The following is a 57,671-nucleotide window of genomic DNA, read 5'->3' on the forward strand; positions in this document are numbered from 1 at the left end:
TACGGCCAGGGCGCTTCCAAGTACGACCACGTGGACACCGGCTGGAACTCCCGGCTGGACCCATTGCAGGCCGCATTCCTCTCCCAGCACCTGGTGAAACTCGATGGATGGACAGAACGCCGTCGCTCAATCGCATCGAGCTATCTCGCCGCCCTCGGGCCCGATCGTGCCGCGGGAGTCGTCGGACCCGCAGATGTAGCGGCCAGCGTCTGGCATCACTTCGTCCTTCGAGCGGAGGTCAGGCCAGAACTCCAGGCCTTCCTGTCTGATCATGGAGTGACTACAGACGTGCACTATCCGTACTCAGTCCACGAGCTCGCGCCGATGCGGACGCTCATGTCGGAGGACTCGTTGTCGCGGTCATTCCCGGTTGCCGAGGCGTTGTCCCGACAGGTCACGAGCCTGCCGATGGGGCCGTGGATGACCGATGCGCAGGTTGCGCAGGTCGCGGCCGCGCTACACGAGGTACCCGCTTCCCTTCTGGCCCACTAGCGAGTCGATAGCAGCGCCCGCGACGTGGAGCGTTGCCAAAAGAGGGCCTTGGTAGACTTTCTACGCCCTCTGCTCCCGTGAGAAAGATCTGCATGCCTAAGCTGCGACCTGGTGTCGTCTCCGTTGTCCTCGTGAATTTTCGGGGCGCCTCCGACACCATTGAAGCGATAAGGCAGCTCGGGCTGCTCGACTGGCCCCAGGAAAAGCTGGAGATCGTTGTTGTCGAAAACGGCTCCGGCGACGACAGCGCCGAGCGACTCCGTGCCGCCGCTCCGCATATCAATCTCGTCGTCTCCACGACGAACGAGGGCTTTGCGGGCGGGTGCAATATTGGGGTGAAGGCGTCGAGCGGCGAGTACATCGCTCTTCTCAACAACGATGCCAAGCCCGACAGGAGCTGGGTACGCGCCGCTGTGGCAAAGTTCGAGGAGTCGCCGCGAATCGGAGCGGTCGCGAGCAGGGTTCTTGACTGGGACGGCAAGCTCGTCGACTACATCGGCTCCGCCATGACGTGGTATGGCATGGGCTACAAGCCGCTCACTGCTGAGCCAGTGCCCTCGAAAGCGGATGTCGCACATGATGTGTTATTCGGAACGGGCTCGGCCATGTTCGTCCGCCGTTCGGTCTATGACGCTCTGGAAGGCTTCGACGAGCGGTTTTTCATGTTCTTCGAAGATGTCGACCTCGGGTGGCGTCTCAACCTGCAAGGGTGGAGGTTCGTCTACGAACCCGCTTCGCTTGCATATCACAAGCATCATGCCTCGATGGAGGGATTCGGCTCGTACAAGGAGACCTACCTCCTCGAACGGAATGCGCTCTTCACCCTGTACAAGAACATCGGCGAGGAGACCGTCGACCAGGCGTTGCCCGCCGCCATGATGCTCTCGGTGCGTCGAAACATCTCTCGTGGTGCCGTCGACTCGACCTCCTTCGACCTGCGAAAGCCCGGCGGCGATGCGGAGAAGTCCGTCGATATCTCCAAACAGGCGGTCGCAGCCCTCTTCAGCATCGACCAGTTCGTCGAGCAGTTGCCCAGTCTCGCCGACTCCCGCGCAAAGATCCAGGCCACCCGCAGCGTCTCGGAGAGCCAGATCTGGCGGCTGTTCGGGTACGCAGACGCTCCGGTCTACCAGCAAGACGACTACCTGCGTGGCTACGAGCACATCGTCACCACTTTCGATGTGTCGGAGCCTCCGGCCTCGACACGAGTGCTCATCATCACCGGCGACCCGATCGGACGAAAGCTCGCTGGTCCTGCCATCCGTGCCTGGAACATGGCGCAGCTGCTCGCACACGACCATGACGTGAAGATCGTGTCGCTCACCGGCGTCGAGCAACTCGACGCACCCTTCGGCCTCGTGCACGTCGCGCCCGGCAATAACCGTGCCTTCGACAAACTCGAGGAGTGGGCCGATGTGATCATTTTCCAGGGTCACGCAATGGCGGTCTTCGATGCCCTCCGAACCTCTCGCAAGATTCTCGTCGTGGACATCTACGACCCGATGCACCTCGAACAGCTCGAGCAGGGGCGCGAACTCCCGCCGGAACAGTGGAACCGCCAGGTGAGCGACGCGACAGGCGTGCTCAACGAGCAGATGCGGCGGGGTGACTTCTTCCTCGCGGCGTCAGACCGCCAGCGCATGTTCTGGCTCGGGCAGCTGGCCTCCCTCGGTCGAATCAACCCGTCGAACTACGACGGTGATCCGGATCTCAACGGCCTGATCGGAATCGCTCCCTTCGGTCTGTCCTCGGTGCCGCCCCGACACGAGCGCGATGTGCTCAAGGGGGTCCTTCCAGGGATCGGCGTTCAAGACAAGGTTCTGCTGTGGAGCGGGGGCCTCTACAACTGGTTCGATCCGCAGACTCTCATCCGGGCCGTCGCGCAGGTGTCCCAGAGTCACGACAATGTGCGACTGTTCTTCCAGGGCACAAAGCATCCACACCCCGGCGTTCCCGAGATGGAAATTGTCGCCGAATCCCGCTCCCTCGCCGCCGAATTGGGAGTGCTCGACAAGGCAGTCTTCTTCAACGCGTCGTGGGTGGACTACAGCGACCGCCAGAACTACCTCACCGAGGCGGATGCTGGCGTGAGCACCCACCATTCGCACATCGAGACGACCTTCTCTTTTCGCACCCGAATCCTCGACTACCTGTGGGCCGAGCTCCCGATGGTGGTGACCGCCGGCGACCACTTCGCCGAGCTGATCGAGGCCGAGAAACTCGGAATAGTGGTCGAAGCAGGTGATGTCGACGCTCTCGCCGCAGCACTCGAGCGCGTGCTCTTCGACGTGAAGTTCATCGAGGCATCGAAGCGGAACATCCGTCGCATACGTGGACGTTACTTCTGGGAGCAGGCTCTTGCGCCGCTCGTCGCCTTCGTTGCTGATCCTCACCACGCCGGGGACAACAGCGAATACGAACACGGCTCCGGGCGCGTCCGCGTACGCACGCGCCAGCGTGTGCGTGTGTCCGGACTCCGCCATGACGTCAAACTGGCGGTTTACTACCTGCGCACCAGCGGACCGCGCACTGTTCTCCGCAAGGTGTCGACCAGGCTGAAGCGCACCCGGTCGTGACCACGGGGGTCTCGGTTGCGCTTTGCACCCACAACGGGAGCGCATTCATCGCCGAGCAACTCCGCTCCATCGTGGAGCAAACGGTTCCGCCCGGAGAGATAGTCATATCGGATGACGCTTCTGGCGACGGCACCGCGCAACTCGTCCGAGAGTTCGCGGCGACAGCAGACCCTGCCATCCGCTTCGTCGTTGTCGAGAATGCCGAACCGCTAGGGGTCGCGCGCAATTTCGAGCAAGCGATTAGAACTACAACGGGTGATTTCATCGCACTCAGTGACCAGGACGACGTCTGGCATCCCGGTCGGCTCGAGGCAGTTCTCGAACGGTTTGCCGAAGGTCCTGAGCTGCTGCTCGTATCGGGAGATGCCCGGCTCGTCGACGCAGGGGGCGCTCCGCTTGGTCTGACGCTCTTCGCCGCTTTGGAAATCCGGGAGAGCGACATCGCCTCGATCAATAGCGGCCACGCACTGGATGAGCTGTTTCGCCGCAATCTCGTCACGGGAGCGACCGCGGTGATCCGACGCCGCCTTTTCGATCTCGCCGCACCGTTCCCTGCGCCGTGGGTGCACGACGAGTGGCTTGCGATGATAGCGGCGGCAACCGGCGAGATCGGCGTGCTTGCGCAGCAGCTCACCGATTACAGGCAGCATGGAAGCAATCAGATCGGCGCGGAGAAGCTCGGCCTGCGCGCAAAATTCGGCAGACTCCGCGAACCCAGGCTTGGCCGCAACGAATATCTCCTCGACCGTGCGAGTGTGCTTCTGGACCGTTTGGAAGACCTCGGGGATGCCGTGGACCCTCGCGTGGTCATCCGGACCCGTGAGAAGGTCGCCCACCAGCAAGTGAGAGCAGACCTCCCGACTTCGTACGTTGGCCGGATCCGACCCGTGTTGCGCGAGGCGGCAAGAGGGCGTTACGCGCTATACAGCCGCGGGTGGCTCGATGTCGCGCGCGATCTTCTGCAGCCAGCCTGACGCATCAATATCGGCCTGACGGTCGGGGTCAGCCTTTGTAGCCGAGGTTCGTCTCGGCGCGGCGGAGGTCGTTTCGGTCGAAGAGTTGCACCGTGATGGCGTGCTCCTTGTAGAGCCCGACCAGCTCACGCATCGTCAAGTCGGGTGCCCATCGCGGATCGGGAACAGAAACGAGCGAGATCGCTCCGGGATTCGTGATGTAGAGGTGAAGAGCCGCGGAAATGACTCGTTTCGATCCTAGTTCGATCTGAGCTTGCTGGCCGGCGGCTTGACGCAACACGGCTGCCTGGGACGCACTGACCAGCAAGATGAGTATGACCGCGGCTGTCATAGCCCAGCGACGCGCGCCGACCCACTGGCTGAGGGCGAGAACCAGGATCGGGAGAAAAAGTAGCGTGATCGTGTACACGTAGCGAGAGGACGATCCTGTTGCAGGGAATGCAGACCGGGTGTAAGCGGATAATCCTGCAAAAATGAGACCAGCCAGGGCGAGGAGGAAAGCTGGTTCCCCTCCCAGCGGCACGCGGCGGCGGACGACGAGGTGGTACACAGCCCAAACCCCCACGGCGACGAGAATTTCGGTGCCCAGCCCGAGGATCGGAAACACCGTCTGGAATCCGGGTCCGAAAAGATTGGAGAGAAAAGCAGGAATGTCCAGTAAGAACTTGTTTGCCGAGAGCGGCCCGGGACTCGGGTTCCCCGGGTTCCCCAGCGCGCTGGTAATGTACCAGACCAGATAGACCCCGGCAGTGATACCGAAGTGGATTGCGGCCCGACGCCAGCCGGTTCGGCGCCACAAAATCAGTGAGGTGACTACGAACAGGGGAAGCGCGGTTCCCGACCAAGTGAGGCTGAAGACTGAGATGGCGACGACGGCCACGAAGCGCGGTCGGGAGATTTTGGCCGAGCTCGCGAGATAAAACGCCAACAGTCCAAATCCGAGACCCCCGATGAATCCAATCTGGAACGCCCACAGGATGTTTTCGGCACCGGCGCCCAAGACGATGAATAAAAACGTCGCTGCGGTGGTGAGCCAGGGGTTTGCGCCGGAACGGAGGATGACCCGCCAGATGAGGTGAGCTGTCGCTAGATGAAAAATGGTGACGAGTAGCGCATAAGGGAAATAGCTGTTCAAACCTACGAGCTTGATCAGGGCCTCATAAACGAGGATGGGGCTGGTGCTCCAATGGCCTACGTGCGGCGCGAAAACGTCAAGTCCATCGAACTTGATGAATGCCCATTCGTCGAAGAAAAACCATTGCTTCCGCTGAAGGAACAGGATCAGCGCAAGGCCGACCAGGAGACTGGCGAGATGCCAGAATCCAGGTCGGTTAGCGACATCACGCACGAAACCCACGGGTCCCGGGCGGCTCGTCGCTGTTAGCGAATTAGACACGGAGGATGATCGCCGTTAGATGGTGCCTTCTGCAATGGCATTTTGAATCCACGGGATGACCTCGTCGAGCATGTCCTCGAGCCGTGTCGTCGCCTCGAAGTCGAGGAGGTCCTTGGCCTTCGAGACATCCGGAATGCGCTTCTGAACGTCGTGTTCGAAGCCATCATCGTGCACGAGGTGCAGCGGAACTCCGGGTCCCTTAATCTTCTCCCAGATGATGCCGGCGAGTTCGGTGACCGTGTGGCCGTCGGCAGTAGAGATGTTGAAGTCGTTGTTGAGGGCAGCCGGATGTTCGAGGCTCAGCACGATGCCGCGCGCAAGGTCGCCGCCGTAGGTGTAATGACGAACCTGGTCGCCGCCTCCAAGGATGTGAAGGGGGTCCTGTCCCTTCAGGATCTTCTGCACGAGGTCGGGCACCACGTGGCTCATTGCCAGTGCAACATTTCCGGAATGGATCTCCACGTCACCGAGTGCGCGCCGCTCGCCGATTCCCACGCAGTTGAACGGGCGCAGGATCGTATAGGGAAGCTTGTACTGGTCCCAGGCGGCAATGGCGAAGTACTCGACCGCGAGCTTCTGGAATCCGTACGACGACAGCGGCGGCGGCACGATCCGCTCGTCACCCTCCTTGCTCGGCCAGCGGTCGGTGGACTCGAAGACCATAGAAGACGACATGTAGGTCACCTTCTCCAGGCGCCCTCCCGCTTTCTTCGCCGCGATCGCCGCGTCGACAGATGAAGCGATGATGCGCTCGTTCTGCGCGAGAAGGTCGTACGCGTACGTATGGAAGTAGGAGATTCCGCCGATGAGCGCTGCGCCGGCGATGAAGTGGTCCGCGTCCGAGAGCAGACGGGTCATGAGCTCGACATCCTGCACATCGCCGACGACGAGCTCGTAGTTGGGGTTGCTGTCGTACGACTTCGTGACCGGGCCGTACTTGGAGAAGTTGTCGACTCCCACGACCTGGTACCCCTTGGAGAGAAGTTCTTCGACGATGTATCCGCCGATGAATCCCGCTGAGCCGGTGACAACTACTTTTTTCATGGGGCCGAATTTCCTTTATCGTTGTGCGGCTGAGGGGCGAGGCCCTTACCGCCGGTCGCTCGCTCGGTGAGCTGGGCGACGGTCAGTTGAGGGCCAAAAGCGAATCTATACCAGCGCAGATATTTCGGAATCCATGTGGTGAGCTTGAAATTCGACTCTCCGAATGCGCGATCGAGCCAGATCGTGGGTATCTCCGCCACCGGGAGTCGAAGGCGTCGAGCCTTCGCCGTCAGCTCCAGACCGATTTCGAAACCGTCTCGACTGTCGATGCCGACGGACTGCACGAATGCCCTGCTGTATGCCTTGAACGAATTGGTGGCATCGCGGGTGCCCGCATTCGTGAGCACCTGGAGCGAGGTGCCCGCGGATCGCGAGAGGAATCGCTTGAAGCGCGGACCGCCGACCTGCTGCCCGCCGGCCATATAGCGCGATGCCGCTGCGACGACGACGCCGCGCTCAACCAACCGGACGAGATCGTCGATCTGTCGCGGGTCATCGCAGCCATCCGACATGGTGACGACCACCGTGGGAGCAGTCGAACTGTCGATTCCGAATCGAATGGCTTGCGCAGGCCCTCGCCCGTACGTATTGATCATGTGGCGAAGGCGGGGCTCCTTCTTCTCGTACGCGGCAACCACCGGGAGCGTCGTGTCTTCCGGGGTGTCGACTACTACGAGCACTTCGGCTGGCAGAGATACCGCTTCGAAGATGCGGTCGAGGCTCGCAAGGATGCCTTCACCCTCGTTATAGGCGGGTATGACTATCGAAACCCGAGGAGAGGCGGTCACACCACCACTCCAGCGCCCTGGATGTTCCACACGTCGGCAATCGGCTTGTCGGTGGCCAGTGCGCGATATTCGTCATGCGGAGTCGCGATGATCAACAGGTCTGCCTTCTTCAAGACATCCTCCAACGGCAAAAGCGTGTCGTCGATCTCGTCTGAGACGTAGGGGTCCGTACCGATCACCGCTTTCGCTTTGAACTTGAGCACCCGGCGGAGCTTGTACGACAAGCTGGACCGGATGTCATCAGAGCCGGCTTTGAACGACATCCCGAGGATTCCGACAGTCAGCTCAGAAAGGTCGAATCGCTTCTCGAGCTGGCTTACGAGGTACAGCGGCAATCCCTCGTTGACGAGCATTGCAGAGTGGCCGAGGCTGAACTTGTTGTCGCTGAAAGCCGCGAGCTGCATTGTGTCCTTGAACAGGCACGGCCCGGCAGCAAAACCCGCCCCGGGCAAGTCCTTTGCCCGCGGGTAGTCCTGAGTGAGCCCCTTACGGATCTTTTCGAAATCGAGGCCCCTGTCGTTCGCCATCATGTAGAACTGGTTCGCCGCAGCGAACTTGATATAGCGCCAGGTATTGGTGAATAGCTTGGCGAGTTCGGCTTCTTCGGGCTCGAGGTGCACGATCGTGTCCGTAAGGGTGCCGAAGAGCTCCGCGGCTCGCTGCCTGCCCGTTGCTGACCGGCTCGAAACGATCTGAGGCAACGTGAAGAGCTCTTCCATCGCTTTGTGCTCGGCGATGCGCTCAGGGCAGAATGCGACCGGCACGTCGACGCCGAGGGCAGCGACCATCTTTTCGACGAGAGCGGTGACGCCGGGATAAACAGTGCTCCTGAGAACGAGGAGCTGACCGTCCTGGAAGTATTCGCTACAGCCGCCGAGCGCGGCTGGAATGGCGTTGGGGTCGGGATTGAGGTGCTCATCCACGGGCGTGCCGATGACAACCACCACATTGCGGGCGGAGCCGACGACCGAAGCGTCTGTCGAGGCGGAGAATCGACCGGCGGCGATGACCCGATTGAGTACTGCCTCAGCGCCGGGTTCGCTGAACGGGATCTTGCCCGAGTTGATCGTGTCGACCGCCTTCGAACTCAGGTCATAGACGACGACTTTCGATCCGCGGTCAGCGAGGGCGATTGCGAGAGGCAATCCGACATGACCTCCTCCGCCGATTACGACTACGTCATTGGGGAAGTTTTCTGGCACTGGAATCCTTTGAAACGGGGCGCGCACGGTCCGGGAAGGGGTAAGAGTTCGCATCAAGACTACCCAATGGTCGGGAGACGGCCGTCCGCGACCGACCTCGACAGGTACTGGTCGAGAGCTGAATGTCCCTCAGCCGTCGGCGTCGCGCGACGCAGTCTCTTCGAGCTGGCGGATGCGCAGATCCTGGAGCGAGACGAGTTCAGCGAGGGTCCGCACTTTCGATTCGACGCGGGTGAGTTCTGAACTGTGCTGCAGGGACACGAGGAACAGGACGGCGATGCTGACGAAGAAGACGAGATTGAGCGGAACCTCTATGCCGATCAGCGAAGCAGCCCACTGGAGCGTCGCAGGGAAGATCCCCACGACAAGGGCGAGCGTGCCGGCAACGAGCCACCAGATCGCGTGGCGTTCCCGGAGGCTCCTTCTCCGCAGCAGCTCGATCACCACGATGAGGGCGAGAGTCGCTGACGCGATTCCAAAAATGTAGGAGACGAGGCTCATTGGATCAGGTTCCCTGAAGAGTCGACGATGGCCGCGCGAGCGCGAACACGAGTGCGATGCCCACCCGACCGAGGTAGGCGGCCGCGCGGAACGGATTGTGGGAAGGCACACCGCCAGAGCGCACTCTCATTGACACGGGCACCTGACGGATTACGCAACCGAACCTCGCCGCGATGACAAGCGCTTCGATGGTGTCACCGAGATACTCGGCGGGATAGTGATCGGCGAAGAGTGCGACACACTTCGGACCACTTGCGCGAAATCCCGACGTCGTATCTGTCAGCCGGGTTCCAGCCGTCTTGCTCAGCACCACAGCGAGGAACTTCATGGCCCACTGTCGTGGACCGCCGACCGCGTAGTCTCCTTCGCCGGCGAACCGGGCACCGATCACGAGGTCTGCGGCTTGGAGTTCGGCCAGCATGCGGGGAACACTCGATGGATCGTGCTGTCCGTCCGAATCGATCTGTACGACATTGTTGAATCCATTCGCCTGCGCGTACTTGAAGCCCGTGCGCATCGCGCCCCCGACGCCGAGGTTGAAGGGGAGGGTGGCGACGAGCGCGCCGGCAGTCTGCGCCCGCTCGGATGTCGCATCCGTCGAACCGTCGTCGACCACGAGAATGGTCACTCCTGGCAGGGTCTCGAAGACTTCTCTGACGACTGCGCCGACGGAGGCTTCTTCGTTGAATGCCGGCATGACCACCAACGTCTGCTCGAGAAGGGGCGACATGGTGCGATCCTACCAACGAGCAATTCGCGCACGGGGACCTCCGACGCCCCCGCTTAGACTCGGATGTGTGACTGCACCTGGACCGCCGCAACGCAGTGGTCTACGACTTTCCGGGGTCTCGCTCATCATCGTTGCCACCGGCGTCGCTGGCGTCACCTCCTATCTGGTCACCTGGCTCGTTCCCAACCAGATCGGGCTCGCGCGCTACGCGCTCTTCGCGGTCTTCTGGTCGTTCCTCTACCTGCTGGTCGGGACCCTTTCGGGAGTCCAGCAGGAAGTCACTCGCGCCACACACGCGGTTGCCGTGGACGTCGGCGGTGGATCACGGCATCACGCGCCGGCGCGGGCGGCGGTTTTCGCCGTTCTCGTTTCGGCGATCGTGCTGATTGTGATACTCGGTTCGGCACCGGCCTGGGTGTCGGCAATCTTCCCGATCGAGGGGTGGGCACTCGTCGGGCCGCTCGCGGTCGGTGCTGGGTCCTACGTCTTCGTTGCGGTTCTGGCGGGGTCGTTCTATGGGGTCGCACAGTGGGTGCCTATCGCCCTGATGATCGTGGTCGATTCGCTTCTTCGCCTTGCCGGAATCGGGATCGTGCTGGCACTCACCCACGACATCGTGGCGCTCGCCTGGGCGGCGGCCATCCCATTCCCTGGTGCGCTCGTCGTTCTTTGGCTCTTTATCCGCCAGTCGATCGTCGGACGCTCCGAACTCGATGTCGGCTACGGTCGACTCACCTGGAACGTGGCGCGCACCACGTTGGCGGCAGCGGCCGCGAGCGCGATGGTGAGCGGTCTGCCGTTCCTCATCGGGATCACTGCACCCGGCGAGCCGCGTGCACTCGTGGGAACCCTCATCCTGTCGATTACGCTCGCGCGGGCGCCACTGATCGTCGTCGCGATGTCCCTCCAGAGCTACTTCATTGTGACGTTCCGGTCTCGGCCTCGCGACTTCTGGCGAACGTTCCTCAGGCTGCAGGCGATGGTTCTCGGCGGCGGCTTCGTGCTCGCCATCATCGGCTGGCTCATCGGACCGGCGGTCTTCAGCCTGTTGTTCCGCGGCCAGGTCGCGCTGCAAGGCTGGTATATCGCTGTGCTGGTCATCTCATCGGCTTTGGTCGCAGCGCTTTTCATCAGCGCCCCGGCGGTGCTCGCTCGCGGCCAGCATTTCGGCTACACCGCGGGCTGGGTGGCCGCCGCCGTCATCACAGTCCTGTCGCTCGAGTTGCCCGTGGACCTGACGACACGAACTGTCGTGGCGTTGCTTATCGGTCCTGTAGCCGGCTTGGTGATTCACGGATTCTCGCTGGCTTTCGCGAAACGGCCGTCGCCCGTCGACTTCGGCTGACGATCTACTTTGCGCGGAGGTGCTCGTGGTTGTCCAAGTACCACTGGAAGGTGCTCGCGATGCCATCCGCAAGGTCGATCGACGAGTTCCATCCCAACTCTGATAGCCGACTCACGTCGAGGAGTTTCTGGGGGGTACCATCCGGTTTGGTCAGATCTTGCACGAGGATGCCGGTGAATCCGACTGTGCGGGCGACTAGTTCCGCGAGTTGCCGAATCGACAGGTCGGTTCCGACGCCCACATTGATGGTGTCCGGTGAGTCGTAGTTCTCAAGAAGGAAGAGGGCCGCAGCCGCGAGGTCGTCCACATGCAGGAACTCGCGACGAGGAGTGCCCGTTCCCCAGACGACCACCTCGGGCGCGTCGTCTCGGCGAGCTTCATCCAGCCTGCGGATGAGCGAAGGAAGAACGTGCGAATTGCGCGGGTGGAAATTGTCTCCTGGCCCGTAAAGGTTGGTCGGCATCGCCGAGATCCAGTGACGTCCATACTGGCGCCGGTACGACTGGACCTGCATGATTCCCGCGATCTTCGCGATCGCATACGCATCGTTAGTCGACTCGAGTTCGCCCGTGAGAAGCGAGGACTCCCTGATGGGCTGCAGGGCGAATTTCGGATAGATACACGACGAGCCAAGGAACAGAAGGCGGTCCACCCCGACGGAATTCGCGGCATCCATGATATTGAGTTGGATCTGCAGGTTGTCACTCAGGAAATCGGCGGGGTAGGTGTCATTCGCCAGGATGCCGCCGACTCGGGCGGCCGCGTCGATTACGACCTCAGGGCGTTTCTCCTCGAAGTATTCGAAGACTCGAGCGCGGTCGCGCAGGTCCAGGTCGGCCGAGGATGCCCCGACGAGATCGGTGAATCCGGAGGCTTCCAGCCTGCGCCAGATTGCCGATCCGGAGAGACCCCGATGGCCGGCCACGTAGATACGGGCGGACCGGTCGAGAGGGAATTCAGGGCTGGATATACTCACGGGATCCATATTCATTCTGCCTGCGGCGCGAACAGCGACGGTCAGGATAGGCGCTGAATTGCGCTCAGCCAGAGATTCTAACAATTCGAGAGACGAACATGTCCAACGCGAAGATACTGGTCGTTCTTCCCACGCTGGGGGAGCGATTGGATTCTCTGGCAGAGACGCTTTCGGCGGTTGACGCGCAGCGTGCTGACGTCGATCTCACCCTCATCGTAGTGATGCCGACGGGCGCGGTCGCCGCTCGCGAGCTCGTGGCCGGATTCGCCGCGGTGATTGTTGACGACCCGAAGGAAGGGATCTCGGCTGCCATCAACTGCGGCCTTGCAGCCAGGACCGACGAAGAATTCTATGCCTGGATCGGTGACGACGACCTTTTTCGGGCGGGCGGACTCCTCACTCTCCGGGGCTTGCTCGGTGAGCATCCGGGGGCCGTTCTCGCCTATGGCGGCTGCGAGTACATCGACCCGGCGGGGAATGTCCTGGCGGTGAGCAATGCCGGCGTACTCGCCAAGTTCCTGCTCCCCTGGGGTCCGGACCTGATTCCGCACCCCGGCACCATGATCAGGTTGGATGCGCTTGAGGCCATCGGAGGCTTCGACGTCACTCTCAAATACGCGATGGACCTCGACGCGTTCCTCAAGCTCCGGGCACACGGGTCTTTCGTCTGCACGCGAACCGCGGTATCTGCGTTCCGATGGCACCCTGACTCGCTCACCGTGGCCAATCGGCTCAATTCAAGTCGTGAGTCGGAATCGGTCAAGACCAGGCACCTCGTACCGCTGCTTCGCCCCATCAGCCCCCTCTGGAACTACCCGATCCGCTGGGCGTCGTCCTTCGCCGCACGCCGTGTGAGCGCGCAGGCCAGATAGGGCCTGTGCGATAGAGTTGCGACCTATCTCGGCGCGTGCGTACCGACGCAGCCACGCCACAACTTCACGATGCAGGAGTGCCTACCATTAGCGAACAGACGGCCAGGCGAGCATTCGTCACGGGAATCACCGGGCAGGACGGAAGCTACCTCGCCGAGTTGCTGCTGTCCAAGGGCTATGAGGTGCACGGGCTCATCCGGCGGGCTTCGACGTTCAACACGGCGCGGATCGATCACCTCTACCGCGACCCCCACGAGAGCGGCGCAAAGCTGTTCCTGCACTACGGCGACCTGAGCGACGGATCTCGACTCGTCACGCTGCTCGAGTCGATCCGCCCCGATGAGGTGTACAACCTCGGAGCACAATCTCACGTGCGGGTGAGTTTCGATGAGCCCGAATACACTGGCGATTCCACCGGTCTCGGCTCCATCCGCCTTCTCGAGGCGATCCGGATGATCGGTCTCGACTGCCGCTTCTACCAGGCGTCGAGCTCGGAGATGTTCGGCGCTACACCACCACCGCAGAACGAGGACACCGCGTTCTATCCGCGCTCTCCCTATGGTGCCGCGAAGCTCTATTCCTATTGGGTGACTCGCAACTACCGCGAGGGCTACGGCATGTTCGCGGTCAACGGCATCCTCTTCAATCACGAGTCTCCTCGCCGCGGCGAGACGTTCGTGACCCGAAAGATTACTCGTGCAGTCGCTCGAATCGCGGCGGGGCAGCAGAGCGAACTGTTCATGGGAAACCTCGATTCTGTGCGCGACTGGGGATATGCGCCGGAGTACGTCGAGGCGATGTGGCGCATGTTGCAGCACGACACGCCCACTGACTACGTTGTTGCCACTGGAACGAACTTCACGGTCAAAGACTTCCTGCAGCTCTCCTTCGAGCACGTTGGACTCGACTGGCAGAAGTACGTCACCTTCGACGAGCGGTATTTGCGACCGACGGAGGTGGATGCACTCGTCGGCGACGCATCCCGTGCGCAGGAACAGCTCGGATGGGTTCCCCGTGTCCACACCCCCCAGCTCGCCCGGCTCATGGTCGACGCCGATGTCGAGGCGCTCGCCGTGAGTGGAAAGCCCTGGATCGACACGGTCTACGTTCCCGAGTGAGCTCGACCAGATCCACAGGACTGAGCGTCGGACTCTCGATGCTGACTCTCGTTCCCGGCGGCATGGGGGGCAGCGAGACTTACGCCCGCGCCCTCACCCGGCAGCTCGACGGCATAGACGAAGTGTCGGCCGTGGCTGTACTGCCGGCTAGTGCGGCAGGTTTTAGCGAGGGAATCCCGGAACGAGTCGTCGAGCAAGTGCGAGGCGGTGCTTCCACGGGCGATCGACTGCGCACCGTTGCGACTGCCACTGTGCGCGCAAAGAGCATTCGGCGACTGACCGCCGACCGTGATGTCGTGCATTTCCCTTTCACCGTTTCTGTGCCCCGACCGACGCGCCACCAGGGTTTCGTGCAGTCGCTGCTCGACGTGCAGCACCTCGACCTGCCGCAGTTGTTCAGCCGCGCGGAGCTGGCGTATCGCCACCACTTCTACCAGGGAGCGGCGAAGCGCGCCGACGTTGTGATCACAATCAGCGAATTCGCCAAGACGCGAATGGTCCAGCTACTCGGGCTTTCGCCCGAGAAGATCCGCGTCGCCCATCTCGGCGTGGACACCTCCGCGTTCGTGCCGAATTTCGGCGAACGAGAGAACTTCGTGCTCTATCCCGCCCGGGGCTGGGCACACAAGAACCACGCCCGACTGGTCGAGGCGATGGCCGTCGTTCGAACCTCCATTCCGGGCATCCGGCTGGTTCTCACCGGCGGAAACCTCGACTCGCTCGGCGCGCTCCCGGACTGGGTCGATCGCTTGGGTCTCGTGAGCACCGAGAAGTTGCATTCCCTCTATCGGTCGGCATCCGCGATCGCGTTCCCCAGCCTCTACGAGGGGTTTGGCCTTCCGCCGCTCGAGGCGATGGCATCCGGATGTCCCGCTGCCGTCTCGAATGCGGGTTCCATCCCGGAGGTGTGCGGCGACGCGGCTATACTCTTCGATCCTCTCGACGTCGGCGCTATCGCATCTGGCATCGAGACAGCGATCGCCGATCGAGCGACCCTGTCTATGGCAGGCGTCCACCAGGCGGCCCGGTTCACCTGGGAGGCGTGCCGCGACGTGCACCTGAGCGCGTATCGTCAAGCGCTCCAGTCTGTCTGACGGCCTCCCCTATGCTTGTCGCCATGGGTGCATCCGACGGCTCGAACATCGTTCTCGTCACCGGAGCGAACGGCCAGGACGGGCACTATCTCGTCGAGCGTTTCGTGGCGCGGGGGTTCGACGTGCACGGCATGTGTCACTCCACGGAGGGCGCAAGCCGACTCATCGCCGAATTCCCGGGAGTGACTGCGCACGTCGCCGATCTCGCTGACACAGCGAGCATTACCGATGTCGTGGTGAACGTGCGACCCACACATATCGTGAATCTCGCGGGCAACACGTCGGTCGAACGCTCGTGGCAATTTCCCACGGAGACCGCCGACGTGCTCGGCGTCGGCCCGGTTCGACTGCTGGAGGCCGCCTGGCAACTGCAGTTGTCGGCTGGCGCGCCGGTGCGATTCCTCCAGGCGTCTAGCGCGGAGGTCTTTGGGGACGCTCTCTCGTCACCCCAGCGCGAATCGACTCCTCGGATGCCTGTCACGCCGTATGGTGCGGCCAAGTCTTTCGCCCAGGAGATGGTGGCCGTGTATCGTGCCCGCGGCATGCTCGCCAGCTCGGCGATCCTCTACAACCACGAGTCTCCACGTCGCCCAGCCAGTTTCGTCGCCCGTAAGATCTCCCGCCAGGCGGCGCTGATCGCCACGGGCGGAGCCGAGTCGCTGACGCTCGGAAACATCGACGTCTTTCGAGATTGGGGCTACGCGCCCGACTATGTCGAAGCGCTGGTCACGATCCTCGATCAGCCCGACGCTTCCGAATACGTCGTCGCCACCGGCGTAGCGCACTCGGTGCGGCAATTCGTGAAGACGGCGTTTTCGTATGTGGGAATCGATGACTGGGAATCTTATGTGATCATCGATCCGGCGCTCTACCGCCCCGCCGATCCCAAGAGCTTGGTAGGTGATCCGGCGAAGTTGCGTTCCTTGGGGTGGAAACCGAGCGTCGATTTCGAACAGCTTGTCCACATCATGGTCGAAGCGGATCTGGCGCTGCTCGAGGACCGTGTCTGACCCGTTATCGCGGTGCAGGGACGACCCGGTAGATTGTCAGCGTCTGCCTCGGAACGACGAAAGAATGGATGGCGTGCAGGCACGATTTGCCGAGCGTCGATTTGCCCGACAAGACGTACTCCACGTGTTTTTGTGCGAACGTGGAACAGGCGTCGAAGGTGACGAGGATCTGGTCTGGAGCAGGGTTGGACACCTGCGGTTCGCCCGGGGCGGGCATCCATCCGATCCCGGCGAGACGGTTCCAGCTGAAGCGATACCGGCCGGTCGGGTCGATGTCGCGCCACATGGTGGCGGATGGCGCCCCCTGGACGCCGTTGAAAGCCCGCACACCGGATTCGAGGAGGATCGCGGAGGTTTCGACGCCGCCAACTCCAACCCAGGTTCCTTTGTCCACACGGTCGAGTTTCACGACCGCCTGAGACACCGGGGTCTTTCGCAGATCGAACACACCTACGTAGACGGGATTCACGGCGGCGGTTCCGAGCACTCCGACGAGCACGAAGGCAAGGGCGCCGAGCGCGAATCGTTTTCGAGCGAACCAGAAGATCACGGCAGCGGAGGCGAGCGCGTACAGCCACCAGAACGGAGCGTCGTGCCACAGCCGATCGCGCCCTTCGACGATCCAGACCGCCGCAGCAACACCGATCTGCGAGAGGAGGAACAGGGCTGCCGTGGCGGCGGAGAGCCACGAGGGCGGTCGTTTCGAATCGTGCTCCAGATGCCTTAGGACCAGTCCGAGGATCGCGAAGGACGCCAGCCCCAGGCCGATTCGAAGGCGATTATCGGAGGTGCGGTCGAGAAAGAGGAGGTGCGCGATCGCATTCCAACCGGGAAGGTACGAGAACGCGACGAAAATCAGCAGGACGGCGACAAGGGCGATGAGCATCCAGGGAAGCGCCCGCCGTGCCCGGACGGTGCGATAGACGATCCATCCCACGATGGGCACCATGAATGCACCCACCAGGAAGAAGGTCGACGACTCCGAGGAATTGAGGCCGAGGAATCCATTGCTGTAGGTGAGGGACTCTGTAAAGGCAGAACTGATGGTGCGGGCGGCCGACAGCGGAGTCGCCTCCCCGGTGGACGTGAGGCGCGTTCCGGGATACGAAGTCGACAGGAATCCGGCAAGCGCCTTCGCCTTCGTCGCGAGCCAGACCAGGGTTATCGCAGCGCCGAGCGCGCCGGCGACAGCGATGGGAATTGCTCGCTTGAGAAGATCTACCCAGGTCGAGCCCATGCGTTTTTGTTCCACGATCGTCCCGACGGCGAAGAAGATCACGACAAGCACGACGGGAACGATGAATGGGGCGTAGATGCCCATGGCCATCACGGGCGTGAGGAAGGCGATGACCGCGGCCCACGCCCACCGTGATCCCCAGGACTTGTCTCGCGTGGCCCAGAGAATCGCCGTCATCGTGACGAGAGCCCAGGCCAATGGCCAGAAGATTACAGTCTGGAACCACCATTGGAAGAAGGGACTGAAATAGAACCCTACGGCGATCGCGGCGGACAGGATCGGACGACGGGGAAGCAACGTCACCAGGAAACAGAATGCCGCGGCAATGAATGTGAGGGCGGCGATCCACCACTTGAATGCCGTGGCGTGGCCGACGTCCAGGAAGAGATATCCCCACAGGTGCGGGCGCAGCAGCACTGACCAATCCGCTCGGGGAAGGTCATGCGGCAGCGCAGCATCCATTCCTCCCGGCATCGTCTGGTTGCGATCGGGCAGACCCTGTTGTACCTGCGCGATCGACCATGACGTGTTCACGTACCACTCGTCGGAGCGGATTTTTTCCGGGTGCCCGGAAAGCAGGCTCGGATCGGATCCGGAGTAGACCCTTCCGTACATCTCTCCCGATGACGTGCCGTTGAGGCCGAACGAAACGCAGACGATTCCGAAGAGAAGCAAGAGCGCGGGGAAGGAGAGGAGTACCCGCGCCCTCGGCAGCCCGTCGGCGCGAGGCTCCGAGAATCGAGACAGTCGGAGTCGCGCGACAGCAACTATGGAACGCGCCCGACCGGGTATCCGAGGGCTGGTCAAGCGCATGGAACTCCGCAAATATCACACACGAGGAAAGCTTCCGGCCCGTCGGGCCGTTGCAATTGTAGGGCCACTATTCCCACACCGCGGGCACGCGCGTCGCCGCGAACGCCTTGCGCCAACTCAGCTCCCGCGACGCCTTCACCGAGCACACCACGAACGTCAACCAGCCGAACTCCACGAGCAGGCTGCTTTCGGCCAGCCCGGTCACCAGCAGCACGACGAGCACCAGTGCCGGCCAGGCGTAGACGAAGCTGCGCTGGCGGGAGGCGAGGAGCCAGGAGCGGATGAAGGCCAGCCCGAGCATGAAGACGAAGGCGAAGAGGCCGATCAGGCCGACCTGGAACCAGACGTCGAGGTAGGCATTGAGTGCGGACGGCTGCAGCCCGTCGCGGATGTAGGTGAAGGGGGGAATGCCCTCCCACCAGTGGCCGGCCCAGCCCCAGCCCTCGAGTTCGTGGGTGGGGATCAACAAACGGATCGGGCGCCAGATCGCGAGTCGCTGGTTCAGCTCGTTGCTCGCGCTGAGCGCATTGATGATCGGCGTGCGGACAGCCCACGCGATCGTACCCACCGTGATCGTCGATCCCAGCAGCACGAATTGCCAAATGCGCTTGCGCTCCGGTGACACTCGGCGGAGACCGTAGAGGGCGAGGGCGGCGAGCATCGCCACCATCAGGGTGCCGAAGGCGATCGGAGACCGGGCGAACAGCAGGGTGATCCCGCCGAGCACGAGGGATCCGATCGCGAGGTTGCGGGAGACCGAGCGGGTGCGCAGTTCCGTGCCGAAAGTCACGATCGCCACGAGCGTGACGATGCCGAGCTTGTTGCGGGTGCCGAAGATGCCCTGGATCGGCCCGAGCACATCGAGGTTGCCGGCGATCGCGAGGAAGTGGATGGGGCTGTCGATGAGCACGCCGGAGAATATCTCCAGCACGAGGGAGAGCAGCAGGGCTCCGCGCAGCACGTTTCCGAAGGCCCGCGCGATCTGGATCGTGTCGCGGATGAGCGCGACGTAGATTCCGAGCATCGTCACCGACAGCAGGTAGATGGCACTGCCCGCGGTCGCCCAGTTGTATTGGCTCCAGAAGACCGAAATCGTCGCCCAGCCCACGAAGACGAGGAGGGAGATCGGCAGAAGGCCGTGCCACTCGATCTCCTCGCGCTGGGCGAGCAGTGACAACGATGCGAGCACGACGAGGCCACCGAGGATGGCGAGAGCACCGGCCCAGCCCATCAGCTCCTGCAGCAGGAGCGTTGCGAGTTGCGATCCGATGATGACCTGGGTGAGAGCCGCCGAGAAGCGGGGGGCTCCGAGAAAGCTCCTGGCCAGTTCGAACGCGGGATGTCTCGGCTCGGCCATGCTCACGGTCTGCCTCGCAAGGTCGCGGGGGAGAGCTCAGGGGCTACCGGCTCGAGGCCGAGAGGGCTGATCTTGGTCTTGACCGCCCAGATCACGAGCAGCATCAGTCCACCCTCGAGCAGGATGCGGCTCTCGGCGATGCTCTGCACCAACTGAGCGGTGAGGACGAGAAGGGGGAGCAGCGAGAGCCAGAGGTGGGAGCCGGGGTCTCGAGGCGACGTGACCACCGGGTCGATAGCGATCAGCCAGGAGCGCACGACGGTCGCGAGCACGAGCGCGCCGAAGACGACGAGTCCGATGACACCGAGCTGCAGCCAGACATCGAGCCAGGCATCGTGGGCGTGCGGTGGTTGAACGCCCCCTGCCTTCTTGAAGGTGTCGAATGGCGCGATCCAGACGATCCAGTAGCCGAGCCATCCCCAGCCCGCACCCGGGCGCTGCTGGGCAAGTGCGATGACCTCGTGCCATATCGTGAAGCGGCCGGTGAAGTCGGAACTCTTGCCGAGCAGCTCGAGGATGCGGCTCTGTGCGACATCCGCAAGCACCGCGAGACCCGCAGTGACGATGACTATTCCGCCGTAGGCATAGGCCCGTCGGCGGGGAGTGCCGGCCCGTCTCACGATCAGCGCGGCAAGCGCCACGACCACCACGGCAGCCAGTGCGACGAAGATGGTGGCGGATCGGGTGAGCGCGATCGTGAGAATGGCGACGGCCAGCCAGAACCAGCCCCACCCGCGCTTCACGGACTTCGAGGCGAGCTGGATCGCAAACACTATGAGCCCGAGCAACGCGGCCATGGCGAGGAGGCTCGAGTTGCCCACGATGCCCTGGATCTTGCCGAGATCGAAGAGCAGATCCCGCGACCAGTAGAGCAACTTGGCGGGGTTGCTTTCGGGCGTCACCCACACCGGGTAGATCGGATGCCGGATGATCGCCGAGACGATGAATTCGAAGAGGAACGAGAGCCCGAGCACCAGCCGGAAGACCCAGCCGAGCACGATGAGAAGCTCCGGCCAGGTCACGGTCACCGCGATCGAGACCGCCGACGCGGTGGTCAGCAGCAGCACGACGGCGCCGAGGGCCGTGAAACCGGGATAGAACGACCACGCGATCGAGAGGAACGCGAGGACGATGAACGCGAGCAGCGGATACGGCAGCGATCCGAGACGGAAACGGTCGCGATTGTGCACAAGCACGACGATCGAGATGGCGGCGATGACCACGACGAACACGCCGTAGCCGTACCAGCTGAAGGAGTTCCTCCAGAAGTCGCCGGCTATCCCGGTGAACAACACGAAGGTCGCGAATCCCAGGCGGAATCCGCGGCTATCGAGTGTCTTCATAGAGAACAGGTTAGGCGTTGCGGGGATGTGTGGGTCGAGTAGCGCGCTCTGCGGGCGCAACGAGACCCGGCGGGGGGTCTCGACACGTCGCTGGCGCTCCTACTCGACCGGCACAGGGGTCGCTGGCGCTCCTACTCGACCGGCGGGGTCAGACGAAGGCCGCCTTGCCGGTGATCGCGCGCCCGACGATGAGGGTGTTCATCTCGCGCGTGCCCTCGTAGGAGTAGATGGCTTCGGCATCCGCGAAGTACTTGATGACGCCGTAGTCCATGACGATCCCGTTGCCTCCGAAGAGCTCGCGGCACCAGGCGACCGTCTCGCGCATGTGCCGGGTGGTGAACTCCTTGGCGAGCGAGGAGTGCTCGTCGCGCTGAGTGCCCTGGTCGAGCATGTCGGAGACGCGCGTGACGACTCCGATCGACGCCGTGATGTTGGCGAGGCTCTTGGCGAGCAACTCCTGCACCAGCTGGTGGCTGCCGATGGGCTTTCCAAATTGGATGCGGGAGCCGGCGTACTCGACGGCCGCCTCGTAGGCGCCCACCGAGTTGCCGACCGCGGCCCAGGCCACTTCGGCGCGGGTGAGGCGGAGCACTGCCGCGGTCTCGCGGAAGGATTTGGAACCCTGGAGGCGGTTCGCCTCCGGCACGATCACGTTGGTGAGCACGATGTCGGCGTTCTGCACGATGCGAAGCGCCTGCTTGTTCTCGATGCGCTTCGCGGAGTATCCCTCGGTCGTGGTCGGCACGATGAAGCCCTTGACCTGGTTGTCGTCCGCATCGCGCGCCCAGATGATGGTGACGTCGCTGATCGAACCGTTGCCGATCCAGCGCTTCGCACCGTTGATAATCCAGTTGTCGCCGTCGCGCTTCGCGACGGTCTGCAAGCCCTGGGCGGTGTCGGATCCGGAGAGGGGTTCGGTGAGTCCGAATGCCCCGAGCAGCTCGCCGCTCGCGAATCGTGGCAGCCACTCGGCGCGCTGCTCGGGGGACCCTGCCACGGCGATGGACCCCATTACGAGGCCGTTCTGCATGCCGACGAGGGTGGCGACCGAGGCATCCACCCGCGCGAGTTCCAGGGCGACCCAGCCGCGGAAGGTCGCGCTGTTGGGGAACTGCTGCGTCTCCGGGTAGGACTGCCCGAAGAGACCGAGTTCGGCGAGGCCGTCGACGATGTGACGGGGGAAGAATTCCGCTGTGGTCCAGAGGTCGTTCATGATCGGGCGTACCTCGGCCTCGAGGAACGCGCGGAGCTTCACGATGTACTGCTTCTCGTGTTCGCTGAGCAGGCTCTCGTAGCCATAGAAGTCGCTGATCAGTGGCGTGAAGGGGGCGAGTTCGGCGGCGGACTTCGCGTTTTCTTCGGTGAGGGTCATCGGGGCTCCATTGCGTGAGAGAGACATCTCCGGCCACCTTAAACGCCGATTCTGGGCGTTGGCCAAGCGATTGGTAGTTTTGTCTAACCCCCGATCGAAGGAACGCGCGGATGTTTGTAGGCATCACCAATACCCCCCGGCCGTACGCGTGGGGGTCGACGACCGCGATCGCGAAACTGCTCGGTTGCGAGGCATCCGGAGACCCTGAGGCCGAGCTCTGGCTCGGGGCGCATCCCGGCTCGCCGAGCACGATCCTCGATCCAACGCAGACGGGCGGTGCGACGGATCTCGCGGAGTGGATTGCGGCCGACCCGGAGACGACGCTCGGGCGGTTCGCGGCATCCGGTCGACTCCCGTTCCTGTTGAAGGTGCTCGCCGCCGCGTCCCCGCTCTCGCTGCAGGCACACCCGACTCTCGAGCAGGCGCGGGCCGGATTCGACCGCGAGAACGAGCTCGGCATCGCTCTCGATGCTCCAGAGCGCAACTACAAGGACGCCTTTCCCAAGCCGGAGCTGATCTACGCCCTGTCTCCGACCTTCGATGCGCTGTGCGGATTCCGCCCGCTCGCCGAGGTTCGCACGCTGCTTCACGCGTTGATCGACGCGGCGAATGCGCTGGAGGACCCTCAGCCGCAACCTCTCGAAGACCTCCTCGACTCCCTTTCGGGATCGGATGTCGCGCTGCCGGAGACCTTCGAATGGCTCATCGGTCGGCGCACCGGCGTCGCCACACTGGTGTCGCTCGTCACGACGCTGGCATCCCGCGGAGTGGCAGGCTACGACGCCGAGATGGCGACGGTCTCTCAGCTCGCGGAGGAGTATCCGGGCGATCCGGGCATCGTCATCGCCTTGTTGCTGAACCGGGTGACGCTCGTGGCGGGGGAGGCGCTCTATCTGCCGGCCGGCAACATCCACGCCTACCTCAGCGGCCTCGGCGTGGAGCTGATGGCGTCCTCTGACAACGTGCTGCGCGGAGGCCTCAGCCCGAAGCACATCGACGTGCCGGAGCTGCTCGACGTTCTGGACTTCACTCCGGTGCCGGTGCCCTACCTTCAGTCGAGCTCTCCCTCCGAAGGCGTCGCGGCCTTCACCCCGGATGTGCCGGACTTCGAACTTCTGCGCGTCGACGGCATGTTCCTCGACGCCTCGGTCACGCTCAGTGGGCCGGCGATCGCGCTGTGTACGGCCGGCGAGGTGTCGATCTCCGGCTCCGTGTCATCCGCCTCCCTGGTGCTCGGGGACTCGGTGTTCATCACGCCGGATGAGGCGGGGTTGCGGTTCACGGGCTCCGGCACCGTGTTCGTGGCGACGACGGGGGCGTAGGCGGTTACTGCGCGCGGCGTGAGTGCGCCGTGGTGCCCATTCCGTGTCGATCCCTCCCCAAAACGCAGGAGATTCGCCACGAAACGCTACTGTTTGCCGCCGCAGGTGCGTTTTCGCGGCGAATCTCCTGCGTTTTGGTGACGACTCGCGCGGTGACCTCTCCTCCCCCGGCAGATGCGCGCGCCGATCTCCCCAGATCGGTAGGCGGTGGCACGCAGGACCTCCGACTGCCGAGATGCTTCGGCGATGACGCCCATCGACACGCTCGTTCGACGATCTGGCTGGTTCCTGCGACGAAGGGACCTTCTGGCGCTCGGCCATTCCGACAGTTCGATCCGCGCAGCCCTGGGTGACCGCCGGATATTCCGGGTGAGGCAGGGCTGGTACTCGGTTCCGGATGCCCCGGAGTGCGCGATCCGCGCGGTGAGGGTGGGTGGTCGTTTGACCTCGATCTCCGCACTCGAGTCCTACGGAATCCCCGTTCCCCGACGACCGGAGACCCACATCGCGGTGAGGGCGACCGCCGGTCGGCTTCGATCGACACACGATCGCCGGAAGCGTCTCGCGGGCGAGCGCGACGTGCGCATCCACTGGGTCGACCGCGTGGCATCCGCGGAGTCCCGCTGGAGGGTGTCCATGGACGATGCCCTTCTGCAGGTGTTGATCGATGAACCTCGTGACATTGCCGTCGCGTGCGCGAGCCTCGTGATGCATTTCGAGAAGTGGACCGATCGCCGGATGGATGCCGTATTCGCCCGCGCGCCGGGTGACGTGCGCGGGTGGCGAGAGTTGGTGAGTGCGCTCGACGAATCGCATGGCGAGACGTTCTTCCGACTCTGGGCCACGGATTCGGGTCTCTCCGTGGTTCAACAGGTGTCGCGCCGGGGTGTCGGACGACTCGACTTTCAGGTCGGGCCGCACACCTTCGTCGAGATCGACGGCGGGCAACACGATCCGGCGTGGACAGCCACGACGTCGAACTCATGGGAGAACGACCACGACAGGGATACGACGATGTCGATCACGGGGGATCGGGTCCTGCGATTCACCTACCGGCAGCTCTACATCGACTTCGCACGCATCCTCCTGGCCGTGCGGCGATGCCGAGCGGATGACCTCGCGCTCACCGCGATCCGCGCTCGCCGGCCGTATCGCCTCGAAGTGCGTCCCGACCGCGTGCGAGGCGTCCTCTCGCGGTCGAAAGCGCGATCACACGTCCAACGAAAACGCAGGAGATTCGCCACCAACCCGTGACGAACGCCGCCGAAGGAGCGTTTCGGCGGCGAATCTCCTGCGTTTTGGGGGAGGTGGCGGCGGGTGACAGTCCGGGAGGCGTCGGGGGGCTACGCCGGCACCTTCTCGCAGAATGCCCGCCGGTAGGCCGTGGGGGTCACCTGCAGCACCTTCACGAAGTGGTGCCGCATCACCGCCGCGGCGCCGAAACCGGTGTCGGCCGCGACCATCTCGAGGCTCAGCTCGGTCTGCTCGAGCAGCTGCTGGGCGCGGATGATGCGCTGCCGGTTCAGCCAGGCTGCGGGAGTCGTTCCCATGTCGGCACGGAAACGCCGGGCGAATGTTCGCGGCGACATCAGCGCTTTACGCGCGAGCTGCTCGACGGGAAGGTCTTCGCCGAGGTGCTGCAGCATCCACTCCGCGACCTCTGCGAAGGAGTCGGCGCAGTCGTCACTGAGCGGCGACTGGATGTACTGGGCCTGGCCGCCGTCGCGCTGGGGTGGCACCACCATGCGCCGGGCGACGACGTTGGCAACCGATGCTCCCAGCTCCTTGCGCACGATGTGCAACGCGGCGTCGATGCCCGCCGCCGTGCCCGCGCTCGTGACGACCTTGCGATCCTCCACGTAGAGCACGTCGGCGTCGACGGTCGAGCCCGGATAGCGCGCGGCGAGCTGTTCGGCGTGCATCCAATGGGTCGTGGCGCGGCGCCCCTCGAGGATGCCGGCCTGGGCCAGAGCGAAGGCTCCGCTGCAGACGCTCAACACCCAGGCGCCGCGAGCCTCCGCGGCGCGGATCACCTCGAGGTAGCGCTCGTCGATCGGACCGAAGTCCGCGGGATCCACCGAGTGCGCCGGCACCGCGATGAGGTCGGCATCGGCCGCGACATCCAGTCCGGATTGGATGATCATGTCGAAACCGAGGCTGGTGCGCACCGGACCCGGGATTGCCGTCGCGATGGTGAAGTCGAACGAGGGGCCGCCCATGTCGGAGCGGTCGATGCCGAAGACCTCGCAGATGACTCCGAATTCGAAGGGGGCGACTCCGGGGAGAGCGAGGAGCACGATCTTCTTCAACACGGCGACTCCTGTGGCGGGAATGAGCGGAACGATGGCCATCCTGCCACTCGTGGCAGTAACTCTCAAGTCATAGATTTTCTGCCATGATCACTTTCATACTCGTCATGGGAACACTCACCGCGTGGGCCGTCATCGGCTCGATAGTCGTAGGTCGGCGAGACGGGTACCGCCGGCAGCCCGGACGACCCCACTAGCCTGTACGCATGACCTGGTTAGTGACCGGCGGCGCCGGCTACATCGGAGCCCACGTGGTTCGAGCGTTGCAGGATGCCGGACTTACGCCGGTGGTGCTTGATGACCTCTCGAGCGGCCACGCGGAGTTCGTGCCGAGAGGCGTCGCCTTCGTCCGCGGCACGATCCTCGACGGCGACCTGGTTCTCGACACTCTCAAGCGGCACGCTGTGACCGGGGTCATCCACGTCGCGGGTTTCAAGTATGCCGGGGTGAGTGTGCAGCGTCCGCTGCACACCTACGAGCAGAATGTGACCGGTACCGCGGTTCTCCTGGCCGCGATGCAGGACCGCGGAGTCGACCGCATCGTCTTCTCCTCGAGCGCCGCAGTGTTCGGAACGCCGGATGTCGATCTGGTCACCGAGGACACCCCGAAGAACCCGCAGTCGCCCTACGGGGAGTCGAAGCTCATCGGCGAGTGGCTGTTGCGCGACCAGGGGGTCGCCACCGGGCTCCGCCACACCTCCCTGCGCTACTTCAACGTCGTGGGCTCGGGAGACCCGTCGCTGCGGGACACGAGTCCGCACAATCTGTTCCCTCTGGTGTTCGACGCGCTCGCCGAAGGGCGGACTCCGCACATCAACGGCGACGACTACCCCACGCCCGACGGCACGAACGTGCGCGATTACATCCACGTCTCCGACCTGGCCATCTCACACGTCGCTGCCGCTCGGCGTCTCGACGCGGGAGAGCCGCTCGAAGCCGCCTACAACCTCGGCAGCGGAGACGGCGTCTCGGTTGGCCAGATCATGGCGACGGTGGCGGATGTCACGGGCATCGCGTTCACGCCGGAGATCGGCCCACGGCGCCCCGGAGACCCTGCGCGCATCGTCTCCGCGGGCAACCTCGCTGCCCGCGATCTCGACTGGACGATGCGCCACAGCCTCGCCGACATGGTCTCCACCGCGTGGGTGGCACGGCAGAACTCAGGCGCCTGACAGGATTTCGCCGCAAGCGCACGATATGCTGCCCCCCATTTGAGGGGCCCGGCGCGTCGCGAACCCTCGAGGTGGGATTGAGCCTTTACGATTTGCGACTTGACGAATGCCTAACTACACCGGTGTAATTATCCCTAACGCGTTTGCGCAAGTCGTACGTGATCGCGGAGGGGAGACTGTGTTATGGCGCCAGAAGATTATCGCCGCGCTGTACCAGGGGGCGTCGTCCCGGACAACTGGTTTGTGGACCCGGTGCGCCTCGGCGTTCCCGGTGTGCGCCAGGTCGATGCGATTGCCGCGGATGAAAACCAACTCGCATGGCAGACGGATTCGCTGTGTGCACAGACGGATCCCGAGGCATTCTTCCCCGAGAAGGGTGGATCGACGCGGGACGCAAAGAAGATCTGCACCTCCTGCGAGGTTCGCAACCAGTGCCTCGAATACGCGCTGGCCAACGATGAGCGATTCGGCATCTGGGGCGGACTGTCGGAGCGCGAGCGCCGCAAGCTGCGAAAGCGCGCATAGGAGCCACGCACCTGCGGGTCTCGATACGCGAACTCAGGGGCGCCACTCGTCCACGGGCGAAATGGGCCTCTCGTGCGTGTCACGTCGCGCTGACCGCCGAGCGCGCTTAGTCTCGACAGGATGCAAACGAGAGTCACCGCGATACTCGTTGCCCGGTCGGGGGCGGCGCACCTCGAACGAACCCTCGCGGGGCTCGCTCGCCAGACCCGTCGACCCGATGCGATAGTCGCCGTGGATGCCGGGTCCAGCGACCGCACCGCGGAACTGCTTGCGGCATCCGCTCCCACTCAACTCGTGACGACCACCGGCAAGGTGGATTTCGGCTCCGCCGTGGAGCGCGCCCTCACCGTTGCGGCGCCGGCGGAATCCGTGAATGACTGGCTCTGGTTGCTCGCCCACGACAACGCGCCCCAGCCCGCGGCACTCGAGGCCATGCTCCGCGCGGTGGAGATCGCGCCATCCGTCGCCGTCGCCGGTCCCAAACTGATGCGCTGGGACGAGCCCGATGTGATCGCCGAATACGGCGAGACCATGACCTACTACGGCGCCTCGATCGCCCTCGTCGAGGGAGAGCTCGACCAGGCCCAGCACGATGTGCGTTCCGACGTGCTCGGGGTGGCCGCCGGCGGAATGCTCGTGAGGCGCACCCTCTGGACCGCCCTCGGCGGGTTCGATCCGGCCCTGCCGAGTGTGGATGCCGCACTCGACTTCTCGGTGCGAGCGCGACTCGCCGGGTTCCGGGTCGTGGTCGTGCCGGGCGCCAAGGTCGCCAGTGATGGGGGACCCGAGATGTTCGGGCGCGCCACCGTCTCAGACCGGCGCCGGGCCAGCTCCCGCCGCGCGGCGCAACTGCACCGCCGGCTCGTGTACGCGCCCGCCGCTGCCCTGCCGTTCCACTGGCTGTCGCTCCTTCCTCTCGCCATCATCCGCGCCATCGGCCAGTTGCTCGCCAAGCGTCCCGGAGCGGTCGGTGGTGAGCTCGGTTCCGCGCTGGCCGCGGCGTTCGGCGGCAGCCGGATCGGGCCAGCCCGCCGCAGCCTCAAGCGCACCAAGCGGGTGGGGTGGGCGTCGATCGCCCCGCTCCGGATGCCGCCGGCAGCAGTTCGCGAGCGGCGAGCGCAGGCGCGGGATGCCCAGCGCATCCAGTCCACCGTCACGGTCACGGAGGCGCGCGCGGGCTTCGTCTCCCACGGCGGCCTGTGGATCGTGGTGCTCGCCGGCCTCATCGGCCTGATCTCCTGGGGATCCCTCATCGGAGCACCGTCTCTCACTGGCGGAGCACTGTTGCCGCTCAGCGACACCGTTCAGCAGCTCTGGTCCCACGTCGGGTACGGGTGGCGCGACATCGGGGTCGGCTTCGTCGGTGCGGCGGACCCCTTCGCCTACGTTCTTGCCGTGCTCGGCTCGATCACCTTCTGGTCGCCCTCCTTCAGCCTCGTGTTGCTCTACCTGCTCGCTCTTCCGCTCGCGGCTCTGGGTGCCTGGTTCGCGGCCCGGAAGCTGAGCACCCGTTCGTCGCTTCCTGCCCTCGCCGCGTTCCTGTGGGCCGTCGCGCCCCCGCTCTCCAGCGCGCTGAGCGGTGGTCACCTCGGCGCGGTGATCGCGCACCTGCTGCTGCCGTGGCTCGTGCTTGCAGCGCTCAATGCTCCGCGCTCGTGGGCCGCGTCGGCCGGGGCCGCACTGCTCTTCGCCGCCACTGCGGCATCCGCCCCGAGCCTCGTGCCCGCCCTCGTGATCGCGCTCCTGGCCTGGATCGTCGCCCGGCCGAAGAGCATCCACCGTCTCCTCGGCATCCCCCTTCCGGCGCTCGCCCTCTTCGCGCCCCTCATCGTGCAACAGGTGGTGCGGGGCAATCCGCTCGCCCTGTTCGCCGACCCCGGGGTTCCCGCACCGACCTCGCCCGGTAGCCCACTGCATCTCAGCCTGTTGTCGCCCTCCCGGGGCCTCGACGGATGGTCGGCGGTGGCGCAGTCCTTCGGACTCCCCGGAGTCTCCGCGACCGTGATCGTTGCGGCTCTTCTGCTGCCGATCGGCGTTCTCGCGCTACTCGCCCTCTTCGTTCCGGGATCCCGCCGGGCGGTCCCGTCCATGATCCTTGCGCTCCTCGGTTTCGGTACCGCCGTCGCCGCTTCGCACCTGCAGGTCGAGCATCTCGGCTCAAGCGCCGTGCCCGTCTGGACTGGGGCGGGACTCAGCCTGTTCTGGCTCGGCCTGGTCGCCAGCGCTCTTGTGGCGCTCGATGCGCTTGGGCGATTCGCCGTGCCCGTCGGCATTCTCACGGCTGTGACCGCCACGATTCTGGTGCTGCCCCTGCTCGGAAGCGTGTTGTTGAAGACGGCAGTGGTCGAGGCAGGGTCGCGGATCCTGCCGGCAGTGGTCACTGCCGAGGCCGATCAGCATCCGCGCGTCGGCACCCTGGTGCTCACTCCCCAGCCCGGCGGCGCCCTGGCTGCCACGGTGCAACGCGGCTCTGGAGCGACACTCGACGACCAATCGACCCTCGCCGCGACATCCAGCTCCTCCGAAGCGACGTCGCGTCGCATCGCGACGGTCTCGGGCAACCTGGCATCCCGCAGCGGATTCGACGCGGGAGCGGAACTGACCAGACTCTCGATCGGGTTCGTCTTGCTGTCGCCGGATGACTCCGCGGTTCACAAGCGCACCTCTGAGGCGCTCGACAGCAATGCCCTGTTCGCCCCGGTCGGAGCCACTGACAACGGCTTGCTCTGGCGCTTCGACGGGCTTGCCAACGAAAAGGCGATCACTCCGGTCGGCAACACCGACACCGCCCTCGGCAGCCTGATCCTGATCTCCCAGGGCATCGTCTTCGGCATGACACTGCTGCTCGGAATTCCCACCGCTCGCCGCCGTCGACGTCTCGCCGTGAGCGGATCTCACCCCGGTCAGCCGGCCGATACCTTCGACGGGGATGGTGACAATGACTGAGCCGACCGACGGGACTCCGCCGACGAACGAGGCGCCGACGAACGACGCTCGGCCAAACGAGCCTCTCGAGACTCGCGCCTACGTCACCGAGGTCGAGGATGTCGCAGAGCCGGTGGCGAAAGCCCCCAGAACCGCGCGCGGCGCGCTTCTCGTCGGCGCGCGGGTGCTCACCGGTGTGATCGGTATCGCCGTGGCTGCTGTCGCGATCGGTGCGGCCGTGCTCGTTCCGTTGCCCAGTCACACGGCGCCTCCCGTCTCGCGGCTCGTCACCCCCGTGGCATCCGCCCAGCAGCGCATCTGCGCCGGCCCCCTCTTGCGACTCGGGGACGACACCGGGCAAGCCGCGACCTCGGTCTCATCTGTCGGCAGGCCAGCGGTGCGCTACGGCCAGACCGTCGGCAAGGCGACCCTCGAGCCCCTTGCGTCAACCGACAGCACCACGGGCGTCGCTCCCGATCTGCTGACCCTCCCTCCGCGGGCGAATACTTCGGCGGCACCGCTGCTCTCCGGCAGCCAGGTCCAGGCCGTCTCATCGGGCGACCTGGTCGGACTCGCTGCCGCCGAGTGCGCAGAAGGCAGCAGCGACAGCTGGCTCGTCGGAGGTGCAACGGACACCGGTCGAACCACTCTCATCACCCTCAGCAACCCGAGCAACGTCGTCGCGACGGTGAATCTCAGCATCTTCTCCGAGACGGGCCCGATCGTCGCGGCGGGCACCGATGGCATCGTCGTGCCCCCCGGTGGGCAGAGAGTCCTGTCGCTCGCCGGCTTCGCCCCCAACATCACCTCCCCGGTCGTGCGGGTGCAGAGTCGCGGCGGCCAGGTCGTCGCAGACCTGCAACAGTCGATAGTCCGCACCCTGGAGCCCGGTGGCGTTGACATCGTCGGCACGTCGGCGGCGCCCTCCACTCTCACCGTGATCCCTGGCCTCGTGCTGTCCAACGGCACGGCGGTCGCCGCCCGCCAGGCCGAGAGCGGATTCGGCGACCTGAGTGCGATCATCCGCCTGTACGTGCCGGGCGCGGACTCCGCCAAAGCCGAGATCACGATAGTCCCGGAGAACGGTTCGGAGCCCGCAATCCCGGTGCGGATGGTGGTGCAACCCGGAATCGTCACCGAGGTGCCGCTCGATTCCTATCCCGACGGCAGCTACACGGTGACCATCGCCAGCGACAAGCCGCTCGTCGCCGGCGCCCGCACGTCAACGGTCGGCACTGCTGGCCAGTCGGACTTCGCCTGGTCGACCTCGACCACGAGCGTGGTGAGTCGCGCGCTGGTGACGATCGCGCCCGGACCGACACCTCTGCTCCACCTCGCGAATCCGACCCAGAAGGATGCCACGGTCACGCTCTCGCACGCCGGCGACGCCGACGTCTCCGTGCGTGTCCCGGCCGGCCGCACCGTCTCGCAGCCCGTCACCGGCGGAGCCAACTACACCCTCACCGGATTCGACAAACTCGCGATCTCGGTGAGCTACCTCGGTGACGGACAGCTCGCGACGTTCAGCGTGAGCCCATCGGCACCCGCCTCCCGCCCGATCGTCATCTACCCCTGACGAACCGCCGCTGTGCCGACGCACCTAGAGGTGGCGGAAACGCTCCGGGGCCAAGTCCCACGGGTCTTTGCCGAGCAGCTCCGCCACGGCCCTGAAGACACAGCTCTCGATGAGCATTCGCCGGTGCAGGTCGTCGGTTCGATGCAGCCGGGCAAGGCGTTCGATCGGTAGTCGGAACAGGATCACGCGCTTCTCGGGCACGATCACGCACCAGCGGTCGATTCCCCCGGCGGGGGCGATCTTGCTCGGCAGGCCGGCGACCTCGAAGGAGACGCCGGCCAGCTCATCCGGCCAGAGGTCCTTGAGATATTCCGCCGTCGACGACACGGTGAGGTCGAACTGGTCGGCGCGGGTGTTCAAGAGCGGCAGATGCGGCCCGGTGACCGCGGAACGCATCCCGCGGCCGTGTCGATCGCGCGATCCGGATCGTCCCGACGGACTGGCGATGCGGGAGCGGACCATCCCCCGATTCTACGCGGCGGGATTCGACCGGATGCGGCGCTAGGGTGGAGTCAAATGGACGGTCGACCGTGTAGCAAAGTCGCGTGCGCGAATGACGCCGTATCGACTCTCACCTATGTCTATGCCGACTCGATGGCGGTACTCGGACCCCTCAGTCGCACCGCGGAGCCGCACACCTACGACCTGTGCGCGAAGCACTCCGATCGACTCTCGGTGCCGCAGGGCTGGCAGGTCATCCGTCACGTCTCGCTGGGGACAGCAGAAGAGCAGCAACACCGACCCCTGTAAATTGGCACTATGACTGCCCGCATCGACCTCGCACCATTCATCAAGGCCTACGACGTGCGTGGACTCGTCGGGTCGCAACTCACGCCAGAGGTCGTGACGGCTCTCGGTGCAGCGTTCGTGGACGAGATCGACGCCGCGGGCAAAGACGTCGTCGTCGGGCATGACATGCGGGACTCGTCCCCCGGCTTCGCCGCGGCCTTCGCGCTGGGCGTGCAGGCCAGGGGCGGCAACGTGCTCTCGATCGGCCTGTGTTCCACCGACGAGTCGTACTTCGCATCGGGCCACTTCGGCGCTCCGGCAGCCATGTTCACCGCGAGCCACAATCCGGCCACCTACAACGGCATCAAACTCAGTCGCGCGGGCGCGCAGGGCATCAGTTTCGACACCGGCCTCAAGGGGATCCGCGACCGCGCGCAGGCCTATCTCGATGCGTCGATCGAGCCGGTCGCGGAGCCGGGCACCTTCCGCTCGGTCGATGTGATCGCCGACTACGCGGTCTATCTGCGCTCGCTGGTAGACCTCGCCGCCATCCGTCCCATCCGGATCGTCGTGGATGCCGGCAACGGCATGGGGGGGATGACCGTGCCCGCGGTCCTCGGGGCCGCTGCCGGGTTGCCGGCGTTGCCGATCGAGATCGTCCCGCTCTATTTCGAACTGGACGGCACCTTCCCCAACCACGAAGCCAACCCCTTGGACCCGAAGAACATCGTGGATCTGCAGAAAGCGGTGGTCGAACACGCCGCCGACCTGGGGCTCGCTTTCGATGGCGATGCCGACCGCTGTTTCGTCGTGGACGAAAAGGGCCAGGCCGTCACACCCTCTGCCGTCGCCGCCGTGGTGGCGCTGCGGGAGATCACCAGAGCGCGCACGCTGCAGCCGGAGGGCGACATCTTCGTGCTTCACAATCTCATTACCTCGAACATCGTCGCTGAGACGATCGAGGCGGCGGGCGCCATCCCGGTGCGCACCAAGGTCGGTCATTCGCTCATCAAAGACCAGATGCGTCTCACCGGCGCGATTTTCGGCGGGGAGCATTCCGCGCACTACTACTTCCGCGATTTCTGGGGAGCTGACAACGGCATGCTCGCTGCGATGCACTTCCTGGCCGCGTTCGGCTCGGGATCAGAGCCAGTCTCGGCGATCTCGAAGAGGTACACCCCGTACGCCATGAGCGGGGAGATCAACTCGACAGTCACGGACATCCCGGCCGCTTACAACCGCATCGTGGAGGCCTACACCGGCACGGGCGACTTCGATGAGCTTGACGGACTGACGATCACCGGGCTGGTCGGACAGGACGAGCCGTTCTGGTGGTTCAATGTGCGCCCCTCGAACACGGAACCGTTGCTTCGCCTGAACGTGGAGGCCGGCACAGCGGCGGTGATGGAACAGGTGCGTGACACCGTGCTCGCCCTGATCCGCGAATAGTCCCGCCCTTCTTTTCGCATAACTCCTGCGGTCTGCCGATGGAGTGCTCGGCGCACCAACGGGCTGGTGGTTCCATCCGTCGTGGTTGGGAGATTGCAGGAGTTATGCAGCAGGGATAACAGGAACAGTGCAGGCGCCGTCGCGTAATCTAGGCCCATGACGATCACCGCGCCCAGCAGCACTCCCAGCACAGCTCTCCAGTTCAAGGTCGCCGACCCCTCCCTCGCCGAGTCGGGGCGTCACCAGTTCCGCCTTGCCGAGAACGAGATGCCCGGCCTCATGGCGTTGCGGGAGGAATTCGGCGAGTCGAAGCCGCTCGCCGGTGCTCGGATCGCGGGATCCCTGCACATGACGGTGCAGACCGGTGTGCTCATCGAGACCCTCGTCGCTCTCGGGGCGCAGGTGCGCTGGGCGAGTTGCAACATCTTCTCTACCCAGGATGAAGCGGCGGCCGCAATCGCCGTCGGACCGAACGGCACCGTCGATAACCCCGCCGGATCACCGGTGTTCGCCTGGAAGGGCGAGACGCTCGAGGACTACTGGTGGTGCACCACCCAGATCTTCGACTGGAGCGCCGAAGCCGCCGCCGCGGGGCAGAACTGGGCCGGTCCGAACATGATCCTCGACGATGGCGGCGACGCCACGATCCTCGTGCACAAGGGCCGTGAATACGAGCTCGCCGGGGCCGTTCCGGATGCCACGGAGACCGACACCCACGAATGGCGGGTCATTCTCGACACCCTTCGCGCCTCGCTCGCGTCGTCGAGCGACCGGTGGACGAACATCGCCGCCGAGATCATGGGCGTGACAGAGGAGACCACCACCGGTGTCCACCGCCTGTACGAGTTGGCACGAGCCGGCGAGCTGCAGTTCACGGCCATCAACGTCAACGACTCGGTGACCAAGAGCAAGTTCGACAACAAGTACGGCATCCGTCACTCGCTGCCCGACGGCATCAACCGGGCAACCGACGTGCTCATCGGCGGGAAGGTCGTCTTCGTCGCCGGCTACGGAGATGTCGGAAAGGGCGCAGCCGAAGCGCTCAAGGGCCAGGGTGCTCGCGTGATCGTGAGCGAGATCGACCCGATCAACGCGCTTCAGGCCGCAATGGACGGATTCCAGGTCACGACCATCGAGGACGTCGTCGGCGACGTCGACATCTTCGTCACGGGCACCGGTAACGAGAACGTGCTCACCGTCGACCACATGCTCGGCATGAAGCACCTCGCGATCGTCGCCAACGTCGGCCACTTCGACAACGAGATCGACATCGCTGGCCTCGAGAAGCTCGCCGGTACCGAGAAGATCGAGATCAAACCGCAGGTCCACGAGTGGCGGCTGCCCACCGGTCGCAGCATCCTCGTGCTGTCCGAAGGTCGACTGATGAACCTCGGTAACGCCACCGGGCACCCCTCGTTCGTGATGAGCAACTCCTTCACCAACCAGGTGCTCGCGCAGATCGAGCTGTACGTGCGGGGCGAGAACTATCCGCTCGGCGTCTACGTGCTTCCGAAGCACCTCGACGAGAAGGTGGCACGACTTCACCTCGATGCGCTCGGCGTGAAGCTCACGGTGCTCTCGGACCAGCAGGCGGCCTACATCGGCGTTCCCGTCGACGGACCCTACAAGGTCGACCACTACCGGTACTGATGGCTTGCGAGGCCTTACGCTCGGCCCTAGCGCTCCGGAAAGCCGTGCGGGAGCCCCTCGAGGGCGGGACGCAGGTGCTCGAGGCGTTGGGCTTCGAGCGTCAGGCCGGTGAACTCCCGGTCTCGGCGCAGCGCGGAGACCGCGGCGAGGAACAGTTCCGCGTTCGCCTGGGGGAGCGGTGAGACGAAGACGGATGCCTCGGTGGCGAGCGAGCGGGAGAGGCGGTCGCGCGCATCCGGAGTCAGTCTCGGGGCCTGGCGCAGGAATTGGGCGATGCGTCGCGAGAGGCCGTCGGGAAGGCGGGCGACGTCCGCCGTCGCGGCCCAGCCGAGCAGTTCGACCGGCACCCCGAACACCGGGGGAGTGACCTGGGACACGCGCTCGTTCTGGCTGTAGGTGCCGGCGAGCAGGTCGCCGATACGTTTGGTCCGCCCGTTCAGCAGGGCGGTGATCGACGCGATGCCACCGAAGGTCGAGAACACCTCCAGCACGCCGGTGAGCGAGCGGATGAAGGCGTGACGCAGGCCGATCGATCCGCCGTCATCCCTCACGATCCGCGCGCCCACCGCGAGCTTGCCCAGGGACTTGCCCTGGGTGAGAGTCTCCACGGCCGTCGGGGCGACGACGAGGCAGAACACGAGTGCGGAGACGGTGACCGCCGCGGCGCTCGCCTCGTCGAGGAATCCGCGGAAGAAGGGCGAAGACACCGCGAGCAGGATGAGCAACCAGATGCCGAAGTAGACGACGAAATCGATGATCGCGCCGGCGGCGCGCAGCACGAAGCTCGTGGGCCTGAGGTCGAGGCTGACGGCCTCGCCGGTCATGAGCTCCAGCTCGTCCGAGCCGTCGGGAATGCCCGCACCGCCCTGCGTCGCCGTCGCCATGTCTAGTATCTAAACAGATGGATCTCGATGCCTACTCCGCCGCGCACCGCGATGAGTGGGACGACCTTGCCCGGCTCGGAGCCAAGAGGCGATTCACCGGCAGCGAATCCGACGAGCTGATCGAGCGGTACCAGTCCGGCGCGAGTCAGCTCTCCGCGATCAAGACCACAGCGGGGCAGTCCGTGCAGGGTGACCGGCTGTCGCTGTCGCTGTCGCGGGCGAGGCTGCGATTCACGGGTGCCGGAAGCAACGTGTTGAGCCAGCTGCCCACCTTCTTCGGGGCGCAGCTCCCCGCGGCGCTGTACCGCATCCGCTGGACCAGCCTGGTCGTGGCTTTGGCAACGGCAGGGATCGCCCTGCTCTACGGCTACTGGGCGCTCAACACCCCCGGCGTGCTCTCCCACTTCGGCACCGAGGAGTTCCGCAAGCAGTTCGTGGAGCAGGACTTCGTGAACTACTACTCGAACCACTCCCCGTCGTCATTCACCGGGCAGGTGTGGACGAACAACGCGTGGCTCGCGGCCCAGTGCATCGCCTACGGCATCGTCGGGGTCTACTCGCCCTACCTCCTGTTCTCGAATGCACAGAACATCGGGCTGTCCGGGGCCCTCATGGCATCCCATGACCGCCTCGACATCTTCTTTCTGTATATCGCGCCACACGGCCAGCTCGAGCTGTACTCGATCTTCGTGGCGGGTGCGGCCGGGATGACGATCTTCTGGGCCTGGATCGCCCCCGGTGCCCGCACCCGGGGGCAGGCGCTCGCCGAGGAGGGGCGCGCGCTTTTCGCCGTGGCGATCGGTCTGATCCTCTCCCTGCTCGTCTCCGGCATCATCGAAGGCTTCGTCACCCGCCAGGACTGGCCCTGGGTGATCAAGATCGGTATCGGCACTGTGGCGCTCGGGTCGTTCCTGTTTTACCAGTGGGTCATCGGCCGACGCGCCGTACGTGCGGGCGAGACCGGCGATCTTGACGAGTTCGAGGCGGGAGCCCGGAGGATCGTCGCCGCCTGAGATTCATCATAATTTTGAGTAGTTCACGATTAGTGGCACACTGGAAGAGATGGATGTCGAGCTGGGGACCGCGCTTCGTGCCGCAGGGCTGCGCGTCACGCCGGGTCGGCTCGCCGTGCTCGAGGCGCTCGCGGAGCATCCGCACTCCACCGCTGAGAGGCTGCGGGTTGCGTCCGGCGCCGGTCTCTCCATCCAGTCCGTGCACAACGTTCTCGCCGACCTGACCGCCGCCCTGATGATCCGCCGCATCGAGTCCGCCGGATCCGCCGCCCTCTACGAGCGCCGTATCGGGGACAACCATCATCACGTCGTCTGCACCACCTGCGGAGCGGTTGCCGATGTCGACTGTGCGCATGGCTCGGCGCCCTGCCTCACACCTATCGACACCAACGGCTTCGCCATCGCCACTGCCGAGGTGACCTTCCGGGGGCTGTGCGGTCCCTGCCAAGAATCGGTGCCCCCCAGCGCTCTCCGCGCTCCCCATGACTTCTCTGCTGCCAACGATTAAGGAGATAGACCCGTGACAGAACCGACTACCACCCAGTCCGGAACGCCGGTCGAGAGCGACGAGTACTCGCTCACCACCGGGCCCGACGGGGTCACCGCTCTGCACGACCGCTACCTGGTCGAGAAGCTGGCATCGTTCAACCGGGAGCGCGTGCCGGAGCGCAACCCCCACGCGAAGGGCGGTGGCGCTTTCGGTGAGTTCGAGGTCACCGAAGACGTGTCGATGTACACCCGCGCGGCAGTATTCCAGCCGGGCACCAAGAGCGAGGTGCTGCAGCGCAACTCCTCAGTCGCCGGGGAGCAGGGATCCCCCGACACCTGGAGGGATGTGCGCGGCTACGCTCTCCGCTTCTACACGACCGAGGGCAACTACGACATCGTCGGCAACAACACGCCGGTGTTCTTCATTCGCGACGCGATGAAGTTTCCCGACTTCATCCACTCCCAGAAGCGCCTCGGCGGTTCCGGGCTGCGCGATGCGGACATGCAGTGGGATTTCTGGACGCTGTCGCCGGAGTCGGCCCACCAGGTCACCTACTTGATGGGCGACCGCGGACTCTCCCGTTCGTGGCGTGAGCTCAACGGCTACGGGTCGCACACCTACCAGTGGATCAACGCCGCGGGTGAGCGTTTCTGGGTGCAATACCACTTCAAGTCTCGCCAGGGTGTGCACAACATCACCGCGGAAGAGGCCGAGAAGATCGCGGGCGCCGACGCGGATTACTACCGCCGCGACTTGCACGAGGCGATCGAGCGCGGAGACTTCCCGACCTGGGATGTCTTCGTGCAGGTCATGCCCTACGAGGAGGCGAAGACCTACCGGTTCAACCCCTTCGACATCACGAAGGTCTGGCCGCACTCCGACTACCCGCTGATCCCGGTCGGCCACTACACGCTGAACCGAAACCCGGAGAACTTCTTCGCCCAGATCGAGCAGGCCGCGTTCTCGCCATCGAACCTCGTGCCCGGCATCGACATCAGCCCGGACAAGATGCTCATGGCGCGCGTGTTCTCCTACCCGGACGCCCAGCGCGCCCGTGTCGGCACCAACTACAACCAGCTCCCCGTGAACCAGCCGCATGCCGCCGAAGTGCACAACTACGAGCACGAGGGCCACATGCGTTACGAGTTCAGCGATGCGACGGCGCGCACCTACGTGCCGAACTCCTACGGGGGACCAGTCGCCGATCCTGCCAAGGCCGGAGTCGGGGGCTGGGACACCGACGGAGAGCTGATCCGTGCGGCGCAGACCCTGCATTCGGAGGACGACGACTTCGGCCAGGCGGGCACGCTGTACCGCCGGGTGTTCGACGACGCATCGAAGGAGCGCCTCCTCGGCACCCTGGTCGGACAGTACAACTCGTTGACCGTTGACCGCATCAAGGAGCGTTTCCTCTGGTACTGGACGAGCGTCGATGCCGGCCTCGGCGCCAAGCTGCGAGTCGAACTCGGAACCGGTGCGCCTGATTCCTCGCACCAGCCGGTGACTGTCGGGGTCTAGCGCTGGCACCACAGCCGCCTCACCCGACGAAACGCCCGGTCCTCGCGACCGGGCGTTTCGTCGTCTGCTGCGCCCGCACATCCGCCCCCTGCTCAACCCAAAACGCAGGACATCCGCCACCAAATCGGCACCTACGCCGCGATCGTGGGTTTTTCGTGGCGAATGTCCTGCGTTTTCGGGGGTGGGGAGGCCTCGAGGCGCTCGCTGCTCGACGGGGTTACAGCCGCCCGGCGGCCTTCAGCGCGATGTAGCGGTCGGCGAGGGCGGGCGGCAGGTCCGCGGGGGCGCCGGTGACGACATCTGCTCCGAGTTGGCGGATCGCCGCCGAGACGCGGGTGGTGTCGAGCATGGCGCGTTCCGCCGCTGCCGCACGATAGACCTCGTCCCGGTCGCCGCGCTCCACGGAGGCGGAGAGCACCGCGGGGTCGGTGACGGAGGACACGACGACGCTGTGCTTGCGCGTGAGCTGCGGGAGCATCCCCAGCAGTCCGCGCGATCCGCCGGCCGCATCGATCGACGTCATCAGCACGACGAGTGCATGCTGGCTCGTCACCGAACGCACGAGCGAGGGCACCGCCGACCAGTCCATCTCGATGAGCTCCGGGTCGATCGGGGCCATCACATTCACCATGCGGGAAAGCAGCTCGGGGCCGCTCGCACCCTGGATCCTTCCGCGCACGCGGCGATCGAAGACCACGACGTCCACCCGGTCGCCCGCCCGCGTGGCGAGCGCCGCAAGCAACAGGGACGACTCGAAGGCGGTGTCGATGCGCGGCTCGTTGGCGATGCGGGCCGCGGACGTGCGTCCGCTGTCGATCACGATCACGACGCGACGGTCCCGCTCCGGGCGCCAGGTGCGCACGACCAGGTCGCTGCGCCGCGCGGTCGCGCGCCAGTCGATCGAGCGCACGTCATCGCCACGCACGTATTCGCGCAGGCTGTCGAACTCGGTTCCCTGGCCCCGGATCATCACGCTGGTTCGACCGTCGAGCTCGCGAAGGCGGGCGAGCCGGGAGGGCAGGTGCTTGCGGGAGTTGAAGGGCGGAAGCACCGTGATCGCGCCGGGCAGCTCGATCGTCGCCTGGCGGGCGAGCAGTCCGAGCGGACCGAACGACCGCACGGTCACCTGCGCGGCGCGGCGTTCGCCCCGGCGGAAAGGGGTGAGGGAGGTCTCGATCCGTCGTCGCTCTCCGGCCGGGAGCGCCAGGCGGGCCCGCGTCGGTGCTGCGCCGGCGGAGGGCTGCCAGCCATCCCGTACGATGCCGCGCACGGTGCGTCGACCCGCGTTCGTGAGAAGCAGGGCGGATGCGACGGTCTCGCCGAGTCGCACCCGATCCGGCAGCTCTCGCTCGAGTCTGAGCTGGCGGGGGGAGCCGGCGAGCACCAGGTCGAGAGTCCCGACGAGCGCAACCAGAAGAAGCCAGAGGCCGAGCCAGTCGGGCTGGTCGAAGAGGACGATCGGCACGATCCCGAGCGCGACGAGCAGCACGAACCGTCCGGACCAGGCCATCAGAGGCTCCGCATCTAGATCGGCACCTGCACCTGGCTGAGGATCGAACGCAGGATGGAATCCGGCGCGACCCCTTCGAGCTCCGCCTCCGGTCGAAGCTGGATGCGATGCCTCCACACCGGCAGCACCATCGCCTGCACATGGTCGGGGGTGATCGAATCGAATCCGTTGAGCCACGCCCAGGCCTTCGCGGCGGAGAGCAGCGCGGTGGTGCCGCGCGGGCTCACCCCGAGCTTCACGCTCGGGCTCTGACGGGTGCCGCGCGCCAGGTCGACGATGTAGGCGAGCAGGTCGGGGGACGCCCGCACCCGCCCGACCTCCACCTGGGCGGCGGCCAGCTGCGCGGCATCCAGCACCGCGGTGACGCCGGCGGCCTCGAGGTTGCGCGGGTTGAAGCCTGCCGCACTGCGCGTGAGCACCTCGACCTCGTCGGCTCGCTCGGGGATCTCGAGCACGAGCTTGAGCAGGAAGCGGTCGAGCTGGGCCTCCGGAAGCGTATAGGTGCCCTCGTACTCGATCGGGTTCTGGGTGGCGGCCACGATGAACGGCACCGGCAGCGGGCGGGTCTCGCCATCCACGCTCACCTGGCGTTCCTCCATCGCCTCGAGAAGGGCGGACTGGGTCTTCGGGGGAGTGCGGTTGATCTCGTCCGCGAGAAGGATGTTGGTGAAGACCGGCCCGGCGCGGAAGTCGAACTCTCCACTGCGGGCGTCGTAGACCAGCGAGCCCGTGACATCTCCCGGCATGAGGTCCGGCGTGAATTGGACACGCTTCGTCTCGAGCTGCAAGGCTCGGCTGAGGGTGCGAACGAGGAGGGTCTTCGCGACGCCCGGCACGCCCTCGAGCAGCACGTGACCGCCGGCGAGCAGCGCGATGATGAGGCCGGTGACCGCGCCATCCTGCCCGACGACAGCCTTGCCGACCTCCACGCGCACCCGGGCGAACTGCTCCCGGAGCGCCGGCGATCCGGCCGCGCCGTCGCGCACGGGGGATTCGGGGGATGGTGCGGCCAGGTCGGTCTCGGTCATTCGTTCATTCTCCATGGTGTCGGTCGGGGTCAGGACGGTCGGATGTCTCGTGCCACGGTTCGCTCGAGCTCGAGCAGCTCGTCGGAGAGCCGCACCAGTTCTCGGTCGTTTCGAGGGTCCGCGGTGAGGAGGATGGTGCGGATGTCGGCGGGGTCACCGGCGGTGACGCTCGCGACCGCGGCGATCACGTCTTCCACCGAAGCCAGACGCGACAGCCCGCACAGGGTGGCCAGTCGAGAGACGGAACCGATGCGCAGCGAGTCGAGTGCCCGGAGGCGGGCCGCGCCCTTCTGGTAGAGCCGCGCGCGGCCCTCCATCGTCTCGCTCGCCCGCACGACGACGGGAAGGTTCTCGACCACGAGCGGGCCGAGACGTCGTCCGCGCCAGAAGGCGGCGACGATCGCCACGATGATCAGCAGTGCGCTCACCCCGCCGACCCAGGCCGGAGTGAGCTCGGCGATGCTCGGGCCGCTGATGGAGGAGTCGTCGATGGTGGGGAGGTACCAGACCAGTCGGTCGCTCTGCCCGAGCAGGGTGAGCGCGAGCGCCGCGTTTCCCCGTTGGGCGACATGCTCATTGTCGAAGGCGTCCGTGGTGCCGACTACGGTGATGTGCCGGCCAGCCCTGGCGATGTCCACGACGGAGAAGGTGCGCTTCCCGCTCCCGAAGCACGCGGTCGTCTCCGCGGCGGGATCCAGCACCCGGAACCCGGATCCGGCACCGCTCACCCGGCCGGCCGCGAGTGCCGCGGGAAGGTCGCAGCCCGCGGAGAGTGAGCTGCGGCCGACGATGCCGGCGAGACCGACTTCCGGGGCCAGTGCCGAGACCTGCGCGTAGGTGGGCGACAGTACCACGACGTGCTCCGCGAGCGCGGTGAGGCTGCGCAACTGGGCTGTGTCGAGGTTGCCGTCCGGGTCGAAGAGGAACAGCGTCGAGCCGGTGGAGCCACGCAGGGCGGACTGTGCACCGGAGAGGGTGACGGGCACCGACACATCCACTCCCTGCTGGCGCAGCACCTCGGCGATGGCCTTGCTCCCGGCGGGTGCCGCGTTCGTCGCCGAGAACGGCACGCCTCCGCTCGAGGCGCCGGTGGCGGCGAGAGCGATCACCGCGATCAGGATGAGGAAGACCGCCACGATGATCCAGAACAGCGATCTGCGCGTCGCCGCGCGAATGGTCGGCGTCAGGGTGGTCGCCGCGGCCGTCGACGTCATGGTGCACCCACAGTCGATTGCACCGCGGGGCGTAGCGCCCGGAGGTCCTTCTCGAGCCGCGCGGCGTCGGTGTAGGCCGTCTCTGTGCCCTCCCGACCGAGGTACCGCACGTCGTCGAAGGCGGATGCCGCGGTCGAGAGTCGCTCGGCGAACCCGGGAAGCACGATCCCGGCGCGCGCGGCGAAGTCCCTCGCGGTGGTGCCGGGGGAGACCGTGACGAGGGTGCGTTCGGCCAGCCCCCTGGCGATCGAGCGGAAGATCTCCTCGATGGCGATCACCCAGTCCGACCGGGCGGCGGCATCTTCGGCGGCACGGCGCATCGCGGCGGCATCCCGGGCGTCGTCGTCGCCGAAGAGGATGCCGCTCGCCGCGCTCCGGCGATTGAGCCTCGGCGCCCCGAAGATGAGGAAGGCCGCGATGAGGGCGGCGACGATCACGATCAGCGCGAGCACCAGGATCGGCCCCTGAACGCCGGGTCCGCTGTCGATCTTGAGCGACTGCAGCCAGTCGAGAAACGCCTTCGAGGCGCGGTCGAACCAGGTGGGCTGCGCGGCCCGGTATTCGGGTTTCGACAGCTCCTGGATCACCCAGCGCTGGGCCTCGGCGGAATCCGGATCCACAGGCACGTCCACGGGTACCCCCGCGAAGAACGTGACGGTCACGCCCACGGAGACTCGTCGGGCACCGGCCGGCTCGCGACCGGCGCGCCGTGAAGGAGGGGATCCGTCACCGCGGGATCGCTCTGCTTCGCCTCGACGTAACGCACCAGCTCCAGGTCGAGGCCCTCCTTGCGGATGCGCAGGTCGAGGTAGAGGAGACCCGTGGTGGCCGATTGCACCACCGAGGTTATCGATTGGAAGACGACCGCGACCACGATGACGAGCAGCGAGAGAACGGCGACGAGCGCGACGGTGCCGGTGCCGTTCTGGCCCTGTGGATCGATGAGGCCGGTGGCGATCGGAGCGATGAAGTTGATCGGAAAGGTCACCACCTGGCTCACGATTCCCACGATCACGGCGACAAGCGCGGAGATCCCGAAGGTGCGCCAGAAATACCCCTCGGTGAGGGACCAGGACCGTGCGACGGCACTGCGGATGGTCATCCGCTCGATCATCAGCGCGCTGGGGACGAGAGCGAGTTTCGTGCTCAGCCAGACATAGACGACGGCGAGGCCGAAGAACGCCAAGATGCCGATGATCACGGCCGCGACGATGCCACCGTTTCCGAGACTCACGACGAGCAGGACAATGATCACGACGATGATGCCGATGACGACAGTGGAGGCCAGAACGAGCAGGGCTGCCCAGCCGATGAGCGCTCCGATGCGACCGCGGGCCCTCTTCCACAGTGACCCGAGAGAGAGTTTCTCGCCGACGGCGCCGCGCGAGACTTCGAGCACGATGATGCCCTGCAGCACGGCCGCGGCGACGACAGCCAGAAGGCCAGGGATGATGGATGCCACGACGATGAGGCCGGTCGCCCCAGCGGTGATCTGGTCGGCATTCTGCGTGCTGCTCGAGTCGATCCGGGAGAGCGCGCCGAAGGTGACCCCCGCCACCACGAGGATCAGCAAGAGGTAGACGCTCCCCTGGATGAGGAGGGCAGCCCCGAAGGTGGCCTTGGGGTTGCGACGCAACACCCGGAATGAGGCGCCGAGAATGGTGCCGAGGTCGAGGGGGAGCAAGGGGATCAGCCCGGGCTTCGGCGGCGGTGTCCAACCGGGTTGTGCTCCGGTGCCATAGCCGGTGCTGTATCCGTATCCCGGCGCGTGTGTGCTGCCGGCATTCTGCCCGGTAAACCGGGGCTCCGGCGGCGGTGCGATCGGCGGCACGGGTGGAGCGGGCGACGGCGACGCCCCCGGGCTCGCCCACCGTTGTTCGTTGCTGCCGTTTCCCTCGGTCACAGGTGATCCCCTCGTCGCGCCTATGCTCTCAGTTTGCGGGCATCCGGCGGCCTCTGCAGCCCATGGGATTATGCTTTCACACTCCACTACTCTTATGCGAAAGCATCTGAGTCTGTCTCAGACCCGAACCGCACCATGAAGACCGGAATATGACCGCACGAATTCTCGTAGTCGATGACGACACCGCCCTGGCGGAAATGATCGGAATCGTGCTGCGCTCCGAAGGCTTCGAGCCTTCCTTCTGTGGCGACGGCAGCCTCGCGCTCGCCGCATTCCGCGAGAGCAAGCCCGACCTCGTGCTTCTCGACCTCATGCTGCCCGGCAAAGACGGCATCGAGGTCTGCGCGGAGATCCGCACCGAGTCCGGGGTGCCGATCATCATGCTGACCGCGAAGTCGGATTCGACGGATGTCGTGCGCGGACTGGAGAGCGGAGCCGACGACTACGTCGTCAAGCCCTTCAATCCCAAGGAGCTGGTGGCTCGCATCCGCACCCGTCTGCGTCCCACGCCGACGGCATCTACCAGCGTGTTGCAGGTGGGTGACCTTCAGCTGGATGTCGCCGGGCACGAAGTGAAACGCGGCGCCTCGAAGATCAACCTCACGCCTCTCGAGTTCGAGCTGCTCCTCGCCCTTGCCCTCAAACCGCAGCAGGTCTTCACGCGGGAGATGCTGCTCGAGCAGGTTTGGGGCTACCACTACAAGGCCGACACCCGCCTCGTCAACGTGCACGTGCAGCGGCTGCGCGCAAAGGTCGAGGAAGACCCGGACAACCCCCGCATCGTCATGACCGTGCGGGGCGTCGGCTATCGCGCGGGCTCAAGCAACTGACACCAGCGGTATGTCATGACGATCTGTGATTCGTGAATAGCTTCGACTGGCGCTCTTACGTCAACCGCCTCGCGCGGTTCTGGCGGGTCTCACTGCAGTTCCGCACTGTGGCGATCACGGTGCTGCTCTCGGGGGTCGCCGTGATCGTGATCGGCGCATTCATCTCCGTGAGCATCTCCAACAACCTGTTCGCGTCGCGCAGCGTGCAGGTGCAGGAGGAGGCGCGCACGATCCACAATCAGGCCCAGAGCACCTTCGACGCAGCGCAGCCGGCCGACGACCAGGCGCCGACGGTCGAGCTGGACAACGTGGCGAACTCGGTGACCGACAAGATCCTGCCCTCGACCACGTCGCCGGGCAGCACCAAGTTCGCCATCAAACGCACCCCGGGGCAGCCGGAGACCCCGCAGAACATGCAGCCCCTGTCGTCCACCAACTTTCCCGATGGTGTCGTCACCGATTCGCTGCGGGCGCGGGTGATCAAGGATGTCACCCACGTGCAATACCAGTCGGCGACGCTTCCGAATGGGGCGCCCGGGCTCGTCGTCGGGTCGCAGATCCGAGTGCCGGCCGCCGGCAGCTACGAGCTCTATCTCGTCTACGACCTCTCGTCGGTGCAGACGACGCTCGGCTACGTGCAACGGACTCTTGCTCTCGGCGGGCTCGCGCTCGTCCTGCTCATCGGGGCGGTGACCTACACGGTGGTGCGGCTGGTCGTCGGGCCGGTCAGGCTCGCCGCAGAAACGAGTGAGAAGCTGGCCGCCGGACAGTTGGAGCAGCGCATTCCGGAGAAGGGGGACGACGTGATCGCCACCCTCGCACGCTCGTTCAACGGCATGGCCGACAGCCTCCAGAAGCAGATCACCAAGCTCGCCGAGCTGTCACGACTTCAGCAGCGCTTCGTCTCCGATGTCTCGCACGAACTGCGAACGCCACTCACGACCATCCGTCTCGCCGGAGACGTTCTCTACGACCATCGCGAAGACTTCGCCCCCGCTACGGCTCGCACCGCCGAGCTTCTTCATACCCAGGTGCAGCGGTTCGAGGTGCTTCTCGCCGACCTTCTCGAGGTGAGTAGGTATGACGCCGGCGCGGTGGAACTCGAGCTGGAGCCGACCAACCTCGTGCGCCTGGTCGAGGACGCGGTCGACGGCATGCAGCCACTCGCCGAACAGCGCGGATCCTCACTACGGCTGGTCGCGCCCGGTGGATATTTCGAGGCGGAGATCGACGCTCGCCGCATCCGCCGAGTGCTGCGCAACCTGCTCGGCAACGCGGTGGAGCACGGTGAGGGGAAACCGATCGTGGTGATGGTGGACAGCAATGCCACGGCGATCGCGCTCACGGTGCGCGACTACGGCATCGGAATGAAGCCGGCGGATGTCTCGCGGGTCTTCGACCGGTTCTGGCGCGCGGATCCGTCTCGCCAACGCACGATCGGTGGCACCGGTCTCGGTCTCGCGATCTCGCTCGAAGATGCGACGCTGCACGATGGCATTCTCGAGGTCTGGTCGGAGCTGGGTGTCGGCACCTGCTTCCGTCTCACGCTTCCGCGGGAGCGGGGGCTGGCGATCGTCTCGTCTCCCCTCGAGCTGCCGCCGGACGACGCCATCCATTTCGAGGAGGTGCAGGGTGCCTGAGCGTCGCGGCCAGGGGCTCCGCCGCGCGCTGCTCGCTGCTGGGATTGCGGCGTCCATGCTCGCGCTGAGCGCCTGCGTGAGCATCCCCGATTCCGGGCCGGTGAACGCCGGACTCTCGCTGAGCGAAGACAGCAGCGGATCGAATGTCGCCTTCAACCCGGAGGGGCCGGAGCGCGGGGCCACCCAGCAGGGCATCCTCAAGGGCTTCATCGCCTCGTTCACCTCGGCCACGGGCGGATACGCCATCTCCAGGCAGTTCCTGTCGCAGGCGTTCTCGACCAAGTGGGATCCGCGCCAGAGCGTGCTGGTGCGCTCCAGCGCGCCGCAGATCAGCCAGATCGATGACACGAAGCTGACCTATTCCTTCGACACCCTGGGTGCTGTCGACGGCTCGGGCGCCTACTCGCAGAGCAGCCAGTCCTTCACTCTTCCCTTCAGTTTCGTGTTGGAGGGCGGTCAGTGGCGCATCAACGCGGCACCGGATGGCATCGTGCTCGCGGACCAGACCTTCGAGCGCATCTTCCGCCAGTACCCGGTGTACTTCTTCGCGCCTGACAACCGGTACCTCGTTCCCGACATCCGCTGGTACGCGAGCGGCACGGCATCCACGCGCATCGTGACCGCATTGCTCGCTGGGCCGCCGGACTGGCTCAAGGGGGCGGCATTCTCGCGGTTCCCCGACGGCACCAAGCTCTCAGACGCCAGCAGTGTGGTGACCCAGGTCGAGGGGGTTGCGGAAGTGGATCTCTCGAAGGAGGCTCTCGGGGCCAGCGCCCGGGATCGCCAGTACATGTACCTGCAACTCACCGAGAGCCTGCGGTCGGTGACGAGCATCTCGCAGGTGAGTCTCTCCATCCAGGGGACACCGGTGCAGATCGACGATCTCGGTGCGGCCGCGCCCCAGGTGGACATGTCCGTCGACAGCCAGGCTCTCGTGTTGCGCAAGAACGAGTTCGGCTTCTCCGCCAACAACCGTGTCGCCGACCTCGCCGGCATCAGCTCGAAGGTCGTCGCGCTCGCACCGAAGGATGCGACGCTCTCGTCGGACCAGCAGGAGGTTGCGGTGCTCGGCAGCGCCGGGGTCTCGCTCGTGCGCAAGAGCGGAGCCCCCGTGCTGATCGATCCGCGGCCCGATCTCATCGCGCCCTCGCTTGACGAAGACGGGTACCTCTGGTCGGTTCCGGCAAGTGCGCCCAACTCGATCATCGTCTTCGATTCGAACGGCACGCAGCACAGCATCTCGGCCAAGTTGCAGGACGGATCGCAGATGGTCTCCCTCGAGGTCTCCCGGGAGGGCGCGCGGGTTGTGATGCTCTTGTCGACACCGACCGGGCCGCGGCTCATGGTGGCAGCCATCCTGCGCAACGAGAAGCTCGAGCCCACCGGTCTCGGTCCCGCCATCCTGGATGTCTCCCTCGGTAACGGGGTGGCCGTGGACGCCACGTGGGTCGACCAGTGGACGGTGGGCACTCTCATCACCGCCGACGGTGAGTCCAAAGTCGAACTGTTCGCCATCGGTGGGCAGAAGACGAGCCTCAGTTCGCTGATCCCTTCGCGACAGATCGTCGGTGGCAACAAGGGCAAGGATGGCCTTCGCGTGCTCGGTCGGGACGACTCAGCCATCTACACCTGGGGCGGCAGCAGCTGGCAGTCCTCGAAGGTCGCCGTGGACTTCATCGCGACTCAGCGCTAGTTCCCCCGGCTCTCGTCCCCCCGGCTCTCCTATTGCTGGGCTCTTCTCCTCCCCAACGCCCGGACCACCGACTGAGCGGGCGGATCGATCGAGGCGAGCGATTCACCGGGGTGAGCCAGCGAGACTGGTGCCATGTCATCCGCACAGACGCCGGTCGCCGTGACGAGTCGGTTACGGGAGGCTGCCCTCGACGCCCTCGCGGTTCTGCTGCCGGTGTCGTGCGCCGGTTGCGACGGCGAGGACCGTGCACTCTGCGCCGACTGCCGCCTCCTGCTCGCCCCGCGGCCATTCCGGAGGTCGCTGGACGACGGCACTCCGGTGTGGTCGGCCCTCAGCTATGACGGAGTCGTGCGCCGGGTCATCCTGGGCTTCAAGGAGCAGGGACGAACGGATGTCGCGAGGGCGCTGTCCGTGGCGCTCGGCGGTGCGGTCAGTCACGCCGGCGCCCAGGCGGCCGGCGAGCTGGAGCTCGCGGTGCCCCCCACGAGTCGAGCGTCGTTTCGCCGACGCGGCTACGACCCGGTGCGTGTGCTGGCACGCGTGGCGGGGCTGCCCCGCCCGGTCCGGGCGCTCGGAAACCTGCACGAGCGGGCGAGCCAGAAGACCCTCGACCGTGAGCAGCGAGCGGTGAACCTCGCCGGGTCGATGATCGCCTCACGAAGCCTCGAGGGCCGACGATTTCTCGTGCTGGACGACGTGCTCACCACCGGCGCAACGCTCAGTGAAGCCATTCGAGCCCTACGCGGGGGCGGTGCAGAGGTGGTCGCGGCGGCGGTCGTCGCGGCAACACCTCGGCGTTCACTGGGTTTGTCGTAAGAGCTTCAGATAAGCCGTGACAGCGATGCATTGTGAGGGCTACGGTGGGGAAAAGAGGCGCGGAATTATCGCCTGGTTCCACTGGGCGACGTGCCGTCAAGTCAATAGGAACTGGGGAGCGCCATGGAAATTTCCATCAACGGTCGCAACGTAGGGATCACGGATCGATTTCGGTCATATGCAACCGAAAAGGCCGAGAAGATCTCCCACCTCGCAGATAAGGCCCTCGCTTTCGAAGTCAAGGTGAGTCGGCACAACGAGAAGAATGGCTCGAGTGGCGACGATCGGGTCGAACTCACCCTGATCGGACCGGGACCGCTCGTGCGGGCGGAGTCCAACGGGTCCGATAAATATGTGGCCCTCGATCTCGCGCTGGACAAGCTCGTCGAGCGACTGCGACGGGCCAAGGACCGCCAGAAGGTGCACCGCGGACAGCATCGGCCGACCTCGCTGCGAGAAGCGAGCGCCGGTGGATTCAGTGGCACCGACGTGCGACCGGCGGATGCCGCCGTGATGGAGAAGGTGCGCACCGGTTCCGTCTCCGTGATCGAAGACTCGGATGCGGAAGCGGATGAAGAGGCCTGGAGTCCGGTGGTCATCCGCAAGAAGGTGTTCACCCAGGTGCCGATGACCGTCGACGACGCCCTGTACTTCATGGAGCTCGTCGGTCATGACTTCTATCTGTTCATGGATGCCGAGACCGACCGGCCCAGTGTGGTCTACCGGCGGAAGGGCTGGGACTACGGCGTCATCGGCCTGGATGACTCCTCCGCCGAGCTGCAGGAGGCGTCCGGCGCCTCGCGCAAGAAGCGCGGCTGATCGTCGGCTCTGTTCAGACCGTGGGGCCACCGCTGTCGCGGTGGCCCCACTTCTGGGTCGCTGCACAGCGCGCTCACAGTGGGCGCGGATCCGACCGACAGCTATGCCACCGGCTAGTCTTGTTACTATTACGAACTGGTCACAGGCGCCGCTCTGCGGTGCTGTCGTGGCGCATCCCACATTCATCTGGAGTTAGCAGTGGCCAACGTTCTCGAAAAGGTCCTCCGTGTCGGCGAGGGTCGAGTCCTTCGACGGTTGGAGCGATACGCGCAAGCGGTCAACCACCTGGAAGACGACTTCAGTGCCCTCAGTGACGAGGACCTGAAGAACGAGACCGTGGAGTTCCGCGAGCGCTACTCGAACGGTGAGTCGCTCGAGGACCTTCTGCCCGAAGCTTTCGCCGCCGTCCGTGAAGCGGCCAAGCGCACCCTCGGGATGCGCCACTTCGACGTGCAGCTCATGGGTGGCGCAGCGCTGCACCTCGGCAACATCGCGGAGATGAAGACCGGGGAGGGCAAGACCCTTGTGGCGACCCTCGCCGCCTACCTCAACGCCATCCCGTCCCGCGGCGTCCACGTGATCACGGTCAACGACTACCTCGCCAGCTACCAGTCCGAGCTCATGGGTCGCATCTTCCGCGCCCTCGGGATGTCCACCGGCGTCATCCTCTCCGGACAGACGCCGCAGGAGCGGGCGGAGCAGTACTCCGCGGACATCACCTACGGAACGAACAACGAATTCGGGTTCGACTACCTGCGCGACAACATGGCCTGGCAGGCCAGCGACATGGTGCAGCGCGGTCACAATTACGCGATCGTCGACGAGGTCGACTCGATCCTCATCGACGAGGCCCGCACGCCGCTCATCATCTCCGGTCCGGCATCGGGTGAGGCGAATCGCTGGTTCGCCGAGTTCGCGAACCTGGCAACCAAACTGGTTCCGGAGGTCGATTACGAGGTCGACGAGAAGAAGCGCACCGTCGGCGTGCTCGAGCCCGGCATCGAAAAGGTCGAAGACTATCTCGGCATCGACAACCTGTACGAGTCCGCGAACACCCCGCTCATCTCGTTCCTCAACAACTCGATCAAGGCCTCGGCCCTGTTCAAGAAGGACAAGGACTACGTCGTGATGAACGGCGAGGTGCTGATCGTGGATGAGCACACCGGCCGCATCCTGATGGGTCGTCGCTACAACGAGGGCATCCACCAGGCGATCGAGGCCAAGGAGGGCGTCGAGGTCAAGGCGGAGAACCAGACGCTCGCGACCGTCACGCTGCAGAACTACTTCCGCCTCTACAAGAAGCTCTCCGGGATGACCGGAACGGCCGAGACCGAAGCCGCGGAGTTCATGGCCACCTACAAGCTCGGCGTGGTCTCCATCCCCACCAACAAGCCGATGCAGCGCATGGACAAGTCCGACCTCGTCTACAAGAACGAGGAGGCCAAGTTCGGCCAGGTCGTCGAAGACATCGTGCTTCGCCACGACAAGGGCCAGCCCGTGCTCGTGGGCACGACGAGCGTCGAGAAGAGCGAATACCTCTCGAAACTGCTCGCCAAGCGCGGAGTGAAGCACGAGGTGCTCAACGCCAAGAACCACGCTCGCGAAGCCGCGATCGTCGCCCAGGCCGGACGCCTCGGGTCTGTCACGGTGGCCACCAACATGGCGGGCCGAGGCACCGACGTCATGCTCGGAGGCAACGCGGAGTTCCTCGCCGTCGCCGAGATGAACCAGCGCGGCCTCAGCCCGGTCGACACTCCTGAGGAGTACGAGAAGGAATGGGACACGGTCTTCGACCGGGTCAAGAGCGTCGTGCAGGAGGAGGCCGAGAAGGTCGTCGCCGCCGGAGGTCTCTATGTCCTCGGCACCGAGCGCCACGAGTCCCGCCGCATCGACAACCAGCTTCGCGGACGCTCCGGTCGCCAGGGTGACCCGGGTGAGAGCCGCTTCTACCTCTCTCTCACCGATGACCTGATGCGACTGTTCAACTCCGCCGCGGCCGAGTCCCTGATGGGCCGCGGCAGCGTTCCGGATGATCTGGCCATCGAGTCGAAGGTGGTGAGCCGTGCCATCCGCAGTGCCCAGAGCCAGGTCGAGTCCCGCAACGCGGAGATCCGCAAGAACGTGCTCAAGTACGACGACGTTCTCAACCGCCAGCGCGAAGCGATCTACGGGGACCGCCGTCACATTCTCGAGGGTGACGACCTGCAGGACCGCACTTCCAAGTTCCTCGAAGATGTGATCACCGAGGTGGTGGACGTGCACACCTCAGACGGGCACGCCGACGACTGGGACTTCGAGGCCCTCTGGACCGAGCTCGGCACGCTCTACCCGGTGTCGATCACCATCGATGAGCTGCTCAGCGAGGCCGGATCCCGCAACCGCGTCACTACCGCCTTCCTCACCGAGGAGATCCTCTCGGATGCCCGGGTGCAGTACGCCGCCCGCACGACCGCGCTCGGCGAACCGGCCATGCGCGAGCTCGAGCGTCGCGTCGTGCTCTCCGTGATCGACCGTCGCTGGCGCGATCACCTCTACGAGATGGACTACCTCAAGGACGGCATCGGGCTGCGCGCGATGGCGCAGCGCGATCCCCTCGTGGAGTACCAGCGTGAGGGTTTCGCGCTGTACCAGAGCATGATGGGCCAGATCCGCGAGGAATCCGTCGGATTCCTGTTCAACCTCGAGGTCGAGGTGACCGGTGGCGAGGCCACCGCCGCCGTTCCGACCGTCGCGGCAAAGGGTCTCAGCGGAAACGCTGCCCCCGCCGAACGATTGAGCTATTCCGCGCCGGATGCCGATAACCAGGGCGAGGTGGAGGTGCGCAATGCGCGCGGCCAGCTCGATCGGGCCTCGACAGCCAAGGCGCAGGAAGCACAGGACGCGGCGGGTGCCGGATCGGCGTTCGGCAAGGCCGCCACCGCCGAGGGTCAGCGTGGCGCGTTCGGCCAGGGCGGCGCCCCGGCGAACCGGGCCGAGCGGCGCGCACAAGACAAGCGCAAGGGCTGATGCTGCGACTCTCGGCCTCGGACCACCGATCCGTCGAGCGTCAACCCCCTCGCGCTTCCGACTGCACTCAATAGGCTGGTCTCATGAGATCCAAGTTGCTGCTCGTCATCGGGCTCGCTGTCGGTTATGTCCTCGGAGCTCGTGCGGGCCGTGAACGCTACGAGCAGATCGCACGCGCGAGCAGGCGGGTGTGGCAGAGCCCCGGTGTTCGCAAGACCCGCGCCGAGGTCGAGGGATACGCGCGTCAGAAGGCCCCGGTGGTGCGGGCGAAGGCGGAGTCGATCGCCAAAGCCACCCCTGCTGCGGTGACGGATGGGGCGCGAGCGACGGCGGATGCCGCCCGGGCGGTAGCGGACCGCACGGCCACGGTGGCCACCGATATCGCCGAGCGGGTCTCCACCGTGGCGAAGGATGTCGCCGGCAAGACGACCACGATGTCGCGCGACGTTGCCGACCGAACCACCGGAATGGCGAAGGATGTCGCGGGTCGCACCACAGAGACAGCCGAGGAGCTTCGGGAGCGCGTCTCGAGCACGGTGGCCGATTTGCGCGAACGCGGCGAGGACGCACGGGACCGCGTCATGGTCAGGGCCAGCGAGTCCCGCGATGGCGCCCTCGCCGAACTCGATGACGACGATGATGAGCACCCCGAGCCGTAGGCCAGGGAGCCTCGTTACAGAACGTTGATGGCGGTCGCGCGCCAGCGACTGTCGAGGCCCTCCAGCCGGAAGGCCACCGCTCTCGTGCGGGCGCGGCCGTGCACGATGACCACGGCTTCGACGACCCCGTCTCGAGGTTCGCACACCGACGTCGATCCGATGGAGAAGGTGGGTCGACGCACGACCTGACCGGTGGCCTGGCGGGCGCGCGTCGACAGGACGACACGCTTGAGAAGGTGAGGATAGACGTCGTCCGTGACCCAGCGGGAGATCTGCTCCAGCTCCCGGGCCCCCGCGAGGATCTCGATGACGCAGCGGGTGAGGTTCTCCAGCAGAGGCTGGGGATCGGGCAGGGTGGCCCGCGTCGCGGGTTGCGAGCCGAAGAATTCGTCCGGCTGGAACGGCGACCGGATGACCTTGCTCGGCAGCGCTTCGAACGGCGCGGGGAGTTCCCGGTGCTGTGCTGGAAGTGCATCGCTCATATGCGGTTCCCACGGGTGAGGGTGAAGAACGGGTCTACCCCCGAATTGGGGGTGAGCACACTAAAGCAGTTGCGGGGGCATGCTGTCCATGCCCCAACGCGGGGGTGTGGATAACCCGCTCGACAGGGATGCTCACCCGCTAGCGTCTCGTCATGCGCTGGGACAACCTGTTCGACGATCTCGAGGGCCAGCTCGAGCAGGAGCTCGGTGCCGAGGAGATCGACCTGCGTGCCGAGGAGGAACGGCTGCGCCTCGGCCGTCTCAGTCTGCGTGACCGACTGTGGGCTCTGAGCCGGGGTGAGGGCTCCGAACCGGCGAGGGTGTCCCTCTCCAACGGGGCGACACTCGAGCTGTCGCCCCGGACCTTCGGCCGGGACTGGGTCTCCGGGGATATCGTCGACGCATCCTCCCGCCGCGCCCAGTTCATCCTGCCTCTCGACGCGATCGCCGGCGTCAGGCTCAGCCGTGCACAGGTGAGCACCAGCCTCGAGGATGCCAGCACCCCGGAGAGCGAACGGGGACTGTCCCGGCGGCTCGGTCTCGCCTTCGTGCTGCGCGACCTGTGTCGGCGTCGGCAGGCCGTTGAACTCGTCCTGCCCGAGGGGGTCATCACCGGCACGATCGATCGGGTCGGAAGAGATCATCTGGACCTCGCTGTGCACGAAGTGGGCACGGCGCGGCGTGAGCGCCTCGTGAGCCACTACCAGGTCGTGCCGTTCTCGCGGGTGCTGCTCGTGAGACTGTAGCCGCTATTCGGGGGAGGCGGCACCGGCGGCACCGGCGGCGCCGCGCAGTCCGAAGGAGTACTCCGAGAGGCTCGCGTAGTCCGATTGCTGCCAGAGACTCCTCCGCCTCGATTCCTCGTACTTGGCGTCGATGTAGGACTCCAGCACCGCCCGCTCCACGCGCCAGTGACCATGGCCACCCACTTTGATCGCCGGAAGCTCCCCGGATCGCACGAGGGCGTAGGCCTGGCTCGCGGAGACGTTGAGCAGTTCGGCAGTGTCGGCGAGAGTCAGGAAGCGGCCCAGCGCGGCATCCTGGCCGGGGGGATCCGAGTGCGGCGTCATCCCTCGATTATGGATCTCGCACAATCCGCGCGACGGGGCTGTGGATAACTTTCGCGAGGAAGCGCAAGGGTGGGGACCATGGAAGCCTGCGGTGCGGCCGCGTGGGCGAGGAGGCAACTGGTGAGTACCGTACAGGCACCGAGGCGCACACCCAAGGCCCCGGGACTCGGTCGGGGCCGGCCGGACTCGGAGCGTGCTCCGCGATCGTTCTGGTTCGATCCCCGGTTCGCGATCGGCGTCGGACTGGTGATCGTGTCGGTGCTCGGAGTCGTCGGCGTTGTCACTGCAGCCGACAGCAGTGTGCTGGTCTACGCGGCCCGTTCCGCCCTCGTTCCCGGCGATCGGGTGACGGCCTCCGACCTGGATGCCCGCAGTGTTCGCCTGGGATCGCTCGGCGCCCAATACCTCCGCGATGGCGATGTGCCGCAAGAGGGATTCGTCGTCACGCGACCCGTGTCGGCGGGAGAGCTGGTGCCATCGTCGGCCGTCGGGGAGGTCGCCGGCGCAGTGGGGGCTTCGGTCGTGGTCGGAGTGAACGGCGAACTCGCCCGGTCCATTTCAGAGGGCAGCATCGTCGATCTCTGGAACGCGAAAGAGACCGACAACAACCTCTTCGGTCCCCCCTCCGTGTTGGTCGATTCAGCGACCGTGGTGCGGGTGATAGCGAAGGACGGGGTGATCGTGGACCGCACCGTCCAGTCGGTGGAGCTCCTGGTTCCGCGCACGAAGATCGCCGCCGTCCTGGAGGCGATCGCCAACGCCGATGCCCTGTCGTTGGTGCCAACGAGCATCCCCGCGAAGGGATGACCGGTGCCGACGGTCGCCCTCGCCCTCCCTCTCGAGCTCGAAGACAGCACTGCGCTGCAGCTCGCACGACACGGCTTCGAACTCTCGATCCGCTGTTCCAGCGCCGACGAACTGGCCTCCCAGCTGGTGCACACCGCCCCCGATTGCGCGATCGTCGCGGCATCCACCCGCTACTTGAACGACCGCCTGATGGTCGAGGCGGATGCCGTGGGGGTGCGCATCGTCGCCCTCGTCGAATCCGATGCCGATCGTCGCTATGCCGCGGGCCTCGGTCTTCTCGAGGTCGTCGCCGCCGACGCCGAATGGTCCGAAGTCGGGATGCTCCTCGCCGGCAGGTCGGGCACCGGGGAGGTCGGATCGGGCCCCCGAAACGGAACGGTGATCGCGGTCTG

The 57,671-nt window shown here is 65.4% G+C and carries 51 protein-coding genes (2 of these 51 only partly in view); 30 read left to right on the plus strand and 21 right to left on the minus strand.

Going from position 1 to position 57,671, the window contains the following annotated elements:
* The 3 genes from ABIB54_RS03490 to ABIB54_RS03500 form a co-directional block, all read left to right on the plus strand.
* Window positions 1–492 carry the 3' portion of a DegT/DnrJ/EryC1/StrS family aminotransferase gene (locus tag ABIB54_RS03490; RefSeq protein ID WP_354574123.1) on the plus strand. It extends 645 nt beyond the left edge of the window, so the window shows 492 of its 1,137 coding nt (coding positions 646–1,137); its start codon lies off the left edge, out of view; its stop codon occupies window positions 490–492.
* A 92-nt stretch (window positions 493–584) separates the two neighbouring features.
* Window positions 585–3,068, plus strand: a complete 2,484-nt coding sequence (locus ABIB54_RS03495; RefSeq protein WP_354574124.1) for a glycosyltransferase — start codon at window positions 585–587, stop codon at window positions 3,066–3,068.
* Entirely contained in the window at window positions 3,065–4,042 is a 978-nt protein-coding gene (locus ABIB54_RS03500) for a glycosyltransferase family 2 protein (protein WP_354574125.1), read from the plus strand. The genes ABIB54_RS03495 and ABIB54_RS03500 overlap by 4 nt, the downstream gene beginning before the upstream one ends.
* Window positions 4,043–4,070: 28 nt before the next feature.
* Here ABIB54_RS03500 and ABIB54_RS03505 read toward each other — a convergent pair whose 3' ends face one another.
* The 6 genes from ABIB54_RS03505 to ABIB54_RS03530 all read right to left on the minus strand — a co-directional run bounded on the left by ABIB54_RS03505 (window position 4,071) and on the right by ABIB54_RS03530 (window position 9,703).
* On the minus strand, window positions 4,071–5,390 hold the full coding sequence (locus ABIB54_RS03505) for a hypothetical protein (protein ID WP_354574126.1): 1,320 nt from the start codon (window positions 5,388–5,390) through the stop codon (window positions 4,071–4,073).
* 63 nt (window positions 5,391–5,453) lie between these two features.
* Entirely contained in the window at window positions 5,454–6,482 is a 1,029-nt protein-coding gene (locus ABIB54_RS03510) for an NAD-dependent epimerase/dehydratase family protein (RefSeq protein WP_354574127.1), read from the minus strand.
* Window positions 6,479–7,270: a glycosyltransferase gene (locus tag ABIB54_RS03515; RefSeq protein WP_354574128.1), complete on the minus strand. Its 792-nt coding sequence runs from the start codon at window positions 7,268–7,270 to the stop codon at window positions 6,479–6,481. The genes ABIB54_RS03510 and ABIB54_RS03515 overlap by 4 nt, the downstream gene beginning before the upstream one ends.
* A complete protein-coding gene (locus tag ABIB54_RS03520; RefSeq protein ID WP_354574129.1) occupies window positions 7,267–8,472 on the minus strand; it encodes a nucleotide sugar dehydrogenase in 1,206 nt (401 codons plus the stop codon). Before ABIB54_RS03520 ends, ABIB54_RS03515 begins: the two co-directional genes overlap by 4 nt.
* Window positions 8,473–8,601: 129 nt before the next feature.
* The gene (locus ABIB54_RS03525; RefSeq protein ID WP_354574130.1) at window positions 8,602–8,973 is read right to left on the minus strand and encodes a DUF2304 family protein; all 372 of its coding nucleotides are present in this window, start codon (window positions 8,971–8,973) and stop codon (window positions 8,602–8,604) included.
* Between the two features lie 4 nt (window positions 8,974–8,977).
* Window positions 8,978–9,703, minus strand: a complete 726-nt coding sequence (locus ABIB54_RS03530; protein ID WP_354574131.1) for a glycosyltransferase family 2 protein — start codon at window positions 9,701–9,703, stop codon at window positions 8,978–8,980.
* Window positions 9,704–9,770: 67 nt separating this feature from the next.
* Between ABIB54_RS03530 and ABIB54_RS03535 the strand changes: the two genes are divergently transcribed.
* Complete coding sequence (locus ABIB54_RS03535; protein WP_354574132.1) at window positions 9,771–11,048, plus strand: hypothetical protein; 1,278 nt, start codon at window positions 9,771–9,773, stop codon at window positions 11,046–11,048.
* Window positions 11,049–11,052: 4 nt separating this feature from the next.
* On the opposite strand, the gene ABIB54_RS03540 is transcribed toward ABIB54_RS03535, so the two are convergent.
* Complete coding sequence (locus tag ABIB54_RS03540; RefSeq protein ID WP_502917047.1) at window positions 11,053–12,024, minus strand: GDP-L-fucose synthase family protein; 972 nt, start codon at window positions 12,022–12,024, stop codon at window positions 11,053–11,055.
* A 98-nt stretch (window positions 12,025–12,122) separates the two neighbouring features.
* On the opposite strand from ABIB54_RS03540, the gene ABIB54_RS03545 reads away from it, so the two are divergent.
* The 4 genes from ABIB54_RS03545 to ABIB54_RS03560 all read left to right on the plus strand — a co-directional run bounded on the left by ABIB54_RS03545 (window position 12,123) and on the right by ABIB54_RS03560 (window position 16,118).
* On the plus strand, window positions 12,123–12,896 hold the full coding sequence (locus ABIB54_RS03545) for a glycosyltransferase family protein (RefSeq protein WP_354574134.1): 774 nt from the start codon (window positions 12,123–12,125) through the stop codon (window positions 12,894–12,896).
* Between the two features lie 77 nt (window positions 12,897–12,973).
* Window positions 12,974–14,014, plus strand: a complete 1,041-nt coding sequence (gene gmd, locus ABIB54_RS03550) for a GDP-mannose 4,6-dehydratase (protein WP_502917048.1) — start codon at window positions 12,974–12,976, stop codon at window positions 14,012–14,014.
* Window positions 14,011–15,108, plus strand: a complete 1,098-nt coding sequence (locus tag ABIB54_RS03555; protein WP_354574135.1) for a glycosyltransferase family 4 protein — start codon at window positions 14,011–14,013, stop codon at window positions 15,106–15,108. Before gmd ends, ABIB54_RS03555 begins: the two co-directional genes overlap by 4 nt.
* Window positions 15,109–15,131: 23 nt before the next feature.
* The gene (locus tag ABIB54_RS03560; protein WP_354574136.1) at window positions 15,132–16,118 is read left to right on the plus strand and encodes a GDP-mannose 4,6-dehydratase; all 987 of its coding nucleotides are present in this window, start codon (window positions 15,132–15,134) and stop codon (window positions 16,116–16,118) included.
* Window positions 16,119–16,122: 4 nt separating this feature from the next.
* Here ABIB54_RS03560 and ABIB54_RS03565 read toward each other — a convergent pair whose 3' ends face one another.
* From ABIB54_RS03565 to ABIB54_RS03580, 4 genes are all read right to left on the minus strand, one after another.
* A complete protein-coding gene (locus ABIB54_RS03565) occupies window positions 16,123–18,168 on the minus strand; it encodes a DUF7657 domain-containing protein (RefSeq protein WP_354574137.1) in 2,046 nt (681 codons plus the stop codon).
* Window positions 18,169–18,235: 67 nt separating this feature from the next.
* Window positions 18,236–19,525 (minus strand): O-antigen ligase family protein, encoded by a 1,290-nt coding sequence (locus ABIB54_RS03570; RefSeq protein WP_354574138.1) that lies wholly within the window; start codon window positions 19,523–19,525, stop codon window positions 18,236–18,238.
* Between the two features lie 2 nt (window positions 19,526–19,527).
* On the minus strand, window positions 19,528–20,868 hold the full coding sequence (locus tag ABIB54_RS03575) for an O-antigen ligase family protein (RefSeq protein ID WP_354574139.1): 1,341 nt from the start codon (window positions 20,866–20,868) through the stop codon (window positions 19,528–19,530).
* Window positions 20,869–21,016: 148 nt separating this feature from the next.
* Complete coding sequence (locus ABIB54_RS03580; RefSeq protein WP_354574140.1) at window positions 21,017–22,240, minus strand: acyl-CoA dehydrogenase family protein; 1,224 nt, start codon at window positions 22,238–22,240, stop codon at window positions 21,017–21,019.
* A 110-nt stretch (window positions 22,241–22,350) separates the two neighbouring features.
* Between ABIB54_RS03580 and manA the strand changes: the two genes are divergently transcribed.
* Window positions 22,351–23,562: a mannose-6-phosphate isomerase, class I gene (manA, locus tag ABIB54_RS03585; RefSeq protein ID WP_354574141.1), complete on the plus strand. Its 1,212-nt coding sequence runs from the start codon at window positions 22,351–22,353 to the stop codon at window positions 23,560–23,562.
* A 246-nt stretch (window positions 23,563–23,808) separates the two neighbouring features.
* Window positions 23,809–24,816, plus strand: a complete 1,008-nt coding sequence (locus tag ABIB54_RS03590) for a PDDEXK family nuclease (RefSeq protein ID WP_354574142.1) — start codon at window positions 23,809–23,811, stop codon at window positions 24,814–24,816.
* 89 nt (window positions 24,817–24,905) lie between these two features.
* On the opposite strand, the gene ABIB54_RS03595 is transcribed toward ABIB54_RS03590, so the two are convergent.
* The gene (locus tag ABIB54_RS03595) at window positions 24,906–25,913 is read right to left on the minus strand and encodes a GlxA family transcriptional regulator (RefSeq protein WP_354574143.1); all 1,008 of its coding nucleotides are present in this window, start codon (window positions 25,911–25,913) and stop codon (window positions 24,906–24,908) included.
* Window positions 25,914–26,077: 164 nt separating this feature from the next.
* Between ABIB54_RS03595 and galE the strand changes: the two genes are divergently transcribed.
* From galE to ABIB54_RS03615, 4 genes are all read left to right on the plus strand, one after another.
* Entirely contained in the window at window positions 26,078–27,043 is a 966-nt protein-coding gene (galE, locus tag ABIB54_RS03600) for a UDP-glucose 4-epimerase GalE (protein ID WP_354574144.1), read from the plus strand.
* A 183-nt stretch (window positions 27,044–27,226) separates the two neighbouring features.
* Window positions 27,227–27,568 (plus strand): WhiB family transcriptional regulator, encoded by a 342-nt coding sequence (locus tag ABIB54_RS03605; protein ID WP_185202566.1) that lies wholly within the window; start codon window positions 27,227–27,229, stop codon window positions 27,566–27,568.
* A gap of 120 nt (window positions 27,569–27,688) precedes the next feature.
* Entirely contained in the window at window positions 27,689–30,514 is a 2,826-nt protein-coding gene (locus tag ABIB54_RS03610) for a glycosyltransferase family 2 protein (protein WP_354574145.1), read from the plus strand.
* Window positions 30,507–32,069, plus strand: coding sequence for a DUF5719 family protein (locus ABIB54_RS03615; RefSeq protein ID WP_354574146.1), 1,563 nt, complete (start codon window positions 30,507–30,509; stop codon window positions 32,067–32,069). Before ABIB54_RS03610 ends, ABIB54_RS03615 begins: the two co-directional genes overlap by 8 nt.
* Window positions 32,070–32,093: 24 nt before the next feature.
* On the opposite strand, the gene ABIB54_RS03620 is transcribed toward ABIB54_RS03615, so the two are convergent.
* Window positions 32,094–32,531, minus strand: coding sequence for a metallopeptidase family protein (locus ABIB54_RS03620; RefSeq protein ID WP_354574147.1), 438 nt, complete (start codon window positions 32,529–32,531; stop codon window positions 32,094–32,096).
* A gap of 54 nt (window positions 32,532–32,585) precedes the next feature.
* Here ABIB54_RS03620 and ABIB54_RS03625 point away from each other — a divergent pair, with 54 nt between their 5' ends.
* The 3 genes from ABIB54_RS03625 (at window position 32,586) to ahcY (ending at window position 35,897) form a co-directional block, all read left to right on the plus strand.
* Complete coding sequence (locus ABIB54_RS03625; protein ID WP_354574148.1) at window positions 32,586–32,819, plus strand: DUF3499 family protein; 234 nt, start codon at window positions 32,586–32,588, stop codon at window positions 32,817–32,819.
* 9 nt (window positions 32,820–32,828) lie between these two features.
* Window positions 32,829–34,247, plus strand: coding sequence for a phosphomannomutase/phosphoglucomutase (locus tag ABIB54_RS03630; RefSeq protein WP_354574149.1), 1,419 nt, complete (start codon window positions 32,829–32,831; stop codon window positions 34,245–34,247).
* Window positions 34,248–34,403: 156 nt separating this feature from the next.
* On the plus strand, window positions 34,404–35,897 hold the full coding sequence (ahcY, locus tag ABIB54_RS03635; protein ID WP_354574150.1) for an adenosylhomocysteinase: 1,494 nt from the start codon (window positions 34,404–34,406) through the stop codon (window positions 35,895–35,897).
* 26 nt (window positions 35,898–35,923) lie between these two features.
* Here the strand turns inward: ahcY and ABIB54_RS03640 are convergent, their stop codons facing one another.
* Window positions 35,924–36,781 carry an RDD family protein gene (locus tag ABIB54_RS03640; protein WP_354574151.1) on the minus strand — a complete coding sequence of 286 codons (858 nt, stop codon included), beginning with the start codon at window positions 36,779–36,781 and terminating at the stop codon, window positions 35,924–35,926.
* Window positions 36,782–36,798: 17 nt separating this feature from the next.
* Between ABIB54_RS03640 and ABIB54_RS03645 the strand changes: the two genes are divergently transcribed.
* The 3 genes from ABIB54_RS03645 to ABIB54_RS03655 are packed head-to-tail and all read left to right on the plus strand — an operon-like array spanning window position 36,799 to window position 39,802.
* A complete protein-coding gene (locus tag ABIB54_RS03645; RefSeq protein WP_354574152.1) occupies window positions 36,799–37,794 on the plus strand; it encodes a stage II sporulation protein M in 996 nt (331 codons plus the stop codon).
* A 49-nt stretch (window positions 37,795–37,843) separates the two neighbouring features.
* Complete coding sequence (locus tag ABIB54_RS03650) at window positions 37,844–38,302, plus strand: Fur family transcriptional regulator (protein ID WP_354574153.1); 459 nt, start codon at window positions 37,844–37,846, stop codon at window positions 38,300–38,302.
* Window positions 38,303–38,314: 12 nt separating this feature from the next.
* The gene (locus ABIB54_RS03655; protein ID WP_354574154.1) at window positions 38,315–39,802 is read left to right on the plus strand and encodes a catalase; all 1,488 of its coding nucleotides are present in this window, start codon (window positions 38,315–38,317) and stop codon (window positions 39,800–39,802) included.
* 217 nt (window positions 39,803–40,019) lie between these two features.
* Here the strand turns inward: ABIB54_RS03655 and ABIB54_RS03660 are convergent, their stop codons facing one another.
* The 5 genes from ABIB54_RS03660 to ABIB54_RS03680 are packed head-to-tail and all read right to left on the minus strand — an operon-like array spanning window position 40,020 to window position 45,457.
* On the minus strand, window positions 40,020–41,312 hold the full coding sequence (locus tag ABIB54_RS03660; RefSeq protein ID WP_354574155.1) for a DUF58 domain-containing protein: 1,293 nt from the start codon (window positions 41,310–41,312) through the stop codon (window positions 40,020–40,022).
* 14 nt (window positions 41,313–41,326) lie between these two features.
* Entirely contained in the window at window positions 41,327–42,340 is a 1,014-nt protein-coding gene (locus tag ABIB54_RS03665) for an AAA family ATPase (protein WP_354574156.1), read from the minus strand.
* 29 nt (window positions 42,341–42,369) lie between these two features.
* A complete protein-coding gene (locus tag ABIB54_RS03670) occupies window positions 42,370–43,554 on the minus strand; it encodes a DUF4350 domain-containing protein (protein ID WP_354574157.1) in 1,185 nt (394 codons plus the stop codon).
* The gene (locus tag ABIB54_RS03675) at window positions 43,551–44,216 is read right to left on the minus strand and encodes a DUF4129 domain-containing protein (protein WP_354574158.1); all 666 of its coding nucleotides are present in this window, start codon (window positions 44,214–44,216) and stop codon (window positions 43,551–43,553) included. The genes ABIB54_RS03670 and ABIB54_RS03675 overlap by 4 nt, the downstream gene beginning before the upstream one ends.
* A complete protein-coding gene (locus ABIB54_RS03680; RefSeq protein ID WP_354574159.1) occupies window positions 44,213–45,457 on the minus strand; it encodes a DUF7847 domain-containing protein in 1,245 nt (414 codons plus the stop codon). The genes ABIB54_RS03675 and ABIB54_RS03680 overlap by 4 nt, the downstream gene beginning before the upstream one ends.
* Before the next feature lie 149 nt (window positions 45,458–45,606).
* Here ABIB54_RS03680 and mtrA point away from each other — a divergent pair, with 149 nt between their 5' ends.
* The 7 genes from mtrA (at window position 45,607) to ABIB54_RS03715 (ending at window position 54,920) form a co-directional block, all read left to right on the plus strand.
* Window positions 45,607–46,287 (plus strand): MtrAB system response regulator MtrA, encoded by a 681-nt coding sequence (gene mtrA, locus ABIB54_RS03685; RefSeq protein WP_185202580.1) that lies wholly within the window; start codon window positions 45,607–45,609, stop codon window positions 46,285–46,287.
* Window positions 46,288–46,319: 32 nt separating this feature from the next.
* Window positions 46,320–47,927: an MtrAB system histidine kinase MtrB gene (mtrB, locus tag ABIB54_RS03690; protein ID WP_354574160.1), complete on the plus strand. Its 1,608-nt coding sequence runs from the start codon at window positions 46,320–46,322 to the stop codon at window positions 47,925–47,927.
* Window positions 47,920–49,620 (plus strand): LpqB family beta-propeller domain-containing protein, encoded by a 1,701-nt coding sequence (locus ABIB54_RS03695; RefSeq protein ID WP_354574161.1) that lies wholly within the window; start codon window positions 47,920–47,922, stop codon window positions 49,618–49,620. Before mtrB ends, ABIB54_RS03695 begins: the two co-directional genes overlap by 8 nt.
* A gap of 132 nt (window positions 49,621–49,752) precedes the next feature.
* Window positions 49,753–50,436, plus strand: a complete 684-nt coding sequence (locus ABIB54_RS03700; RefSeq protein ID WP_354574162.1) for a ComF family protein — start codon at window positions 49,753–49,755, stop codon at window positions 50,434–50,436.
* 123 nt (window positions 50,437–50,559) lie between these two features.
* Entirely contained in the window at window positions 50,560–51,255 is a 696-nt protein-coding gene (gene hpf, locus ABIB54_RS03705) for a ribosome hibernation-promoting factor, HPF/YfiA family (protein WP_354574163.1), read from the plus strand.
* 198 nt (window positions 51,256–51,453) lie between these two features.
* On the plus strand, window positions 51,454–54,261 hold the full coding sequence (gene secA / locus ABIB54_RS03710) for a preprotein translocase subunit SecA (RefSeq protein ID WP_354574164.1): 2,808 nt from the start codon (window positions 51,454–51,456) through the stop codon (window positions 54,259–54,261).
* An 83-nt stretch (window positions 54,262–54,344) separates the two neighbouring features.
* Entirely contained in the window at window positions 54,345–54,920 is a 576-nt protein-coding gene (locus tag ABIB54_RS03715; RefSeq protein ID WP_354574165.1) for a protoporphyrinogen oxidase, read from the plus strand.
* Between the two features lie 14 nt (window positions 54,921–54,934).
* On the opposite strand, the gene ABIB54_RS03720 is transcribed toward ABIB54_RS03715, so the two are convergent.
* Window positions 54,935–55,402, minus strand: coding sequence for an Rv3235 family protein (locus ABIB54_RS03720; protein WP_354574166.1), 468 nt, complete (start codon window positions 55,400–55,402; stop codon window positions 54,935–54,937).
* Window positions 55,403–55,554: 152 nt separating this feature from the next.
* Between ABIB54_RS03720 and ABIB54_RS03725 the strand changes: the two genes are divergently transcribed.
* Window positions 55,555–56,148, plus strand: coding sequence for a hypothetical protein (locus ABIB54_RS03725; protein WP_354574167.1), 594 nt, complete (start codon window positions 55,555–55,557; stop codon window positions 56,146–56,148).
* 3 nt (window positions 56,149–56,151) lie between these two features.
* Here the strand turns inward: ABIB54_RS03725 and ABIB54_RS03730 are convergent, their stop codons facing one another.
* The gene (locus ABIB54_RS03730; protein ID WP_354574168.1) at window positions 56,152–56,472 is read right to left on the minus strand and encodes a helix-turn-helix domain-containing protein; all 321 of its coding nucleotides are present in this window, start codon (window positions 56,470–56,472) and stop codon (window positions 56,152–56,154) included.
* Window positions 56,473–56,592: 120 nt separating this feature from the next.
* Here ABIB54_RS03730 and ABIB54_RS03735 point away from each other — a divergent pair, with 120 nt between their 5' ends.
* Both ABIB54_RS03735 and ABIB54_RS03740 read left to right on the plus strand, forming a co-directional pair.
* A complete protein-coding gene (locus ABIB54_RS03735; RefSeq protein WP_354574169.1) occupies window positions 56,593–57,279 on the plus strand; it encodes an SAF domain-containing protein in 687 nt (228 codons plus the stop codon).
* 3 nt (window positions 57,280–57,282) lie between these two features.
* On the plus strand, window positions 57,283–57,671 hold the beginning of the coding sequence (locus ABIB54_RS03740) for a CpaE/TadZ family protein (protein ID WP_354574170.1). The gene runs 838 nt beyond the window's last position; 389 of the gene's 1,227 nt are visible here — the first part of the coding sequence; it begins with the start codon at window positions 57,283–57,285; its stop codon lies beyond the right edge, outside the window.

The organism is Frigoribacterium sp. UYMn621 (assembly GCF_040549525.1).
GTDB lineage: Bacteria > Actinomycetota > Actinomycetes > Actinomycetales > Microbacteriaceae > Lacisediminihabitans.

Excerpts from the sequence above, each read along its gene's own strand:
- ABIB54_RS03575 (WP_354574139.1), bottom strand. The coding sequence starts at position 20,868 with ATGAAGACACTCGATAGCCGCGGATTCCGCCTGGGATTCGCGACCTTC.
- ABIB54_RS03700 (WP_354574162.1), top strand. The coding sequence starts at position 49,753 with ATGTCATCCGCACAGACGCCGGTCGCCGTGACGAGTCGGTTACGGGAG.
- ahcY (WP_354574150.1), top strand. The coding sequence starts at position 34,404 with ATGACGATCACCGCGCCCAGCAGCACTCCCAGCACAGCTCTCCAGTTC.
- ABIB54_RS03620 (WP_354574147.1), bottom strand. The coding sequence starts at position 32,531 with ATGGTCCGCTCCCGCATCGCCAGTCCGTCGGGACGATCCGGATCGCGC.
- ABIB54_RS03530 (WP_354574131.1), bottom strand. The coding sequence starts at position 9,703 with ATGTCGCCCCTTCTCGAGCAGACGTTGGTGGTCATGCCGGCATTCAAC.
- ABIB54_RS03630 (WP_354574149.1), top strand. The coding sequence starts at position 32,829 with ATGACTGCCCGCATCGACCTCGCACCATTCATCAAGGCCTACGACGTG.
- ABIB54_RS03525 (WP_354574130.1), bottom strand. The coding sequence starts at position 8,973 with ATGAGCCTCGTCTCCTACATTTTTGGAATCGCGTCAGCGACTCTCGCC.
- ABIB54_RS03660 (WP_354574155.1), bottom strand. The coding sequence starts at position 41,312 with ATGGCCTGGTCCGGACGGTTCGTGCTGCTCGTCGCGCTCGGGATCGTG.
- ABIB54_RS03615 (WP_354574146.1), top strand. The coding sequence starts at position 30,507 with ATGACTGAGCCGACCGACGGGACTCCGCCGACGAACGAGGCGCCGACG.
- galE (WP_354574144.1), top strand. The coding sequence starts at position 26,078 with ATGACCTGGTTAGTGACCGGCGGCGCCGGCTACATCGGAGCCCACGTG.
- ABIB54_RS03605 (WP_185202566.1), top strand. The coding sequence starts at position 27,227 with ATGGCGCCAGAAGATTATCGCCGCGCTGTACCAGGGGGCGTCGTCCCG.
- ABIB54_RS03580 (WP_354574140.1), bottom strand. The coding sequence starts at position 22,240 with ATGACCCTCACCGAAGAAAACGCGAAGTCCGCCGCCGAACTCGCCCCC.
- ABIB54_RS03545 (WP_354574134.1), top strand. The coding sequence starts at position 12,123 with ATGTCCAACGCGAAGATACTGGTCGTTCTTCCCACGCTGGGGGAGCGA.
- ABIB54_RS03510 (WP_354574127.1), bottom strand. The coding sequence starts at position 6,482 with ATGAAAAAAGTAGTTGTCACCGGCTCAGCGGGATTCATCGGCGGATAC.
- ABIB54_RS03570 (WP_354574138.1), bottom strand. The coding sequence starts at position 19,525 with ATGGCCGAGCCGAGACATCCCGCGTTCGAACTGGCCAGGAGCTTTCTC.
- ABIB54_RS03645 (WP_354574152.1), top strand. The coding sequence starts at position 36,799 with ATGGATCTCGATGCCTACTCCGCCGCGCACCGCGATGAGTGGGACGAC.
- ABIB54_RS03665 (WP_354574156.1), bottom strand. The coding sequence starts at position 42,340 with ATGACCGAGACCGACCTGGCCGCACCATCCCCCGAATCCCCCGTGCGC.
- hpf (WP_354574163.1), top strand. The coding sequence starts at position 50,560 with ATGGAAATTTCCATCAACGGTCGCAACGTAGGGATCACGGATCGATTT.
- ABIB54_RS03495 (WP_354574124.1), top strand. The coding sequence starts at position 585 with ATGCCTAAGCTGCGACCTGGTGTCGTCTCCGTTGTCCTCGTGAATTTT.
- ABIB54_RS03715 (WP_354574165.1), top strand. The coding sequence starts at position 54,345 with ATGAGATCCAAGTTGCTGCTCGTCATCGGGCTCGCTGTCGGTTATGTC.
- ABIB54_RS03560 (WP_354574136.1), top strand. The coding sequence starts at position 15,132 with ATGGGTGCATCCGACGGCTCGAACATCGTTCTCGTCACCGGAGCGAAC.
- mtrA (WP_185202580.1), top strand. The coding sequence starts at position 45,607 with ATGACCGCACGAATTCTCGTAGTCGATGACGACACCGCCCTGGCGGAA.
- ABIB54_RS03590 (WP_354574142.1), top strand. The coding sequence starts at position 23,809 with ATGACGCCCATCGACACGCTCGTTCGACGATCTGGCTGGTTCCTGCGA.
- ABIB54_RS03720 (WP_354574166.1), bottom strand. The coding sequence starts at position 55,402 with ATGAGCGATGCACTTCCAGCACAGCACCGGGAACTCCCCGCGCCGTTC.
- ABIB54_RS03650 (WP_354574153.1), top strand. The coding sequence starts at position 37,844 with ATGGATGTCGAGCTGGGGACCGCGCTTCGTGCCGCAGGGCTGCGCGTC.
- ABIB54_RS03640 (WP_354574151.1), bottom strand. The coding sequence starts at position 36,781 with ATGGCGACGGCGACGCAGGGCGGTGCGGGCATTCCCGACGGCTCGGAC.
- ABIB54_RS03730 (WP_354574168.1), bottom strand. The coding sequence starts at position 56,472 with ATGACGCCGCACTCGGATCCCCCCGGCCAGGATGCCGCGCTGGGCCGC.
- ABIB54_RS03610 (WP_354574145.1), top strand. The coding sequence starts at position 27,689 with ATGCAAACGAGAGTCACCGCGATACTCGTTGCCCGGTCGGGGGCGGCG.
- ABIB54_RS03625 (WP_354574148.1), top strand. The coding sequence starts at position 32,586 with ATGGACGGTCGACCGTGTAGCAAAGTCGCGTGCGCGAATGACGCCGTA.
- manA (WP_354574141.1), top strand. The coding sequence starts at position 22,351 with ATGTTTGTAGGCATCACCAATACCCCCCGGCCGTACGCGTGGGGGTCG.
- ABIB54_RS03595 (WP_354574143.1), bottom strand. The coding sequence starts at position 25,913 with ATGGCCATCGTTCCGCTCATTCCCGCCACAGGAGTCGCCGTGTTGAAG.
- ABIB54_RS03565 (WP_354574137.1), bottom strand. The coding sequence starts at position 18,168 with ATGCGCTTGACCAGCCCTCGGATACCCGGTCGGGCGCGTTCCATAGTT.
- ABIB54_RS03725 (WP_354574167.1), top strand. The coding sequence starts at position 55,555 with ATGCGCTGGGACAACCTGTTCGACGATCTCGAGGGCCAGCTCGAGCAG.
- ABIB54_RS03670 (WP_354574157.1), bottom strand. The coding sequence starts at position 43,554 with ATGACGTCGACGGCCGCGGCGACCACCCTGACGCCGACCATTCGCGCG.